56 protein-coding genes (2 of these 56 cut by a window edge) are annotated in these 57,671 nt (G+C 37.9%); 30 read left to right on the plus strand and 26 right to left on the minus strand.

Going from position 1 to position 57,671, the window contains the following annotated elements:
* From GJU39_RS09840 to GJU39_RS09855, 4 genes are all read left to right on the plus strand, one after another.
* Positions 1 to 386, plus strand: the 3' end of a protein-coding gene (locus tag GJU39_RS09840; RefSeq protein WP_154280620.1) for a glucosaminidase domain-containing protein. The gene continues 451 nt to the left of window position 1, outside the view; the window shows 386 of its 837 coding nt (coding positions 452–837); the start codon falls outside the window, past its left edge; the stop codon is at positions 384 to 386.
* Positions 387 to 434: 48 nt separating this feature from the next.
* Positions 435 to 1,190, plus strand: a complete 756-nt coding sequence (locus GJU39_RS09845; RefSeq protein ID WP_154280621.1) for a hypothetical protein — start codon at positions 435 to 437, stop codon at positions 1,188 to 1,190.
* Positions 1,187 to 1,510, plus strand: a complete 324-nt coding sequence (locus GJU39_RS09850) for a hypothetical protein (protein WP_342448192.1) — start codon at positions 1,187 to 1,189, stop codon at positions 1,508 to 1,510. Before GJU39_RS09845 ends, GJU39_RS09850 begins: the two co-directional genes overlap by 4 nt.
* Positions 1,511 to 1,602: 92 nt before the next feature.
* Positions 1,603 to 2,625, plus strand: coding sequence for a DUF3078 domain-containing protein (locus GJU39_RS09855; protein ID WP_154280622.1), 1,023 nt, complete (start codon positions 1,603 to 1,605; stop codon positions 2,623 to 2,625).
* 1 nt (position 2,626) lies between these two features.
* On the opposite strand, the gene GJU39_RS09860 is transcribed toward GJU39_RS09855, so the two are convergent.
* Positions 2,627 to 3,355, minus strand: coding sequence for a siderophore-interacting protein (locus tag GJU39_RS09860; protein WP_154280623.1), 729 nt, complete (start codon positions 3,353 to 3,355; stop codon positions 2,627 to 2,629).
* A 92-nt stretch (positions 3,356 to 3,447) separates the two neighbouring features.
* Here GJU39_RS09860 and GJU39_RS09865 point away from each other — a divergent pair, with 92 nt between their 5' ends.
* Positions 3,448 to 4,437 (plus strand): helix-turn-helix transcriptional regulator, encoded by a 990-nt coding sequence (locus GJU39_RS09865; protein ID WP_154280624.1) that lies wholly within the window; start codon positions 3,448 to 3,450, stop codon positions 4,435 to 4,437.
* Positions 4,438 to 4,471: 34 nt separating this feature from the next.
* Here the strand turns inward: GJU39_RS09865 and GJU39_RS09870 are convergent, their stop codons facing one another.
* On the minus strand, positions 4,472 to 6,895 hold the full coding sequence (locus tag GJU39_RS09870; protein ID WP_154280625.1) for a DUF5916 domain-containing protein: 2,424 nt from the start codon (positions 6,893 to 6,895) through the stop codon (positions 4,472 to 4,474).
* A gap of 187 nt (positions 6,896 to 7,082) precedes the next feature.
* Here GJU39_RS09870 and ffh point away from each other — a divergent pair, with 187 nt between their 5' ends.
* The 8 genes from ffh to GJU39_RS09910 all read left to right on the plus strand — a co-directional run bounded on the left by ffh (position 7,083) and on the right by GJU39_RS09910 (position 14,209).
* Positions 7,083 to 8,423: a signal recognition particle protein gene (gene ffh, locus GJU39_RS09875; RefSeq protein ID WP_154280626.1), complete on the plus strand. Its 1,341-nt coding sequence runs from the start codon at positions 7,083 to 7,085 to the stop codon at positions 8,421 to 8,423.
* A 148-nt stretch (positions 8,424 to 8,571) separates the two neighbouring features.
* Positions 8,572 to 8,811 carry a hypothetical protein gene (locus tag GJU39_RS09880; protein ID WP_154280627.1) on the plus strand — a complete coding sequence of 80 codons (240 nt, stop codon included), beginning with the start codon at positions 8,572 to 8,574 and terminating at the stop codon, positions 8,809 to 8,811.
* Between the two features lie 463 nt (positions 8,812 to 9,274).
* Positions 9,275 to 10,813 carry a YifB family Mg chelatase-like AAA ATPase gene (locus GJU39_RS09885; protein WP_154280628.1) on the plus strand — a complete coding sequence of 513 codons (1,539 nt, stop codon included), beginning with the start codon at positions 9,275 to 9,277 and terminating at the stop codon, positions 10,811 to 10,813.
* Positions 10,814 to 11,022: 209 nt separating this feature from the next.
* Positions 11,023 to 11,418, plus strand: coding sequence for a hypothetical protein (locus GJU39_RS09890; RefSeq protein ID WP_154280629.1), 396 nt, complete (start codon positions 11,023 to 11,025; stop codon positions 11,416 to 11,418).
* On the plus strand, positions 11,415 to 12,077 hold the full coding sequence (locus tag GJU39_RS09895) for a hypothetical protein (RefSeq protein WP_154280630.1): 663 nt from the start codon (positions 11,415 to 11,417) through the stop codon (positions 12,075 to 12,077). The genes GJU39_RS09890 and GJU39_RS09895 overlap by 4 nt, the downstream gene beginning before the upstream one ends.
* 315 nt (positions 12,078 to 12,392) lie before the next feature.
* Complete coding sequence (locus tag GJU39_RS09900; protein ID WP_154280631.1) at positions 12,393 to 12,764, plus strand: hypothetical protein; 372 nt, start codon at positions 12,393 to 12,395, stop codon at positions 12,762 to 12,764.
* 112 nt (positions 12,765 to 12,876) lie between these two features.
* Positions 12,877 to 13,452 carry a Crp/Fnr family transcriptional regulator gene (locus tag GJU39_RS09905; protein ID WP_154280632.1) on the plus strand — a complete coding sequence of 192 codons (576 nt, stop codon included), beginning with the start codon at positions 12,877 to 12,879 and terminating at the stop codon, positions 13,450 to 13,452.
* Positions 13,453 to 13,531: 79 nt separating this feature from the next.
* Entirely contained in the window at positions 13,532 to 14,209 is a 678-nt protein-coding gene (locus GJU39_RS09910) for a type 1 glutamine amidotransferase domain-containing protein (protein ID WP_154280633.1), read from the plus strand.
* A 54-nt stretch (positions 14,210 to 14,263) separates the two neighbouring features.
* Here GJU39_RS09910 and GJU39_RS09915 read toward each other — a convergent pair whose 3' ends face one another.
* Positions 14,264 to 14,518 (minus strand): hypothetical protein, encoded by a 255-nt coding sequence (locus GJU39_RS09915; RefSeq protein ID WP_154280634.1) that lies wholly within the window; start codon positions 14,516 to 14,518, stop codon positions 14,264 to 14,266.
* 442 nt (positions 14,519 to 14,960) lie between these two features.
* Between GJU39_RS09915 and GJU39_RS09920 the strand changes: the two genes are divergently transcribed.
* On the plus strand, positions 14,961 to 16,343 hold the full coding sequence (locus GJU39_RS09920; protein WP_154280635.1) for an MBL fold metallo-hydrolase RNA specificity domain-containing protein: 1,383 nt from the start codon (positions 14,961 to 14,963) through the stop codon (positions 16,341 to 16,343).
* A gap of 216 nt (positions 16,344 to 16,559) precedes the next feature.
* Here the strand turns inward: GJU39_RS09920 and GJU39_RS09925 are convergent, their stop codons facing one another.
* Positions 16,560 to 17,807, minus strand: coding sequence for a glutamate-5-semialdehyde dehydrogenase (locus GJU39_RS09925; protein ID WP_154280636.1), 1,248 nt, complete (start codon positions 17,805 to 17,807; stop codon positions 16,560 to 16,562).
* Positions 17,808 to 17,985: 178 nt separating this feature from the next.
* Entirely contained in the window at positions 17,986 to 19,065 is a 1,080-nt protein-coding gene (proB, locus tag GJU39_RS09930; RefSeq protein WP_154280637.1) for a glutamate 5-kinase, read from the minus strand.
* 200 nt (positions 19,066 to 19,265) lie between these two features.
* On the opposite strand from proB, the gene GJU39_RS09935 reads away from it, so the two are divergent.
* From GJU39_RS09935 to def, 4 genes are all read left to right on the plus strand, one after another.
* Complete coding sequence (locus GJU39_RS09935; protein ID WP_154280638.1) at positions 19,266 to 21,416, plus strand: S9 family peptidase; 2,151 nt, start codon at positions 19,266 to 19,268, stop codon at positions 21,414 to 21,416.
* 121 nt (positions 21,417 to 21,537) lie between these two features.
* Positions 21,538 to 21,990, plus strand: a complete 453-nt coding sequence (locus GJU39_RS09940) for a hypothetical protein (protein WP_154280639.1) — start codon at positions 21,538 to 21,540, stop codon at positions 21,988 to 21,990.
* Positions 21,991 to 22,016: 26 nt separating this feature from the next.
* The gene (locus GJU39_RS09945; RefSeq protein WP_154280640.1) at positions 22,017 to 23,249 is read left to right on the plus strand and encodes a M16 family metallopeptidase; all 1,233 of its coding nucleotides are present in this window, start codon (positions 22,017 to 22,019) and stop codon (positions 23,247 to 23,249) included.
* A gap of 102 nt (positions 23,250 to 23,351) precedes the next feature.
* Entirely contained in the window at positions 23,352 to 23,912 is a 561-nt protein-coding gene (gene def / locus GJU39_RS09950; RefSeq protein WP_154280641.1) for a peptide deformylase, read from the plus strand.
* 667 nt (positions 23,913 to 24,579) lie between these two features.
* Here the strand turns inward: def and GJU39_RS09955 are convergent.
* From GJU39_RS09955 to GJU39_RS09965, 3 genes are read right to left on the minus strand one after another with little or no spacing between them, the layout of a single operon-like run.
* On the minus strand, positions 24,580 to 25,218 hold the full coding sequence (locus GJU39_RS09955; RefSeq protein ID WP_154280642.1) for a peptidase associated/transthyretin-like domain-containing protein: 639 nt from the start codon (positions 25,216 to 25,218) through the stop codon (positions 24,580 to 24,582).
* Positions 25,219 to 25,270: 52 nt separating this feature from the next.
* Positions 25,271 to 25,516: a NifU family protein gene (locus tag GJU39_RS09960; RefSeq protein ID WP_154280643.1), complete on the minus strand. Its 246-nt coding sequence runs from the start codon at positions 25,514 to 25,516 to the stop codon at positions 25,271 to 25,273.
* 34 nt (positions 25,517 to 25,550) lie between these two features.
* Positions 25,551 to 26,627: an Mrp/NBP35 family ATP-binding protein gene (locus tag GJU39_RS09965; RefSeq protein WP_154280644.1), complete on the minus strand. Its 1,077-nt coding sequence runs from the start codon at positions 26,625 to 26,627 to the stop codon at positions 25,551 to 25,553.
* Between the two features lie 131 nt (positions 26,628 to 26,758).
* Here GJU39_RS09965 and GJU39_RS09970 point away from each other — a divergent pair, with 131 nt between their 5' ends.
* From GJU39_RS09970 to GJU39_RS09980, 3 genes are read left to right on the plus strand one after another with little or no spacing between them, the layout of a single operon-like run.
* A complete protein-coding gene (locus tag GJU39_RS09970) occupies positions 26,759 to 28,912 on the plus strand; it encodes a transglycosylase domain-containing protein (protein WP_154280645.1) in 2,154 nt (717 codons plus the stop codon).
* Positions 28,913 to 28,963: 51 nt separating this feature from the next.
* Positions 28,964 to 29,506, plus strand: coding sequence for a hypoxanthine phosphoribosyltransferase (gene hpt / locus GJU39_RS09975; RefSeq protein ID WP_154280646.1), 543 nt, complete (start codon positions 28,964 to 28,966; stop codon positions 29,504 to 29,506).
* A 52-nt stretch (positions 29,507 to 29,558) separates the two neighbouring features.
* Complete coding sequence (locus tag GJU39_RS09980) at positions 29,559 to 30,218, plus strand: phosphatidylserine decarboxylase family protein (RefSeq protein ID WP_154280647.1); 660 nt, start codon at positions 29,559 to 29,561, stop codon at positions 30,216 to 30,218.
* A gap of 72 nt (positions 30,219 to 30,290) precedes the next feature.
* Here the strand turns inward: GJU39_RS09980 and GJU39_RS09985 are convergent, their stop codons facing one another.
* From GJU39_RS09985 to GJU39_RS10010, 6 genes are all read right to left on the minus strand, one after another.
* Positions 30,291 to 31,466, minus strand: a complete 1,176-nt coding sequence (locus tag GJU39_RS09985; RefSeq protein ID WP_154280648.1) for a mechanosensitive ion channel family protein — start codon at positions 31,464 to 31,466, stop codon at positions 30,291 to 30,293.
* A 129-nt stretch (positions 31,467 to 31,595) separates the two neighbouring features.
* Entirely contained in the window at positions 31,596 to 31,943 is a 348-nt protein-coding gene (rplS, locus tag GJU39_RS09990) for a 50S ribosomal protein L19 (protein WP_154280649.1), read from the minus strand.
* A gap of 137 nt (positions 31,944 to 32,080) precedes the next feature.
* Positions 32,081 to 32,755 (minus strand): tRNA (guanosine(37)-N1)-methyltransferase TrmD, encoded by a 675-nt coding sequence (trmD, locus tag GJU39_RS09995; protein ID WP_154280650.1) that lies wholly within the window; start codon positions 32,753 to 32,755, stop codon positions 32,081 to 32,083.
* 348 nt (positions 32,756 to 33,103) lie between these two features.
* A complete protein-coding gene (locus tag GJU39_RS10000) occupies positions 33,104 to 33,724 on the minus strand; it encodes a hypothetical protein (protein ID WP_154280651.1) in 621 nt (206 codons plus the stop codon).
* A 43-nt stretch (positions 33,725 to 33,767) separates the two neighbouring features.
* Positions 33,768 to 34,295: a ribosome maturation factor RimM gene (gene rimM / locus GJU39_RS10005; RefSeq protein ID WP_154280652.1), complete on the minus strand. Its 528-nt coding sequence runs from the start codon at positions 34,293 to 34,295 to the stop codon at positions 33,768 to 33,770.
* A gap of 166 nt (positions 34,296 to 34,461) precedes the next feature.
* On the minus strand, positions 34,462 to 35,022 hold the full coding sequence (locus GJU39_RS10010) for a 30S ribosomal protein S16 (RefSeq protein WP_154280653.1): 561 nt from the start codon (positions 35,020 to 35,022) through the stop codon (positions 34,462 to 34,464).
* Between the two features lie 143 nt (positions 35,023 to 35,165).
* Here GJU39_RS10010 and GJU39_RS10015 point away from each other — a divergent pair, with 143 nt between their 5' ends.
* A complete protein-coding gene (locus tag GJU39_RS10015; RefSeq protein ID WP_167515672.1) occupies positions 35,166 to 35,687 on the plus strand; it encodes a 5' nucleotidase, NT5C type in 522 nt (173 codons plus the stop codon).
* 101 nt (positions 35,688 to 35,788) lie between these two features.
* Here GJU39_RS10015 and GJU39_RS10020 read toward each other — a convergent pair whose 3' ends face one another.
* Positions 35,789 to 38,821: a VIT domain-containing protein gene (locus tag GJU39_RS10020; protein WP_154280654.1), complete on the minus strand. Its 3,033-nt coding sequence runs from the start codon at positions 38,819 to 38,821 to the stop codon at positions 35,789 to 35,791.
* Positions 38,822 to 39,052: 231 nt separating this feature from the next.
* Between GJU39_RS10020 and GJU39_RS10025 the strand changes: the two genes are divergently transcribed.
* Positions 39,053 to 39,376 (plus strand): heavy metal-binding domain-containing protein, encoded by a 324-nt coding sequence (locus tag GJU39_RS10025; RefSeq protein WP_090497467.1) that lies wholly within the window; start codon positions 39,053 to 39,055, stop codon positions 39,374 to 39,376.
* Positions 39,377 to 39,458: 82 nt separating this feature from the next.
* On the opposite strand, the gene pfkA is transcribed toward GJU39_RS10025, so the two are convergent.
* The 4 genes from pfkA to GJU39_RS10045 form a co-directional block, all read right to left on the minus strand.
* Entirely contained in the window at positions 39,459 to 40,442 is a 984-nt protein-coding gene (gene pfkA / locus GJU39_RS10030; protein ID WP_154280655.1) for a 6-phosphofructokinase, read from the minus strand.
* Positions 40,439 to 42,130: a protein-disulfide reductase DsbD family protein gene (locus GJU39_RS10035; RefSeq protein WP_154280656.1), complete on the minus strand. Its 1,692-nt coding sequence runs from the start codon at positions 42,128 to 42,130 to the stop codon at positions 40,439 to 40,441. The genes pfkA and GJU39_RS10035 overlap by 4 nt, the downstream gene beginning before the upstream one ends.
* A gap of 144 nt (positions 42,131 to 42,274) precedes the next feature.
* Positions 42,275 to 42,724, minus strand: coding sequence for a protein-disulfide reductase DsbD domain-containing protein (locus GJU39_RS10040; protein ID WP_154280657.1), 450 nt, complete (start codon positions 42,722 to 42,724; stop codon positions 42,275 to 42,277).
* Positions 42,721 to 43,509, minus strand: coding sequence for a biotin--[acetyl-CoA-carboxylase] ligase (locus GJU39_RS10045; protein ID WP_154280658.1), 789 nt, complete (start codon positions 43,507 to 43,509; stop codon positions 42,721 to 42,723). Before GJU39_RS10045 ends, GJU39_RS10040 begins: the two co-directional genes overlap by 4 nt.
* Before the next feature lie 44 nt (positions 43,510 to 43,553).
* Here GJU39_RS10045 and rsfS point away from each other — a divergent pair, with 44 nt between their 5' ends.
* The 3 genes from rsfS (at position 43,554) to GJU39_RS10060 (ending at position 46,803) form a co-directional block, all read left to right on the plus strand.
* Positions 43,554 to 43,928 carry a ribosome silencing factor gene (gene rsfS / locus GJU39_RS10050; RefSeq protein WP_029281534.1) on the plus strand — a complete coding sequence of 125 codons (375 nt, stop codon included), beginning with the start codon at positions 43,554 to 43,556 and terminating at the stop codon, positions 43,926 to 43,928.
* A gap of 27 nt (positions 43,929 to 43,955) precedes the next feature.
* The gene (gene ftsH / locus GJU39_RS10055) at positions 43,956 to 46,064 is read left to right on the plus strand and encodes an ATP-dependent zinc metalloprotease FtsH (RefSeq protein WP_154280659.1); all 2,109 of its coding nucleotides are present in this window, start codon (positions 43,956 to 43,958) and stop codon (positions 46,062 to 46,064) included.
* 94 nt (positions 46,065 to 46,158) lie between these two features.
* Entirely contained in the window at positions 46,159 to 46,803 is a 645-nt protein-coding gene (locus GJU39_RS10060) for a LutC/YkgG family protein (RefSeq protein ID WP_154280660.1), read from the plus strand.
* Here the strand turns inward: GJU39_RS10060 and GJU39_RS10065 are convergent, their stop codons facing one another.
* Both GJU39_RS10065 and GJU39_RS10070 read right to left on the minus strand, forming a co-directional pair.
* Positions 46,804 to 47,892 carry a lipid A-modifier LpxR family protein gene (locus GJU39_RS10065; protein ID WP_154280661.1) on the minus strand — a complete coding sequence of 363 codons (1,089 nt, stop codon included), beginning with the start codon at positions 47,890 to 47,892 and terminating at the stop codon, positions 46,804 to 46,806.
* Positions 47,893 to 47,930: 38 nt separating this feature from the next.
* Positions 47,931 to 48,854, minus strand: a complete 924-nt coding sequence (locus GJU39_RS10070; RefSeq protein ID WP_154280662.1) for a hypothetical protein — start codon at positions 48,852 to 48,854, stop codon at positions 47,931 to 47,933.
* 216 nt (positions 48,855 to 49,070) lie between these two features.
* On the opposite strand from GJU39_RS10070, the gene GJU39_RS10075 reads away from it, so the two are divergent.
* The 3 genes from GJU39_RS10075 to GJU39_RS10085 all read left to right on the plus strand — a co-directional run bounded on the left by GJU39_RS10075 (position 49,071) and on the right by GJU39_RS10085 (position 52,762).
* Positions 49,071 to 50,951 (plus strand): sensor histidine kinase, encoded by a 1,881-nt coding sequence (locus tag GJU39_RS10075; RefSeq protein WP_154280663.1) that lies wholly within the window; start codon positions 49,071 to 49,073, stop codon positions 50,949 to 50,951.
* Positions 50,951 to 51,604 (plus strand): response regulator transcription factor, encoded by a 654-nt coding sequence (locus GJU39_RS10080; RefSeq protein ID WP_154280664.1) that lies wholly within the window; start codon positions 50,951 to 50,953, stop codon positions 51,602 to 51,604. Before GJU39_RS10075 ends, GJU39_RS10080 begins: the two co-directional genes overlap by 1 nt.
* Positions 51,605 to 51,682: 78 nt before the next feature.
* Entirely contained in the window at positions 51,683 to 52,762 is a 1,080-nt protein-coding gene (locus GJU39_RS10085) for a 3-oxoacyl-ACP synthase III family protein (protein WP_154280665.1), read from the plus strand.
* On the opposite strand, the gene GJU39_RS10090 is transcribed toward GJU39_RS10085, so the two are convergent.
* The 5 genes from GJU39_RS10090 to GJU39_RS10110 form a co-directional block, all read right to left on the minus strand.
* On the minus strand, positions 52,759 to 54,249 hold the full coding sequence (locus GJU39_RS10090; RefSeq protein WP_154280666.1) for a tetratricopeptide repeat protein: 1,491 nt from the start codon (positions 54,247 to 54,249) through the stop codon (positions 52,759 to 52,761). The two genes, GJU39_RS10085 and GJU39_RS10090, sit on opposite strands and share 4 nt — an antisense overlap.
* A gap of 142 nt (positions 54,250 to 54,391) precedes the next feature.
* Positions 54,392 to 55,135, minus strand: coding sequence for a zinc ribbon domain-containing protein (locus GJU39_RS10095; protein WP_154280667.1), 744 nt, complete (start codon positions 55,133 to 55,135; stop codon positions 54,392 to 54,394).
* Entirely contained in the window at positions 55,135 to 56,232 is a 1,098-nt protein-coding gene (locus GJU39_RS10100; protein WP_154280668.1) for a Nif3-like dinuclear metal center hexameric protein, read from the minus strand. Before GJU39_RS10100 ends, GJU39_RS10095 begins: the two co-directional genes overlap by 1 nt.
* Before the next feature lie 219 nt (positions 56,233 to 56,451).
* The gene (locus GJU39_RS10105) at positions 56,452 to 56,823 is read right to left on the minus strand and encodes a TM2 domain-containing protein (protein WP_154280669.1); all 372 of its coding nucleotides are present in this window, start codon (positions 56,821 to 56,823) and stop codon (positions 56,452 to 56,454) included.
* Positions 56,824 to 56,827: 4 nt separating this feature from the next.
* Positions 56,828 to 57,130 carry a DUF2752 domain-containing protein gene (locus GJU39_RS10110; protein WP_154280670.1) on the minus strand — a complete coding sequence of 101 codons (303 nt, stop codon included), beginning with the start codon at positions 57,128 to 57,130 and terminating at the stop codon, positions 56,828 to 56,830.
* Between the two features lie 184 nt (positions 57,131 to 57,314).
* On the opposite strand from GJU39_RS10110, the gene mfd reads away from it, so the two are divergent.
* On the plus strand, positions 57,315 to 57,671 hold the start of the coding sequence (gene mfd, locus GJU39_RS10115) for a transcription-repair coupling factor (protein ID WP_154280671.1). The gene runs 2,982 nt beyond the window's last position; the window shows 357 of its 3,339 coding nt (coding positions 1–357); the start codon lies at positions 57,315 to 57,317; the stop codon falls past the right edge of the window.

The raw sequence follows: 57,671 nt of genomic DNA on the forward strand, positions 1-57,671 counted from the left end.
ATTATAAAAGCTGGGCACAGGGCTTAAAGACAGCTGGTTATGCCACTAATCCAAAATATCCTGATTTGCTAATTGGGGTGATTGAGAAATATCAGTTGAATCAATATGATCAGCCGGAAAGCGAAAAGCAGAAAATTGCCAGAGAAGACCGCGTTTTTACGGAAATTAACCAGAATATTCCTAAAGAAAAAGAAAAATTTGCTCCTGTTGAAACTCCTCCGCCAGGCGCTAAACCAATTCTTGCAGATGGCACCTATACTGTAGTAAAAGGCGATACTTTATACAACATTGCGAAACGATTTAACTTAAGTGTTGATGAACTTAAAATGCTGAATGAAATGACCGCAGATGGCATTAAACTTGGACAGGTATTGAAGGTTAAATAATGTTAAGCCTAAACATTCCGTGCAGGATATTTGTAGTTTTGTAAACTAATGAAACTTTTTGCCGCCTTAACCTTATTTTTTAGCTTCTTTTCGATGCTTGTTTATGCACAAACTAAACCTGTGCAGGGCATTGTTATTGATAAAGAAAGCAAGCAGCGTTTGGCAAAAGTTTACATCTACAATCTGCGCACCGGCGATGGGCTGTATAATAATACTAAAGGCGAATTTAGTACTGAGGCGATTCCCGGAGATACGCTGGTGGCTGCACTTTCTGGTTATGGTGTAGACACGATTGTTTTTCATGGCCAGACAGCAGCCTATTTTCAGTTAAAATCACTGGGAATCAGGTTAAGGGATGTGGTTATTCAGCAGAAAAGATTGTCGCCACAACAGCTTTATGAAAAATCGGTACAGGAATACCGCTATCAAACTAAAAAAGGCAGCGGCAAAGATATTCTCAGCTTAGGTAACAGAGGGGTTGGCCTTGGTATTGATGCCATCTATAATCTGTTAAGCCGGCAGGGAAGGAACGCCCGCCATCTTCAGAAAATACTGGAAAAAGATTACCATGAAGATTTGATTGACTACCGTTTTAATGCCAATCTGGTGGAAAAGGTACTGGGAATAAAAGATGCCGAACTCACTGATTTTATGCAGCAATACCGGCCAACTTATCAATTTGTGCTGGATGCAGATGATTACTCTTTTAACGTATTTATTAAAAACGCTTACCGGAGTTATCGCCTCAATCCGAAGGCTTTGCAGTTGCCTAAACTACCTGATATAACGATCGAAAAGCTGTGAAAGCGCCCATTTTAATTGTTAAAAACCTGCCCGCAGCAGGAATGGCAATTTTTCCGTTCATCTTACTCAAAAACGTAAAACTTAAAACGGACTGGAGCATGATTAACCACGAAAAAATCCATCTCAGGCAACAGCTGGAATTATTGGTATTACCTTTTTATATTTTATACCTGATCAATTATCTTATCAACCTGGTTCGATATAAAAATCACCATGCCGCCTATCTTAATATCATATTTGAAAAAGAAGCCTATAAGTATGATTTAGATAGAGATTATCTTAAAAACGGAAATTGGTATGGCTGGCTTAAAATAATTTAACCACTCATTTTGGCAGGCAAATCTGTAATGAACTGGAGAATCATTCTCTTAAAACTTTTGATCTATAAAATTTTTCGTTTTCTTTGTAACCGATGAAAAATTGTTTAGCTGTCTTTATTCTTGTTCTAAGTTTCTGCTCTTTAGATTTATATGCACAGGAGATTGATACAATACCTATCAATACCAAAGACCTGAACATTAAGTTAAAACGAAGTCCATTGCCAAGCAGGCAGGGCCCACTAAACTTCGAACCTGTAAAAATCCCTCCTTATATTGTAAACGCTAAGGTTAACTACTGGAAAACCAAAACTTCCATTGGCATTAATGTAAACCAGGCGCAGTTTAGTGATAACTGGAAAGGTGGGGGCGTAAACTCTGTTGCTGTTGGTGGTTTATTAAACTGGAAAGCAGAATACAATAAAAATAATTATAGCTATGTAAGCGAGGTAATTTTGCAGTACGGTAAGATTAAGAATAAAGACCAGTTGCAAAAGAAAACCAATGATAGGATTTTCTGGGATAATAAAGCATCGTTTCAACTTTCTAAAAACTGGTATTTCTTCGGTTCGATAAACTTTGAATCGCAGTTTGATAAGGGTTTCTCTTATGAAACGGTAAACGGGACTGAAACTGCAACACTAATTTCCAAATTTATGGGCCCCGGTTATTTAACTGAATCTATAGGTTTTGAATATAAGCCATCCAAATATTTTTCAACCCGGTTTGGTACAGGTACGGCACGTCAAACTTTTGTGTTAGATGAAAGCTTATTTAATGATCCAGACCCTACTAAGCCACCAAAAGAATCGGTTTATGGTGTAGATTATGGTAAAACTTTTAGAAATGACCTTGCTTTTCAGATTGTTTCTGCTTTTGATAAGGATATCTTTACCAATACCAATCTAAAAGCCCGTTATGCCATGCTTATTCCTTACGAAGATTTTGGATGGAATAGAATTGATCATCGTCTGGATATTGCCTTAACAGCAAAAATTAACCGGTTTATGAATACAAGTTTAACCGGTATCGCTTTGTTTGATGAAGATACCGGCACAAATAAAATTCAGGCAAGCCAGACTTTGGCATTAGGTCTTGCTTTTATTTTCCCCAGGTAATTTAACCGCCTGTTCTGCCACTTTCCCAGTAGCAGGCGCTTTGAATTTGAGCCGCTTCAACACCTCTGTTTAAAAGATATTGTTTAAACCGCTGTAGAGATTTGCTTCTTCCTGTAAGATAAAAGTTTGCATCTTTCCACATCTCCCAACATTTAGGGTGCATATTTTCCATCCATTCTATTGCATTTTCTGCCGGAAACAATGTATCAGCAGGCACCACATCAATCAGCAACCTGATATTTTCTAAAGCCGGATGGTTTTCTTCTTTCATCTCCAAAATACCAAAGTATTCGTTTCCCAAATTTTTCGTAATTTTTCCAAACGATTCGTAAAGGCCTATACTCGTTTCATCACCAAAAAAGAAATGTTGGCTGGCATTAAAATCGTATTTAATTTGAGCGTGATCAGTAATAAACTTTAGGCAATCGCCCGTTTGAAGATTCATGGCCCAACTACTTCCAATGCCTTTACCATTTAAATAAAAAATAACCTGGCAGGTATTTGTTTCCCGGCTAAAATCAGTGATGGCGTAATGCCTGGATTCGTTAGCATTTATCTTAAATAATGCTTCGTTTCCGCAAACAAAGTCAAGATCCGGAAAATCGCCTTTTAAAATAACTTTTTTAACATGATCGCTTAACATGATGGTGTTTTCCACGGTAACCTCATACACTTTACTGATTTCTTTTTCTATGGCATTGGCTAACGGTGATGGTAATTTCGGCATCATATAATTTGTTTAGTAACTTTGAACAAAAGTAGCGGTCTAATACTTGCCGGGTTTTACACCAAAGGGATAAAAATTTATATTAAAAGGATTTTATGGCATTAAGCATTTATGATAAATTTAACCGGCAGTACATCCTCAACGATTCGCTAAATCTGGAGCAAATTAATCTGCCTCTGGTTACTGAAAGGCGGGAGCGGCTTAGTTATCCTTTTGGCGATGCTGAGCTTGTTCAGATTGGTTTCGCAGGCATATTAATTATCTATGGCGATGTTAGCGTGAAAGAAAGCAGATTAAGGATAAAATCTTTTGATGAACCTGAATCCGTTGAACTTCATTTTTCTATCAAAGGAACCGGCATTCTGGAGAATTATTTAACCAATAAAAAAATGGCCATTAAAGGGAATCAGCACAACATTATATACACGCCCTTTTTTGATGGAATTGCTCAATTTGAAACAGACAAAAGCCATCAGTTTTTTGAGGTTCACTTTCAGCGGGATAAATTTATAGACCTCACCAGCGGAAGCAGCACACTGCTGGAAAGGTTTGGCAATAACATCATGAACAATAGATCTGTAGCCATTTCTGCGGAAAATTTGCCCATTAGTATGGCCATGTACGCCTGCATTAATGATATAATGAATTGCAACTTTACAGGCGGCTTAAAATTATTATTCCTACAATCGAAATGTGTTGAGTTATTGGCTTTGCAGGCGCAGGCGTTTAACCTGGCAGATCAAAAAACAGTGTCTAAAACGGTAATGTCATCCTATGATAAAGATAGAATTTATTATGCCAGAGAGTATTTGCTAGACCATGCAAGTAATCCTCCATCTTTAACCGAATTGGCAAAGGTTGCTGGGATTAATGAATTTAAATTGAAGCAAGGTTTTAAAGAGACTTTTCACAACACTGTTTACGGTTACCTGAGCGATCATAAACTGATGCAGGCCAGAGCGCTTCTTGCAGATAAGGCCTTAGACATTAAAAACATTTCCGAGCAGTTGGGTTATTCGTCTGTTCAGCATTTTAGCAATGCATTTAGCAAGAAGTTTGGAATAAGTCCCGGCAAAGCGAGATAGCTAGCTTGGGGTTTAGACCCGAAGCTAGGAAGGTTTAAACCCGTTTCCGTTTTTTCTTTAAATCGAGGTAATCTACAAAATACAACACCTTAACAGACAGGCTATTATTTTGCGGCGCATTTAGAATTCCACTTAAGTTTTTATTATACCGCTGCCTGTAGAACGTATCAGATGTTTCTGCAGCATCTTTGTAAGAAACAGAAAGCGTACTACCTGGTGCAAATTGCCAGATGTAAATTAAGTCAACATTAAATACATTGTAATTTCTGTCTAGTCCGGTTAGGGGAGCACCCTGATAATCAGTTAAGTTTCCGTCTGGCTTTAAGAGGTAAAAATCTTTATTTCTACGATCACTCCAATAGTGTCTAAGCACAACCGTTACGCCCATTAAATTGGTAAAGGTATATTTTGCATCCAAAGAATTTTCTACCGTTCTTCTATCGTATTTAGAAAAAATCGACTGATCACCTCTGGTAGTTACCCAGTTTACATAATTATAATTCGGATTAAAGGATAAATCGAGTCCAAAAGCTACTTTATCATTTAGCCTGAAGTTTTGAAAAAGATAAAAATTATAAGATTTTCCCCCGAATAACTGTTGTTCCTGATAAACTATATTTCCACCAAAATTGTAGGCTTTAGCCCGGTTTGGATTTATATATAGCTCTATTCCAAAACGCTCCGGCGCCTTATAAATCTGTCCGTTTCTGGCCTCGTAAAAATCATTCCCTTTTGCATTGTAACTGGCATCTACTTCCGCCGACCATAGATTTTTGAATCGAACATAAGATCCACCTTGTACCACAGTACTTTGATAATCGCCGGGCGTGGCTCGTCTTGAGTAAGAAACGTTTAACCAGTTTTGCCATTCATTATACCACTTGCCAGGTTTAAATATATTGTATCCTAAGCCCACTCGCTGATCCAGGAAATTGTTATTGGTGAAGAAACCCATGTCTGATGGGTCAAATTTATCATCCGCATACACCTGATTGTAACTCCAGGTGAAATTGCCACTCTGTTTCCCAAACTTAAGGGTATAACTGTAACCTGTATTGGTTTCTTCTCCCTTCAAAACACTCATTTTACCATTTGCATTGATAAAATATTTATTGCCTTTATTATTCAGGTTGAGGAGTAAAGCTGTAACATTTGCATCATAAGCACTTCCCTGCCGCAACACATTGGTATTAATAAAGGTCGCCGAGCTATTGTTTTTTAGTGACTGATCAAAAACCAGGATGTTGTAGTTTGTTAATGGCTGCGTTTCAACTTCACGCAGATTACCCTGAGCATCTTCTACTTCGGTTTGCATACCATTTGTAATTGCATTGAAAATTCCGATACCCAGCCCCTTAGCGGTTCTTCCCGAAATCTTGGTCGCATTTAAAACCTTCGCTTCCGTTTGGTCTTTTACAATCTTATCATTTGTACCAATTGCACCGCTGTTATAATAAGAGGGAATAGAACCGATTCGCTTGGAATAAAACAGGTCGCCTTTGTTAAAGAGCTCGGTTCCTTCGGTAAAGAATTGCCTGTTTTCGTTAAATTTAACTTCAAATGGGGTAAGGTTTAGAATCCGGTTATCTGATTGTACTTGCCCAAAATCTGGAACAAGGGTCATATCCAGTGTGAAACTGTTATTAATTCCATATTTTACATCCATCCCTCCGTTGAAGCGTGATGTGGTGTTTTTTACCCCTGGTAAATTAGCAGGATAATGGTTAACGTAAGCGGAAACATAAGGCGAAAAGGAAAGCCGTAAGGGTGGTTTGATATCTTTAATCCCTGTCCATAGTCCTTCCTGATTAATGAAACCATTTACTTTTGGATCTACAAAATTCCAGAACACCTGCGTATTGCTTCTCTGCGTGCGCCGGCTAAAGTTAATTCCCCAGTTTTGAATATCTTTACCGGAGAAGCGCAAAGCCGAGTAAGGGATTTTCATTTCACAGGTCCAGCCTTTATCATCAATTTTAACGGCACTTTCCCATACGGCGTTCCAGTTAGGGTCTTCGTCGCCCACCTGAGAATATTTGGCATCAAACTGCACACCTGCTGCCGTAACGAAAAAGCCATTCCCATTCATTTTATCGTAAAACGGATCTACAATTATGGAAATAAAATCAGCATTTCCAATCTGATCTCTTGACACCAGTTCGTGCGAAACGCTATCCGGATGATCATACATCCTGGCATAAACATAAATGGCTACATCATCATAAAGCACCTTCATTTCGGTACGCCTGTCTTTGGCTTCAATCTTTCCGGGAGTTGGTCTGATTTCAATAAAATCGCTTGCTATTGGTACTTCTACCCAACAAACATCATCCAATAAACCATCAATTTTCGGTGTAGTAGCCGTTCTAACCGCAGTCAACTGCCTTTGTTTAGGAAGATCCTGCGCATTACATATGGCAGAAAGTATCAGGAAAAAGAGCGTCAGCTGGCGTTTCATTAGTTTAGTTTGGTACGTATAAGACCGCATTAGAATCTAAATGTTGCATCATTCTGGAAAATTAATCTGAAGCTAAAGTTTTGACTTTGAGTTGCAGAGATTTACAAGCAAAATTTGATACATTTGCGTTTCATTAAAAACAAATGGTCTTTGCTTTTGGGCAAACAGGCTATTAGCTTATAAAAAGATGTTTGATAATTTACAGGACAAGCTAGATAGAGCATTTAAAGTATTAAAAGGACAAGGCAGCATTACGGAAATCAACGTGGCAGAAACCATGAAAGAGATTCGTAAAGCGTTATTAGATGCCGATGTTAACTATAAAACCGCCAAGGCATTTACTGATGATGTAAGGCAAAAAGCATTGGGGCAGAACGTGCTTACCGCCGTTTCACCTGGTCAGTTGCTTACCAAAATCATGAATGATGAGCTTGCTGCCTTAATGGGTGGTGAGGTTACCGAATTAGATACCAAAGCAAACCCAACAATTATATTAATTGCAGGTTTAAATGGTGCAGGTAAAACTACCTTCGCCGGCAAGCTGGCTTTGCACTTAAAAGGTAAAGGCAAAAAACCCCTATTGGTTGCTGGTGATATGTATCGCCCTGCAGCGGTAGATCAGTTAGAAGTTTTAGGAACTTCAGTTGGTGTTTCGGTTTATGCAAACCGCCAGTCTACCGACCCTGTTGGCATTGCTTTAGAGGGGATTGCACATGGTAAGCAAAATGGCAATAACGTAATCATTATTGATACTGCAGGTCGGTTAGCGATTGATGAGTCGTTGATGAATGAAATTTCTGAAGTTAAGGCGAAGACTCAACCTCACGAAATCCTATTCGTTGTGGATTCGATGACTGGTCAGGATGCAGTGAATACAGCCAAAGTATTTAACGATAGATTAGATTTTACCGGTGTTGTTTTAACTAAGCTGGATGGTGATACCCGCGGTGGTGCTGCACTTTCTATTAAATCGGTTGTAAATAAACCTATCAAATTTATTGGTACCGGCGAGAAAATGGAAGCACTTGATGTGTTCTATCCAGACCGTATGGCATCGCGTATTTTGGGAATGGGTGATGTGGTTTCCCTTGTTGAACGTGCACAGATGCAGTTTGATGAGAAGGAAGCTGCCGAATTACAGAAAAAAATACGCAAGAATAAATTCGATTTCAATGATTTTTACAGCCAGATTCAGCAAATCAAGAAGATGGGTAATATGAAGGATTTGATGGGCATGATTCCTGGGGTTGGGAAAATGATGAAGAACGTGGATATTCAGGATGATGCATTTAAATCAATCGAAGCCATTATCAATTCCATGACACCATTTGAAAAGGAAAACCCTGATGCGATTCAACAAAGCCGCCGTTTACGTATTGCAAAAGGCTCCGGAAATAAAGTTGAAGAGGTAACGAAACTAATTAAACAGTTTGAAGATATGCGGAAGATGATGAAGCAGTTTTCAAACCCGGCAGCAGCAGCAGCAATGATGAAAGGTATGCCGAAGATGCCATTTGGAAAAAAATAGTTTGAAAAGCTAAAAGCGGAAAGGCTAAAGCTAAAAGCGAAGATAGCATAGTTAGATATTCAAATCCCAATCAGAAATGGTTGGGATTTTTGTTTAATGAAATATTCCGGAGTTTCGCTTAGGACGCAGGCAGCTGAAGCAGCCTGCAATGAAACCAGTTAAAGCGCCTGGTATTTCATCGCCTTTGGTTTCAACTAATGGCATTCGTAGTGATTTAAATAAACCTTCTTTAAAAGTGCCGCCAGATCAAGCAGCCTGCAATGAATTCAGATTTAAAGCGCCTGGTATTTCATCGACATTGGTTTCAACCAATGGCATTCATTGTGATTTGAATAAAGCCTCGATAAAAGCGCAGCCAGATCAAGCATCCTGCAATGAATCCAATTAAAGCGCCTGGCATTTCTTCGACATTGGTTTCAACCAATGGCACTCATAGTGATATAAATAAAGCCTCGATAAAAGCGCAGCCAGATCAAGCATCCTGCAATGAATCCAGTTAAAGCGCCTGGTATTTCATCTACATTGGTTTCAAAATATGGCAATTATAGCAATTAGATAAAGCTTCTTAAAAGTGCAGCCAGCTGAAGCAGCCTGCAATGAATCCAGTTAAAGCGCCTGGTATTTCTTCGACATTGGTTTCAAAAAATGGCAATTATAGCAATTTAGATAAAGCTTCTTAAAAGTGCAGCCAGCTGAAGCGGTCTGCAATGAATCCAGTTAAAGCGCCTGGCATTTCATCGCCATTGGTTTTAACCAATGGCATCTAAATAAGAAATTTCTTTATATATTTATCAAAACGAATTATTCATCCCCGAATAACAGAACATCCCGTTTAATTTTCAGTATTATTCATGCTTGTAAAAACATACGGGAGCGCTGTTTTTGGCGTAAACGCACTCACCATAACTATCGAGGTAAGTATTAGTGGAGGCAACAAATATTACATGGTTGGTTTGCCTGATAACGCAGTTAAAGAAAGTCTACAGCGTGTGGCAAGTGCCATTAACGTTGCGGGCTTCAGGATGCCGAAACAAAAAATTGTAGTAAACTTAGCGCCTGCGGATATAAAAAAGGAAGGCTCATCCTATGATTTACCCATTGCAATTGGCATTCTCGCCGCATCAGGACAAATCCCAAGTGAGGAACTGGCAGATTACTTTATTATGGGTGAACTTTCTCTGGATGGCGCTATTCAGCCGATTAGAGGTGCATTGCCAATTGCCATTCAAGCTCAAATGGAGGGCTTCAAAGGCTTCATCCTCCCAAGACAAAATGTACGCGAGGCGGCTATTGTAGATGGCTTGGTTGCTTATGGCGTTGAAACGTTAGCTCAGGTAATTGCTTTCTTCAATAAAAGCGAACCGCTCGAACAAGTTAAAATCAATACCAAAGAAGAGTTTCTTAAAAATATTGGCAATTACGAGCACGACTTTTCTGATGTAAAAGGCCAGGAAAATATTAAACGGGCTTTAGAAATTGCCGCTGCGGGCGGACATAATGTAATCTTGATTGGTCCGCCGGGAGCAGGTAAAACCATGTTGGCAAAACGCTTGCCTACTATTTTGCCTCCGCTCAATTTATATGAAGCACTTGAAACCACTAAAATACATTCAGTCGCCGGAAAACTTTCTGCTGCAGATGCGCTGATGACCATTCGACCGTATCGCTCGCCCCACCATACCATTTCTGATGTTGCGCTAGTTGGCGGAGGGATCAGTCCGCAGCCAGGGGAAATTTCTCTGGCACATAACGGCGTATTGTTTTTAGATGAATTGCCGGAGTTTAAGCGCACAGTGTTGGAAGTGATGCGTCAACCACTGGAAGACCGTAAAGTGGCCATTTCCCGGGCTCGTTTTTCAGTAGAGTATCCTGCAAGCTTCATGTTGGTGGCTTCCATGAACCCATGTCCGTGTGGCTTTTATAACCATCCGGAAAAGGAATGTGTTTGCGCGCCTGGTGTGGTACAAAAATATTTAAGTAAGATATCCGGACCACTTCTCGACCGAATTGATTTGCATGTTGAAGTTACACCTGTTGATTTCTCGGAACTGGCTTCATCCCGCGAAGCGGAGAAAAGCGAACACATCAGGGCACGGGTGATTAAGGCGAGAGAAATTCAGGATCATCGCTTTGCAGATAAAGAAGACCTGCATTATAACGCCCAAATGAGTCCGAAAATGGTACGCAAAGTTTGTCAGATTAGCGACGCAGGAACAGCACTTCTGAAAACTGCAATGGAAAGGTTGGGTCTATCTGCCCGTGCTTACGATCGAATTTTAAAAGTAGCACGAACCATTGCAGACTTAGATCAAAGTGAAAATGTAGAACTTGAACACTTGGCAGAATCAATTAATTACCGAAGTTTAGATCGTGACGGATGGGCAGGATAAATTAATCGGCAACCTCTTGACAGATAAATAAATTCAGATAGTTAACAATAAATTCTTATTTTGAGCAGAGAAACGCTCACTTATGAAATGTCTGTATTATTTAATATTCACCATACTTTTCTCAGGCTGTGCCTCTTTAAAGCAAGTGAAACAAACAGGTTTAAAAGAAATATGAAATAAATGCCTTCAACGGAATCTACACAAATAAAGTGAAGGCAACAGATTCGGTTTCTTACTCCTCTTTCTGGAATCAGTTAAGTCTAAATAACCAGGCAGCATTAAGCAGCGAAGCAGAAAACGTGGAACTTATCGCCATCAATAAAAACAAAATCAAAGCAGTTTTATTCAGCGGAAACGAGCAAAAATCAGTGCTGATTTTAAAAGGTAAATTAAAGGGTAACTATTTCGTATCTAACCACAAGCGAACCATTATCCCTATTCCACTGATCTATGGTGAGTTTAAAAATAATCAGTTTCAACTTGCAATAAATGAACAAAACACTATTCAGGTTGATCGGTTAAACAACCAATGGGGCTGGATCTTTTTCTTCTTAGCCGAGAATAACCAGACCAGAAGTTATGAATATAAACGCATATCCCGATGAAATTGCTACTCACATTCCTCATTCTTTTTTCATTTAAACTGTCGGCGCAAAAATTAATTAGCTTTATTCCTCCATCAGGTTATACAAAGGTTTTAGAAACTAATGGCGATTTGGATAAAGATGGTATCAATGAAGTTGTTTTGGTTTATAACACCAATAGAAAAACAGATCGAACTGGTTTCACCCGGGAGATGTATATCTGTAAATTAATTAACGGCTCCTTAAAACTCTGGAAGAAAAATGCTTCAGTACTCTGGAACAGTGATGATTGTGGTTTCTGCCTGGATTCGGGTATTAATTTATCCGTAAAGATTAAAGGCAATACTCTAATTATTGAACAAACGTTTCAACATAATTCAAGACACTTCAGCACCTATAGAAACATTTTCCGGCACCAGAATGGCGATTGGTTTTTAATCGGATCAAAATATAATGACTATGATACCTGTCATTTCGATTTCCAATACGATATTAATTTCTCTACTAATCAGGTAGCCATTGATTACACCTTTGGTGACTGTGATGATGGTGTTCCAGTTCCTAAAGACAGTGAATTGAGGTTTAAATACCCGTTTAAATCTATTCCAAAAATGGATGGATTTACTGCGGGTAAGCATGAAATTAAAATCCCCAATGCCAAGCAATATTTTTATTATTAGTTAACCAATTCTTTGTGTCTCTAAAATTGGAATTACTAATGGTCTCAGCTAAATTCCGCTAAACTAAACAGATTCTTTTGTTAGTATTATTTTTGATCTTTATTAAATTTAAACGACTGTAAATATAAACACATTACAGATAAAACACTCATTATCAATTTATTAACCTAAACCGTTAAACTCATCCGCTTTTAAATTCTAACCAATTTTTATTCTTTTAATAGTCTTCTGGCACAATCGTTGTAATCAGGCTGTTACATTTAACTAATATTTTTTATCTCCCTCCGGAGATTTTTAATTGGAAAAAACAACAAAATGAAAAAGACAGTTCAGATTTTTAGCATGCTTTTAATAGCATTAACAGTAATGGTTTCTTGTAAAAAAGACACCGATCCGGCAGATAAAGATTTCTTTGTTGGTACTTATAGAGGAAGCGTTTCTTACAGTAAGGATAACAATACCACTACAAGCACGGATGGCAGGGTTACCGTAACTAAGGTGAATGATACCTATAGTTTCTTCTTTGGAAATAACATCCCAGACATTACTGGTGTAAAATTTCAGGAAAGTGGAAATACATATGTAAGTGTGGGTACCGGTTTAATTGGAATAACAATTGATGCCAGTAATTTAAAGATTGGCGTTTCAAATTCCAACGGAACCTGGACAGCCAATTGCACGCGATAGTATCTTTAAAAGATTTTAAGTCCCGACTTTCATCGGGACTTTTTTTTGTCCAAAATATTGTAATTTATGTCTTAGAAATTAAATTCGATATGAATTTATCTAGCTTTATAAAATGAGTGTTGAATTAAAAAAGCATATTGAAGAAATTGTTTCGTTAGCGGATGAAGAGTTTGAATACATCAGCAGCCATTTTAAACCTAAACAACTCAAAAAACATCAATATTTAATTCAGACGGATGAACATGTTAAAACCATCTATTTCGTTATTAAGGGCCTTTTGAAAGCAACCTATATTGATTTAAATGGTAAAGAGTATATTATTCAGTTCGCCATGGAAAACTGGTGGATTTCCGATTTCCAGGCTTTCTATAATAATGTAAAGTCAATTACCAATATCAGTTGCCTTGAAAATGTTGAGCTTCTTGGCATCTCAAAAGAAGATTTAGATAAAATTTGTCATGAAAACCATAAAATGGAGCACTTTTTCAGGGTGAAAAATAGCTCCGGCTATGTGGCTTTGCAACAAAGGATTTTATCTTTATTAACCACCAATCCAAGAGAACGTTTTGAACAGTTTTCGTGTCAATACCCGCAATTGGGCCAAAGGCTTTCTAAAACCATAATAGCAGCATACCTCGGTATTTCAAGAGAAACGTTAAGCAGGCTCTCGGCCAAAACTGTGATTTAACGCACAATAAATCTGTGATTGAAGTCCTGTGTGGACGAAATGTATTGCTTTAACTTTGGGTAACATTAAAATTAATGATATGAGTAAAAAAGTTTTATTCGTGCTTACGAGCCACGACGAGTTAGGAAATACAGGTAAAAAAACAGGATTTTGGTCAGAAGAGTTAGCAGCTCCTTATTATGCTTTGGCAGATAAAGGTGTGGAAATTATTTTGGCATCAGTGAAAGGCGGTCAGCCGCCAATTGATCCGAAAAGTGAAGAAGCTTCATTCCAAACAGAAACTACTAAAAGAATGGATAATGATGCTGTTCTTCTTGAGAAGTTGAAAAATACAATTCCATTAGAAGATGCTAAAATGGAAGAATTTGATGCAGTGTTCTATCCCGGTGGACATGGTCCGTTATGGGATTTAGCTGAGAGCAAAATATCACAACAACTGATTGTAGATTTTTATGCAGCAAACAAGCCGGTAGCTTTTGTGTGTCATGCACCCGGTGTATTGAAAGATGTGAAAGTTGATGGAGAATATTTGGTTAAAGGCAAAAATGTAACAGGTTTTACCAATACAGAAGAAGAGGCTGTAGAATTAACCAATATTGTACCATTCCTGGTAGAAGATATGTTGATTAAAAACGGTGGGATTTATACTAAAATTGCCGATTGGAATCCTTATGCTGTTGTAGACGGTTTATTGGTAACAGGTCAAAATCCTGCATCATCAGAAAAAGTAGCAGAAGAACTGCTTAAACTTATTTAACATTTCAATTTCTACTGGTTGCATTACCACGCAACCAGTAGAAAATTATACTTTTTATAATGCCTCTTCGTCTTCCTCATCTTCTTCAGGCACATACTTTTCAATAGCCTGCCCAATTGCATTTACTTCTTCATCTTCCTCAAAAATCGGAAGCTCTGTTTTATAATCCATTTTTAACCAAATGGAAGAGGTATCCTTTTGAATCTGGATATATTCTCTGCCATCTTTAAAAATGGTATAGGAGTCGTTTCCTTCAGGGAAAACAGAATAATTTACCCGTCCTATTGCTATATCAAATGGTTCTTGCATCGCTGATTTTTTGGTAAAGATAAATTTTTTTGAGCATAATGATTTGAAAAGGAACATGCTTGCTTGAAGTTTTTGATTCCTGTTTTCCAGATTGCTTTCATAGGGTGGCGGTCTCTTTATCCTGGCCAGACAGTCATATATAGTTAAGGAGATATCTTTTTGCTTTAAACACCCAACCATAAACGGCCTTTCTAATGGTGCCATCTAAACCCGACCGGAGTGGAAAGCCCGCAAGCCGAGGTACGAGGAGCGGACTTGTAGCAAGGGCGGGAACAACCCGAACCAAAAAGCACAGGCTTTGCTTTTCAGGAAAAAATAATCAATGTTAAATGAGCTTTATACAGCCTTAGAAGCACCTAATAACTAAAAATTTACTTGCTGCTGCTTAAAAATTCCATCATTTGTACTAATTTACACCAACTATTTACCGAAAGATTAGAAGATGAAGTTAACGTTTTGGGGTGCTGCGCAACAGGTAACAGGAAGTATGCACCTGCTGGAAGTTGGGCATTATAAAATACTGATAGATTGTGGATTGGATTATGAAAAGGAAACCTATCAGGAAGACAACCAACAATTTCCCTTCGATCCGGCGAGTATAAATCTGGTTATTTTAACACACGCCCACATTGATCATTCAGGCAATTTACCTACCCTTGTTCGCCTTGGTTTTGACGGACAAGTGCTTTGTACACCACCAACAGCCGATTTAACTTCCATATTATTATTTGATTCTGTGGAGCTTTTTTTGCGTAAACAAAGTAGAAAGCCACGCACTAAACGCGGCAATTTTAGCGGTCCAAAACCTTTGTACTTACATAAGCATGTGATGGATACTATTGATCGCTTTGTAACCATTGCCTTCCATAAACCGTTTAAAATTACCGGCGATATCAGTTTAACATTTATTCCTGTAGGGCACCTATTGGGTGCTGCTGCTGCGGTTTTAACCATAAACGATGATGGGGAAGAAAAGAAAATAGCTTTTTCTGGTGATATTGGCCGGGAACATTATCCGGTACTGGTAAAGCCAGAACCCATACCCGAAGTAGATTACTTTGTGTGTGAAGCTACTTATGGCGGCCGTTACCACACGAAAGACCAAACGCTCGAGGAAAGATTAGTAAAAGAAATTGAAGAAGCTTGCATCAAAACGCCGGGACGATTAATTATCCCTGCATTTAGCATCGGCAGAACTCAATCTTTGGTTTTTGCGTTAAACCAGATTTTTACTAAAAAGCTATTACCTCCTATTCAGATTTTTGTAGATAGCCCAATGGCGATACATGCCACTGATGTTTACCGCAAACACCACAATTTGGTTAATCAGGAAGCGAAAGATTTCTATAAAACCATGGGTGATGAATTCGAATTTGAACACCTTGCTTATGTGCAAACCATGAAAGAAAGTAAGGATGTTTCCAACTATTTTGATCCTTGCATTATCATTTCATCTGCCGGAATGCTTGAAGGCGGAAGGATACAGGATCACTTATATTATAACATTCAAAACTACTATTGCACCATCCTTTTTATTGGCTATTGCGCAAAAGGAACGCTTGGGTATAAACTTTTAAGTGGCGCACCCATTGTAAGAATTAAAGACCGCGAAATGATGGTTTATGCAACCATCCGCCAAACAGATTTACTTAGCGGCCACGGCGACCATGACGACTTAATGCGAACAGTGAAACAAACTGGTCAGCCTAAAAAGGTTTTTCTGGTTCATGGTGAAGATAAGAGTTTGAAAAGTTTATCTGCTGCTTTGCAGGAAGATGGTTTTGAAGTAGTTGCCCCGGAAAGGGGAGAGGTTTTTGAAATTTAATTGGTTCATTGAGCGAATTGGCAAAATTCCTTGCTCATCCTGCAAAAGGAAGCAATTCTACTAACCGGATTTAAGCTAACGCATACAATACCTTTAGCATTTGAAAAGCTGTAGTATATAAGGTTGCCAAATAAATCCAACTTCCAGATGATCTGCCGTTTAGCAATTCTCTATTTTCCCTTTCTCTATTCCCTATTCTCCATTTCTCACCTTCCCTCAGCCCCTCACTTGCCCACTACCCCTAACCACCCATTTGTAACTGGTTAATTCTTCCAAGCCCATAGGTCCGCGGGCATGGAGTTTTTGTGTACTAATGCCGATTTCAGCACCTAATCCAAACTGTGCACCATCAGTAAAACCTGTTGATGCATTGGCGTATACTGCAGCGGCATCGACTTGATTTAAAAATTTCGTAATATTTTCTGCATCTTCAGAAATAATGGCCTCGCTATGTTTAGAACTATGTTCTGAAATGTGATGGACTGCGGCATCAAAATCTTCAACAACCTTTACAGCAAGTTTTAGTGATAAAAATTCTGTTCCGAAATGTTCTGGTTGAGCCTGATTTAACAATTGTGCGGGGTAAGTTGACCGAAGCGCTGCATAACTTTTTTCATCAGCAAATAATTCTACATTTCCTTCAGCCAGCGGCGATAAAAGTTCTGCCAGATTATTTAATCTTTGTTGATGAACCAGCACACAATCCAGGGAGTTACAAACGCTTACCCTTCTGGTTTTAGCATTAAAAATAATTGCTTTTCCTTTTTCCAAATCGCCGGTTTCATCGAAGTAAGTATGCACAATTCCGGCCCCAGTTTCGATAACCGGAATTTTACTGTTTTCGCGAACATAACTAATCAACGACTGACTTCCCCGGGGAATTAAGACATCTACAAATCCCCTTGCGTTTAGCAATGCTTCAGTGGCTGCACGTTCGGCAGGTAGTAACGTCAATACATCCGGGTTAACATTGTGCGCTGCTAAAACGCCATGAATAACATTTTTAATGGCCAGATTTGAGAATTCCGCATCGCTTCCGCCTTTTAATACCGCAACATTACCTGTTTTAAAACAAAGGGAAAAAACATCGGCCGTAACGTTTGGCCGGGCCTCGTAAATTACACCGACAACGCCCAGGGGGACCCGGACTTTCTTTAAATCCAAACCATTATCCAGTATTTTTTCTGATAATACCTCATTTAAAGGACTAACCAGCTTCACTACATTGGCAACATCATTGGCAATATCAGCAATGCGGGTTGCCGTAAGTTTTAAGCGATCATATTTCGGATCTTCCATAGACATCTTCGCAAGATCTTTCTCGTTTTCCGTTAGAATGTTTACGGCATTATTTACTAAAGCTACCGCCAAATCAGAAAGTACAGCGTCTACTTTTTCTTTGGATAAGCTGACGAGATTTCTGGTTGCTTTTTTAGCGTTTTCGAAGTATGTTGAGTAGTTCATGTTTTTAGTATTAATTATCAGGAGCTTTTACCGCAAAGTGCGCTAAGTTTAGCGCTAAGATCGCCGAGTTAGAGGCAAATTTGCTTTAGTTTTTCTTAACCCGAAGAACACTTGGGTTTCATATTAGCTTTGCGTTTCTTTGCACCTTATCTCTCCGTTCTTTGCGGTTAAACCTCAGTTATATCGCCGAATAAAAATAATCATAATGCACCAGAGCCTTCTGTTTCTTCTGGCCGATTCTTTCTCTCGCCTTATCAGAACCGTATTCTGCAATTCCCAAGCCAATTAAGGTATTCTGTTCATCCACAATTTTGATAACATCACCCTTTAAAAAATCTGTCTGAATTTCAATAATCCCAATGGGTAATAAGCTGGTTGCTTTGCCAGAAGTGAGAACTGTTTTCGCTCCATCGTTTAATTTGACAATGCCAGTTGCTGCTGTCTCTGAATGTGCAATCCATTTTTTCTTCCCTGACTTACTTTTCTCCGGAACAAATCGTGTGTGAATTAACTCCTTGTTAAGCAGCGCAATCAACACATCATCCTCTGTGCCATTTGCAATATGAACAGTGATTCCGAGTTTAGCTACTTTTTGCGCCATGGTCGACTTTGTGATCATCCCGCCCCGGCCAAACTGAGATTTTCCGGTTTGAATAAACGAAGCCAGGTTAGAAACCGGACCAGAAATCTCTTCGATTACTTTTGAACCCTCCATTTTAGGATCGCCGTTATAAATTCCATTTACATTTGAGAGAATAATTAGTGCATCTGCATTTAGCATTGAAGCAATTAGCCCTGCCAACTCATCATTATCGGTAAACATCAGCTCCGTAACAGAAACCACATCGTTTTCATTTACTACCGGAATCACATCGTTTTGCAATAAGATTTGCATACAATTTTTCATGTTCAGGTAGTGGGCACGATCGCGGAAATCTTCTTTAGTTACCAGTACCTGGGCACATTTAATCTGGTGTACAGCAAAGAAATTAGAATAGGTATTAATCAGTTTTACCTGGCCAATTGCGGCTAATAATTGTCGGGTGGTAACTGCATCCTGCTTTTCAGAAACTTTAATTAAACTTCTGCCTGCCGCAACGGCACCGGAAGAAACTAAGATCACTTCAATGCCTTGCTTTTTTATTGCTGCCAACTGATCCACCAAATGATTAATTCTTGCTTCATCTGGCAATCCGTTCGCCTGTGTAATTACATTCGACCCAACTTTAACTATTATTTTTTTATACCCTAATTTCATTATTATACCAGCACCGTTTGTTTTGGCAATTTAACATCTATTTTATTAATACAGATAATTATCTATAGGCATAATGGATTTTTGCTAAAATGGCAAAATCAATTTGGTAACAGGAGCTTGGCAAACCATCTCTCTACTAATTGACCATTGAACTAATAAACTATTTCATTAAATTGCCATCACCTAACCCTGAACCAAACATGAAACGTATTATACCTTCGCTGATTTTGCTTGGCGCAATTTCAGCTTGTAATAATCCTCAAAAAAAAGAAATGGAACCTATAAAATGGCCGGATGCAAAGGCACCTGTGGCGGAAATTATTCCGCATAAACGTAGTATCCACGGCGACACAGTGGTGGATAATTATTACTGGATGATTGATTACTTCAAAAAAGGCGCGGACAGCACCAGGGTGGTTGATTATTTGAAGGCTGAAAATAAATATCTCGAGGAGATGATGAAGAGTACAGATGCTTTTCAGGCTGATTTATTTAAGGAGATGAAAGGCCGGATTAAGGAAAAAGATGAATCTGTACCTTCATTCAAAAATGGATATTATTATTATTCCCGTACTGAAGATGGTAAACAATATTTCAAATATTGCCGTAAAAAAGGAAGTTTAACTGCTCCTGAAGAAGTGCTGCTTGATGTAGATGAAATGGCAAAAGGACATTCTTACTTCAGCGCAACGGGCTTTAAAGTAAGCCCTGATAATAAATTATTGGCTTTTGGTGTAGATAAAGTTTCCCGCAGGCAATATACCATTCAGGTGAAAAACCTCGAAACCGGTGAAATTTATAAAGATGCGATTACCAATACCGAGGGGCCGGGCGCCTGGGCAAACGATAATAAAACATTGTTTTATACTTCAAAAAACCCCGTTACCCTGTTAAGCGAAAAGATAAAAAAACATACGCTTGGCGCTGATGCGAAAACGGATGTAGTCGTTTACGATGAAAAAGACAATACGAATTATATTGGTGTTGGGAAATCAAAAAACGGAAAGTATATTTTCGTCGCTTCACAGGGTACTTTAACATCAGAATATAAAATGATTGATGCTGATCGTCCTCAGGATGCTTTTAAAGTTTTTGCTGCCCGTTCTAAAGATGTGCTTTACGATGTAATGCCTGTTGACGGAAAGTTTCTAATCTTAACCAATTGGAAAGCCAAAAATTTCAGGCTGATGGAGTGCCCGCTTGATAAAACGGAAAAGGAAAACTGGAAAGAAGTAATTCCACACCGCACCGATGTACTTTTAGAAAGCGCCCAGGAGTTTAAAGATTATACTGTTTTATCAGAACGTAAAAACGGCTTAACCGAATTGCGTGTGCTTAAGAAAAGCGGGGGTGATTATTACATCAAATTTGATGAACCAGCCTACGATGCCGGCGTGGGCGCAAACCCGGAATATGACAGCAAAAACCTGCGCTATTCTTATACCTCGTTAACTACCCCAAGCTCGGTTTATGATTATGACCTGGAGAAGAAAACACAAAAGCTGATGAAACAGCAAGAGGTTGTGGGGGGTTATAACCCTAAAGATTACGTAACAGAACGTATTTTCGCCACCGCAAAAGATGGCACTAAAATCCCTGTTGCATTGGTGTACAAGAAGGGTTTTGAAAAGAATGGTCAATCGCCTTTGCTACTTTATGGATACGGTTCATATGGATCAAATTCTGATGTTTATTTTTCTTCCGTTCGGTTAAGCTTGTTAGACAGGGGTTTCGTTTTTGCTATTGCAAATATCCGCGGCGGACAAGAGATGGGACGCCAATGGTATGAAGATGGTAAATTGATGAAAAAGAAAAACACTTTCACTGATTTTATCGCGGCCGGCGAATACCTTATAGACCAAAAATACACATCTAAAGGCCATTTATATGCTAATGGCGGAAGCGCAGGTGGTTTATTGATGGGAGCGGTTGTGAATCTGGCGCCTGATTTATGGAACGGTGTAATTGCAGATGTGCCATTTGTTGATGTGGTAAACACTATGCTGGATGAAAGTATTCCACTAACCACCAATGAGTTTGATGAATGGGGAAATCCAAAGAAAAAAGATGCTTACGAGTATATGAAAAGTTATTCTCCATATGAAAACGTGGAGAAAAAAGCTTACCCCAATATGTTAGTGACTACTGGTTTGCACGATAGCCAGGTGCAATATTTCGAACCTGCAAAATGGGTGGCGAAGTTAAGAGCAATGAAAACGGATCAAAATGTACTGTTCTTAAAAACCAATATGGAATTTGGCCATGGTGGTGCATCTGGTCGATTTGATTACCTTAAAGAAGAAGCCTTAGGTTACGCTTTCTTCTTTAAACTGGAAGGAATAACAAAGTAAGCACTTATTTAATGTTAAGCCTGTTGAAATTTCAGCTACTTTCAACAGGCTTAACATTCGTCTTTGGCAAAATATACAATCCGTAGATCAAAAATTAATAAAACACATATTCTATCTTAAAATGAATTCTAAATTAAAACAGCTTCAAATCATTCATCTTGCGCTATGTTTTTCCGTATTTCTGTTTGCCACGGTAACGACCCTCCTCAATAAAGATTACCTTTATTTTGATGCTAATCCTGCTAACACAGCACCCTACAATCCAATATTTCCAATTGTTGGGCTAATTACCATCTCTGTCAGCATCATTGCTTTTAAAACTTTGATATCAAAAATAGACAAAACAGCTGCAGTTGATCTAAAAATAACCCAATACCACACCGCATTTATTGTTAGCGCAGCATTGTTACAAGCCGGTGCCCTTTTCAATCTGGTTGGTTCTTTCATTTCATATAATGCATTCTTTTTAATTTTTGCTGCTGTCAACCTGATTTTTCTTATCCGCAACCGGCCAACAAAAGATAAATTGATATCTGCTTTACAATTGCAATATCCTGATACCGAAACATTGTAATCATTTAGCCGTATCTTTGCCTGCTAATGGAATACAATGTTCACACTTTACCGAACGGCATTCGCTTGTTGCATGTGCCATCGGCTTCAGCCATATCTCATGCCTGCATCATTATTAATACAGGCTCACGCGATGAAACTGAAAACAAAGCTGGCTTAGCTCATTTCATCGAACATTTAATCTTCAAACGTACGGAGAAACGCAGTACTAATCAGATTTTAAATCGATTAGAAAGTGTAGGCGCAGATTTAAATGCCTATACTACCAAAGAATATACCTGCGTTCATGCTTCTTTTTTAAACCCTTATTTAGATCGCACTTTAGATCTTTTTAACGATATTATTTTCCATTCTACTTTTCCGGAAGATGAAATGGATAAGGAGAAAAGCGTAATTCTGGATGAAATTGCATCTTATTTAGATCAGCCGGAAGAAGCTATAAATGATGATTTTGAAGACTTGCTTTTTGCGGGGAATCCACTTGGCAATAACATTCTCGGCACTACAGATTCTGTACAAAGTTTCACCCGTGAAGACGTGATCAATTTCAGGAAAGCAAACTACCGAACCAATGAAATTGTAGTGGCGGTGATCGGGAATTATAGTTTTAACAGCGTAGTGAAGAAAGGTACCAAACACTTTGGAGATGTTGAAGAAAATACGCCAACGCTACATCGAATAAAACCAGCTATTTTAAAACCTACAACCACAACCATTTATAAACCCATTATGCAGGCACATTGCATATTAGGAACGCAAACTTATTCTGCTCATCAAAACGAAAAAGTGGGTTTAATGCTGCTGAATAACTATTTCGGCGGCAATGGAATGAGCTCGGTTTTGAACCTCCAGATTAGAGAGAAATACGGAATTGCCTATACCATTGAATCTAATTTTTCGCCGTTGAGTGATACGGGGATTTTTTCGATTTATTTCGGAACAGACAAAGAAAAACAAGCCAAAGCCTTGTCTTTAATCTTCAAGGAAATTAAAAAATTAAGGAAAAAGCCTTTGAACGACCTTCAATTACTAAAGGCTAAAAACAAATTTATCGGTCAGATTGCTTTAGGAGAAGAGAACAGAATCGGCCTGATCATTTCAATGGCAAAAAGTTTAATTGACCATAATAAAATTGATTCTCTTGAAACTGTTTTTAATAAAATTAATAATGTTACCACGCAAGAAATTGCTCAAATTGCTGACGATGTTTTAGCTATCGAAAAGCTTAACATCTTTACTTTCTCGCCAATAGCAGAATAATTGTTATTTTTGTAGAAATCACATCATTGGCTTGACAGTATTCCCCGATTTTTGCCCTTGTTTCAGGCAAAAATTAACCGGTGAATAAAAAAATATTACAGAATGAAATTACCTATAGTTGCTTACGGAGACCCGGTTTTAAAAAAGCTTTGTACCGATATTGATCAAAATTATCCAGAATTACAAAAGCTCATTAGCGACATGTTTGATACCATGTATTACGCAAATGGTGTTGGCCTGGCTGCTCCTCAGATTGGCTTACCAATTCGCTTATTTATTGTAGATATAGGTGAAGACGAGGATGGCACACCTGGTTATAAAAAGGTTTTTATCAATGCAAAAATTGTAGAAGAAACCGGCGAACCCTGGTTTTTTAATGAAGGGTGTTTAAGCATTCCTGACATTCGTGAGAATATTTCCCGCAAACCAAATATCAAAATCACGTACCTGGATGAAAACTTCGTAGAACATACAGATGATGTTGATGGTATGCCGGCTCGTGTAATTCAACATGAATATGATCACATTGAAGGAAAACTGTTTACAGACAAAGTAAGTGTTTTGCGTAAAACGATGCTCAAAAGTAAACTGGATGCCATTTCAAAAGGGAATATCAATACAGAATACAAAATGAAGTTTCCAAATAAGAGTAAGAAGAGATAATTTTAATAAAATACTGGAAGGGAAATGAATACGTTTTCCCTTTTTTTATGCCCTTACACCTAGGCTAAAACGCCCAGGACTCCGAACTCATAACTTCACTAATTTTAGATTATGAGACCTTTAGAACTATAGGTGAGTTAAACACCCAAGACTCCAGACTAATGACTCCGAACTCACGACTCAAGTAAGATTCATCACCGATTTAGATATGAAGTGCCTTTAAAACCATGGGTTAGCTAAGCACCCAGGACTCCAGACTAACAACTCATGACTCAAGTAAGATTCACAACCGATTTAGATACGAAATGCCTTTGAAACCATGGGGTAGCTAAGCACCCAGGACTCCAGACTAACAACTCCGAACTCACGACTCAAGTAAGATTCACAACCGATTTAGATAGGTGTTTCCTTTAAAACCATGGGTTAGCTAAGCACCCAGGACTCCAGGCTAAAGACTCCGAACTCACGACTCAAGTAAGATTCATCAACAATTAAAATATGAATTGCCTTTAAAACCATGGGTTAGCTAAGCACCCAGGACTCCAGACTAACGACTCCGAACTCACGACTCAAGTAATATTCATCAACAATTTTAATATGAATTGCCTTTAAACCATGGGTTAGCTAAGCACCCAGGACTCCAGACTAACGACTCAGAACTAACGACTCAATTCTCATTCCTCTTCTTATCCCCGTCAAAAATCTGCTGCATCAGCTTACCCCAGGCGAAAGGGTTTAACAGCGGATTGGTTTGCACCATATTTTTGTTAATCATCCTATCGAAGTTGTAACGGTAATTCTGACTGCCGATTTCCTGCCCGTCACGAGGTAAAGTTTGGATCAATCCATCGATTGATGACCTGGAGAGGTTCTTTTTAGCGATGGCCATATCATCATCGGCGAGTTTCATAGAGAGAAACTCACGTGTAAATTCTTCTGTTGTTGCCCAGGGAAAAACACGAACAGAAGGCAAATCAATTACGTTAGATTTTAGTTTAACCATAATGGTATACTTACTATCAGGTGTTCCTTCCGGAATAACCGTAGAAAATTTCTTGTAACCAATTGCGGTAAATAAAATGGTATCACCAGGGTTTACGATAAAAGTAAAATAGCCCCTGTAATCTGCAGCAATACGTTTACTTTTTGCTGAAAGATTAGTAATGGTAACATATGGAATTACGTTTGCACTATCAATATCTGTAATAATCCCTGAAAATTGGATAAGCTTTTCCCGGGCCGGCTTTTGCTGTGCAAAACTGGCAATAGAAAAAAATAAGCAAATCAGGGCTACACAATATCTCATTGTGACAAAAGTAATTTTAAAAATAAAACTTCCTTGTTAAATAGTGTTAAAGCTAATCTTGCTCTGCCATATTCACGGCAACCACCGAAGTAATTTGAGGTACAGCTTTCATAATCGCCTGCTCTATACCCGATTTCATGGTCATGAAACTCATTGGGCATGAACCGCAGTTCCCCAATAGCTTCAGCTTTACGGTACCTTCAGCTGTAATTTCTTCAACAGAAACATCACCTCCATCGGCCTTTAAATATGGCCTTATAGTTTCCAATGCCTGTTCTACTTGCTCTGTTAAATTCATTATAAGTTTTTTAAAATATAAAAATAGTAATTTTTTAGCAATTCACCATTTGCGCATTGTTGATGGATATCTGTTGTGCAATCTTACTTGCAATATCTCCGAATATAACATCCAACAAAGGATTTTGGTTTAGTGCTGCCGGTTTGCCATTATCTCCGGCTTCAGAAATATTTTGGATAATTGGAATTTCTCCTAAAAACGGCACATCGAATCGCTCTGCAAGCTTAGTTCCACCACCCTTACCAAAAATGTAGTACTTGTTATCCGGTAATTCTTCCGGCGTAAAGTAAGACATGTTTTCCACCACACCTAAAATCGGAATATTAATTCCCGGCATTTTAAACATTGCCAGTCCTTTATGCGTATCGGCAAGCGCAACCTGCTGAGGTGTGGTTACCACAACCGCTCCCGAAATAGGGAAACTTTGCGTAATGGTGATGTGAATGTCGCCCGTTCCCGGTGGAAGATCTACAATTAAATAATCCAGTTCACCCCAGTTTGTATCATTAAATAATTGCTTCACAGCGTTTGAAGCCATGGGTCCACGCCAGGGCACCGGCTGACCAGGATCTGCGAAGAAACCCAGCGACAGAAGTTTAATTCCGTATTTTTCTATTGGAATAATCTTCGTTTTTCCATCTGCCGTTTCTTCTGCACCGGGCTTTGCATCTACCAAACCGAACATGGTTGGTATTGACGGACCATAAATATCAGCATCTATTAAGCCCACTTTTGCACCATCTTTCGCCAACACTACTGCCAGGTTACTTGATACGGTAGATTTCCCAACGCCACCTTTTCCTGAAGAAACTAAAATAATATTTTTGATGTTATCTAATGATGATGAATTAGTTGGTTGAGTAACTCTTGAAGTAACATTAATCGCTACCTCAGCCTCTGCAAATACAAAGTGCTTTATGGCATTTGTACAGGCGTTTTTGAGCATCTCCTTCATCGGACAGGCAGGCGTAGTAAGCTCCAGTGTAAAACTTACGAGGTGATCAGTAATTTTTAAATCCTTAATCATGTTTAGCGTAACCAAATCTTTTTTCAGATCCGGATCTTCTACATTTTTAAGCGCATCTAAAACTTGTTGCGGGCTAATTTGCATTGTATCAGTTTAAATCCAAAATTAACAAAACATAGCCACAAATACTTTTATTTAGGCTTTTAAACTGTAATTTTAACACGAAATAAACATTTAATTGTTACGTTTAAGCAATTAACCATTTTAACTACCATATGCGAATACCAAAAATCAAGATCCCCAAAAAATATTTAAAAATCGGAGCCTGGGTTTTGGGTGTTTTTTTAATTGTTTGTATCTCATTGGGCGCTGTTGCCTACTCTAAAAGAGAAGCCCTCTTAAAGAAAATGATGGCCAAAGCGATAGCAAAGGCTGATAAAGATTATGGCCTGGAAGTAAAGATTGGCTCCGCCGGATTTACAGGATTGAGTACGGTAAAAATGACTGCAATATCTGTAGTTCCTAAAGAACGCGATACACTTTCCAGCATAGGAGAACTCAGCGTAGGTGTGAAACTGTTCCCTTTGATTTTTGGCAATGTTAAACTATCGGAAGTAGAGATGAGCGATGGTTTTGTAAGCGTGGTTTTGAAAGATTCTACCACCAATATTGATTTCATTTTAAAGAGAAAGAAAAAAGACAGTACCGAGAATAAGGGAAAATCGAATCTGGCGGAGATTGCCAATAATATTCTGAATCAGGTTTTATATAAAATCCCTGATGATATGGATATGAAAAACATGGTTTTCAAATTTAACGATCACGATACTGCTCAACTTAGCTTTGCCACTGCAGCTGTGATTGATGGGGGCGATTTGAAATCAACCATTAACGTTAATAACGGAGAATCTACCTGGCATGTAGATGGTTACGTAAACCCTGGAAGTAAAGAATTAAGCTTTACTGCTTATGCGGATGGGAAGAAGCTTGAATTACCTTATCTTAACAATAAATTACACGCCAAATTAAGTTTTGATACCCTTCAAACAGAGTTGAAAAACGCAAAATATAGTGGCAATGATTATAAAATCTCAGGTTCATGGTCGGTTAAAAATATGCTGATTAACCAACCTCGCATTGCTTCGAACGATATCATTGTACAAAGTGCAAAATTGGATGCCGATATTTTGGTTGGTCCGAATTACATTGCTTTAGACAGCAGCTCAACAGCATACCTGAAAACGGCCGAAATCCATCCGTACGTAAAATATACTTTAGGAAAAAATAAGATCTATGAGCTGAAACTCACCGCAGAAGAGCAAGATGCACAGGGTGTTCTCGATGCATTTCCACAAGGGTTATTTGAATCTTTGGAGGGTTTAAAAGTACAGGGAAAAGTAAAGTACAATCTAAACTTTTATTTAGATACCAAAACGCCTGATAGCGTCCGCTTTAACTCTACTTTAACACCCGTTGATTTTAAAATTACAAAATGGGGAAAAACAGATCTTCAAAAAATTAACAGTCCATTCGTATATACGCCATATGAGTATGGTAAACCGATGCGGGACATTACCATCGGACCATCAAATCCTAACTTCACACCATTAAATCAAATCTCTAAAAACTTTATCAATGCGGTGCTAACTGCAGAAGACCCATCGTTTTTTACACACAACGGTTTTGTAGAAGAGTCGATTCGAAAATCCATCGCGGTAAATTATAAAGAAAAGAAATTTAAGCGTGGCGGAAGTACCATCAGTATGCAGCTGGTTAAAAACGTTTACTTAAGCCGTCAGAAAACTTTAGCCCGCAAAGCGGAAGAAATCCTGATCGTTTGGTTAATCGAACACAATCACCTAGTAAGCAAAAACAGAATGCTGGAAGTCTATTTCAATATCATGGAGTTAGGGAAAAACATCTATGGAATAGGAGAAGCATCCAGGTATTATTTTGGCAAACAACCTGCTGATTTAACCATAGGTGATGGATTATTCTTAGCCAGTATTGTTCCAAAACCTAAAGCATCCATGTACAAATTTATGGCTGGTGGCGGCTTGAAGCCCTATATGTTCAACTATTTCAGATTCATGGGGAATATTATGGCCAGAAGGGGATTAACGCCTGCTGATACAGCCGGTTATGGTTTTTACAATGTTCGTTTACGAGAAGGTTTACGCCAGTATTTAGCGCCCGATACCGCAGCTGTTGATACCGCGGCATTTGACGGTGAGGAGGATGATGAAGGAATGCCTCCTGTAATTATGCAGGATAACAATAAAAACCTTTTTGATCGTATTTTTGGTGGTAGCAAGAAAGATTCTTCAAGTGTTAAACAAGCCGATACTACTACGAAATCGAAAAAACAGTTAAGACAAGAACGGAGAGAGCAGCGAAAACGGGAAAAGGAACTGGAAAACGGAAATTAATCGATCAGCTTTTAGTCTTTTAAACAAGCCATTAGTAATTTTAAATATAACATGCATAAAATACAGGTAGAGGATAAGGAATTTGAAATCTTTTTAGATAACGATATCATCAATAAACGGATCCGCCTGATGGGCATTCAGCTTAATGTGGATTATGAAGATAAGTGTCCTTTGTTTGTTGGCGTGCTAAACGGGAGTTTTCTGTTTATGGCCGACTTAATTAAAGAAGTTAACATTCCATGCGAAATTACTTTTATGCGGGTAGCATCATACGAAGGTACATCTAGTTCTGGTCAGGTTAAAGAATTAATAGGTTTGCCAACAAATATTGAAGGCCGTGACATTATTATTGTTGAAGATATTGTAGATACCGGTTTAACGTTAACGCACATTCTCAAGACAATAAAAGAAAAAAATCCGGCTTCAGTTAAGGTCGCTTCATTACTGTTAAAACCAGCCGCATTAAAATATGATATTGATGATTTAGAATACATTGGTTTCGAAATCCCCAATGAATTTGTTGTAGGTTATGGATTAGATTATAACGGCTTGGGAAGAAACCTGATAGATATTTACAGGGCTACTGAGGCATAATTTTTAAGTGGATTAATTTATTTTTTGCACCTTTGCCGAATAATTCTACACAATGACCATACACAAAGAAGGCTATACTACCATAGCCATAACCATTTTACTCATTTTCGTTATCAATGCCGTTGTTGATTATAAATACTATGACATTACCTGGTTACGCTGGTTTATTTATATTTTTTCTGCCGCTTTATTCATAATTGTATTACAGTTTTTCAGAAACCCCGGCCGCAGTTTTTCCGCAGGAGAAACGCTGGTAATTTGTCCTGCAGATGGAAAAGTAGTGGTAATAGAAGAAACAGAAGAAGGCGAATACTTTAAAGATAAACGCTTACAGGTGTCCATTTTTATGTCGCCTGTTAATGTACACATCAACAGAAACCCAATTTCTGGTGTAGTGAAATTTTTTAAATACCATCCTGGAAAATATTTAGCTGCCTGGAACCCAAAATCATCTACAGAAAACGAACGTACAACAACTGTTGTAGAGCATAAAAGCGGCGTACCGGTCTTATTCCGTCAAATTGCAGGCGCTTTGGCCCGCAGAATTGTTTGGTATGTAAAAGAAGGAGACCAGGTGGTACAAACTGAGCAATTCGGTTTTATAAAATTTGGCTCCCGGGTTGATGTCTTTCTGCCTGTTGGAACAAAAGTTAACGTTGAACTTAATCAGGTAGTAAAAGGCGGCATCACAACGCTTGCAACCTTAAGTTAACCCACACATATAAGCTAAAAACCCCGATTCGGAACTATTTTCGAATCGGGGTTTTCTTTTAGATAGAATTCATTAATCTGTCGCATCGTTTCCTACTTCCTTTTCTGCGTCTGTGGTCAATGGCCGGTCACTGATTAAACGTTGGGTAGGATAAGCAAAATCTGATTGATTACGCATCACTATATCCATAATTTCGAGGTTAATTTCTTGGCGGATATCCAAAAAGGTATCGTTGTTTAATATCGTTACGAAATAATTAATCTCCACGATTAATCCAGAATCTCCAAAGCTTTTAAACGAGGCCGTTCCATCACCGCTTGTACCTTCGTGGCTATTGATATAAGCTTCAATTTCGGTGACAATCCGTCTTACAGATTCTGCCGTGGTTTCATAAGTTAATCCAATAGTAAAGTTTACCTTCCGGGAATTTCTAAGCGAGAGATTTTCCAGTACACCATCTATCATTCCACGGTTAGGGATTGTGGCCATGGTGCGCTCTGAGGTGCGAATTCTGGTACTTCTGAATCCAACTTTCTCAACCGTCCCTTCTACGCCATCTACCTTAACCAAATCTCCAACGACAAAAGGCTTATCCAGAAAAATGGTGAATGACCCAATCAGGTTTTCCAAACTTTCTTTAGCAGCAAGTGCAATTGCAATCCCACCAATGCCTAAGCCGGTAATCAATGTAAGCACATTAACTTCGAAAACAAAACCCAGAAGCGTAAAGAAACCTATGAAAATGATTAAGGTTTTAAAGAGCTCTTTTAAAAAGGGCACCAGCTGATCATCTGATTTATTACTCGTTAGTGATGCTTTGAACAGTAAAACATGGCTGATAAAGTCAATGATCCTTAAAAAGATCCAAAAAACAGAAAGGATAATCATGAACAGAAATATTCTGTCGATACAATCACCTAAGCTCACCGGAACGGATATCTTTACTTTTCCGACAAGCTTTCCATAATGAAATACGGCTACTTCTAGTGGGTGTTGTAATTGATTAATGGCCAGATACAACGTAGTTAACTGAATAAAAACCTCAATGGGTTTAATAAGCAAAGCGACAAAGGCATCATCATGAGCTTGCTGCGAAAAGTTTTTGAAAAGCTTAAAAAGAAGCTTACTAAGCAGTTTCGAAATAACCCTCTTTAAAATGATCCCCAGAAAAAGGATCGCAGCGAACAGACAATAAGACTTTACTGTATTACCCCAGAACACCTGTTCGAAAAATGCAGCGTTTAACATATATAAACAAATTTAAACATAATTTTAGGCAATGATACAAGGTCTGCAAGGCCTCTTTTAACAGAATGGCTTAAACGAAAAAACCTCCACGAAATTAATCGTGAAGGCTATATCTTATAATAAAGAATATTATTTTCTCAATGATTTGATACGAGCAGCTTTACCAGTTAAAGCACGTAAGTAGAATAATTTCGCTCTACGAACCTTACCGTGGCTATTCACTTCAACTTTCTCAATGTTTGGAGAGTTAAAAGGGAAAATACGCTCAACACCAATACCGTTGCTCATTTTACGAACCGTAAAAGTTTCGTTAGCACCAGCACTGTTACGTTGGATAACAACACCTTGGTAAATCTGAATACGTTCTTTATTACCTTCGCGAATTTTATAGTGTACGCTCACTGTATCGCCAGACTTGAACGCAGGAAAATCTTTTTTCGCGATGGCCTGCTCTTCAACAAATTTTACTAAATCCATGATTTTAAGCTATTAAATCGATATTTCAACCCGTGAAATTCGGATTGCAATATTAGGGATTTTTTTTCAATTAAAAAAACTAATTTAATTTTTTCCACAATCTTTTAGAAATCCACATTAAGCCTGTGTAAACTCTTTTATTCCAAAAGGTCTGGACGACGTTGTTTTGTCCGCTCTAAAGCCTGTTCGTGCCGCCATTCGTTCACTTTCGCTTCATGTCCGCTTAATAAAATATCAGGTACTTTATGGCCTTTCCAATCTGCCGGACGGGTATAAACCGGTGCATCTAATAACTCTCCCTGAAAACTATCAGAAAGGGCAGAGGTTTCATCATTCAAAACACCGGGAATTAAACGCACCACGGCATCTACCACAATTGCAGCTGGTAATTCTCCGCCACTCAGCACATAATCACCAACAGAGATCTCACGCGTAACGAAAAGATCCCGAATGCGTTGATCTATCCCTTTATAATGGCCACAAAGGATAATGATGTTATTTTTAATAGATAATTCGTTAGCGGTGCTCTGATTAAGCGTAACACCATCAGGACTCATGAATATGACCTCATCATATTTCCTTTCAGCCTGAAGCTTTTCTATACATGCCGCGAAAGGTTCAATGCTCATTACCATGCCACTACCGCCGCCGTATTGATAATCATCTACACTTTTTTGCTTATTGGTCGAGTAATCCCGCAGGTTATGAACAAAAATTTCAGCAATACCTTTTTTTTGCGCCCGCTGTAAAATAGAATGGGCAAATGGACTTTCTAATAAAGCAGGCAGAACTGTTATAATATCGAAACGCATAGCGCAAAGTTAAGTCTTTAGTCTGAAGTCTATAGTCTGAAGGCAAATTTTACCATACGTATCACTAAAATAGCCGATCAGAATCTATTTACCAGATCCTTGTGCCTATTGTTAATTAAAATATTCACTTTTACTTATTCACTAGCCCGCCAGAGGCGATTACTTCCTTCTCCCATCACAACCCCATTAAACTTCGAGGCTTTTGATCATCACTAAGGCCATAGTAATCAGCATATTGTCTCCCTTTGAGGGCGTATGCGGCGAAGCTTGATAGATGTGTTGAATATATTAACCCGGTTAGTTTTAGATTAACGATTTACACCGGTATTTATATGAATTTAATAATTTTTAAATCGTCCATTGATCGTGCACTACAGCAACGAGGTAATATGCATTTTCATATTTTTTGAAAACAAAGCGCAAACTGGTCCAGTCGAGCCCACGATATTTTTCATTGGTTCCTTTGAAATAATATTCGGTAAAATGAAGCTGAGGGTAGGTTTCTTTCAGGTTATTAATCGTATTTCCCTGCCCGATAAAAGAATCGAAGCTTTTCTGCTTTGCATGCAGATAATCTGCATTGTAAATAAACTGCTCAATGTAGGGTTTAACTTTCATTTTAATGGCCTCTCCACTGCCGTCAAAATGCCCCCAGGTTAGCGTCCAGTTTTTAACTATGGCTTCTAAGAAATCTTTTGCTAAAACTTTTTTATGGGTGGGATCAATAAAGCCATAAGGCGAAAAACGAACACCTTCTGTTGGATGAAAAAGTGACGCAAATACAGCATAATCTTTCATTTTCAGGGCTGCTAAAGCTTTTGAAGCAACGATCTCAATAGAATCTTTCTGCGTTTTCTTTTGCAAAAAACGAGCAGAAGTAGATTGATCTTTAGACGAGTTATTTTCTCGGCTTTGGTTACAGCCGGTAAAAAGAAATACGGCAACAATTGCAATCAATAAGCACCTCATAAAACTTCAACGGAAATTTGTGCGGAAAGTTTTACGGCTGATTTTATTGTGCTAAATAAATATCGAGCAAGCCTTCTGGTAAATCAACCGTCAAAATTTTTCCTTCATCATCAATCTCTACAATAAAATCTTCATTTAAAGGAAAAAGAATTTCTGTTTCCTTATACAAAACCCTTGCGATAAATTGCTGAGGATATTCGTTTACTTCGATAATTTCACCAAGCTCACCCAGCGTTTCATCAACCGCTATAAAGCCTTTCAAATCAGTATAGAAAAATTCACTTTCATCACGCTCTGGTTTTTGGCTTAACGGCAGATACAGTTTCTTTTTTAGAAGCGGCTGTGCTTTATCAATATGATCAACATCATCAAAATTGAAGTAGCCTGTTTTATTGACCTGCAATTTCGACTCTGCAACAAAGTAGGGCACAAGCTTCCCATTCATATCAGCAAAAACCACATCAAATTCAAGCTTTTCATAATCATCAAACTCAAAAAATATCTGAACTTCTCCTTTTAAACCCCGGGTTTTGGTAACGTAACCTACGTAAAATGCTTCTTCGTGTTTCATAAAACCCCTAATATTCAGCCGTCACCCTGAATTTATTTCAGGGTCTTAATCATCAAAAAGATGCTGAAATAAATTCAGCATGACGAATTATATGTATCAAAATCTCTTTTAAATAAAAATAGCGCTCCGAAACCGAAACGCTATTTTTGAATCAAAATAATTAAAATTATTCTGCTCCTTCTTCTTTAGTTGCTTCTGCTGCAGGTGCTTCTTCAGTTGCTTCAGCTTCAACAGCTGGAGCTTCTTCTTCAACAACTTCTTCTGCAACTGGTGCATTTTTAGCTGCAATTACTGCTGCCCTGTCTTCTTTTTTCTTAGCCTCTGCTGCTAATGCTGCTTTACGCACATCTGCTTTAGAAGTAGCTAAACCTTCTGTTTTACCAGAGATTTTACCAGCTTTAGCATCAACCCAAGCAGTGAATTTTTCGTCAGCTTGTTCTTGTGTTAAAGCACCTTTTTTAACACCACCTTCCAAGTGTTTTTTGTATAAAACGCCTTTGTAAGATAGAATAGCACGAGCTGTATCAGTTGGTTGTGCACCACTGTTAACCCAAGCTAAAGTTTTTTCGAAGTTAATTTCGATAGTAGCAGGATTGGTGTTTGGGTTATAAGAACCTAAACGCTCAATGAATTTACCATCACGTGGAGAGCGGGAATCTGCTACCACAACATGGAAAAAAGGCTTTCCTTTTTTACCGAATCTTTGCAATCTGATTTTAGTTGCCATTGTTTTTCGTATTTATGTATTCAACATAGTTCCCGGAGCTACATACTGCGGGGCTGCAAAGATAACTAAAATACTGTAAATTAAAAACATAGTTTAATTTCTTTATTTTCAGGAGATTTGCTCAAAACATTAGCAGATCCCAAATGGAAAAAATAGCGATAGACATGGATGAGGTAATTGCCGACGCGGTTGGCAAATTCATTAAGCTTTATAACAGAGATTACAACGTTCCTTTAAATTTAAAAATTGATGCCGGAAACGAAATATATCACCATGTTCCTCAAGATGTAAATCAAAAATGGTTCGAATATATTAATGAACCAGGCTTTTTTCGCGATTTAGAAGTGATACCAGATAGCCCGCGTGTAATTAAGGCCTTGCAAGAGAAATATGATGTGTATATTGTTTCTGCTGCAATGGAGTTTAGAAATTCTCTGGTAGATAAATACGATTGGATGGCCGAGCATTTTCCGTTCATCGATTGGCAACACATCATGTTCTGCGGAAATAAAATTGTGAGTACTGATATCATGATTGACGACCGAACTAAAAACTTTGTCAATTTTGTGGGCAGACCTTTACTATTTACCTCACCTCACAACCTGCTTATTACCGAATACGAACGTGTAAATACCTGGGAAGAAGTTGCTGGCTTATTACTTTAGCTACCAACTGACTGCACTACAGCGAAATATTTAGTTATAAAGGCGTTGTCAACTTTCTAGCCAAGCGGCTATTTAAGTTGACAACACCTAAAATCTATCCTTTAAAAATTAAATTCTCCAACTAAATTTCCGCCTTTATCTGCAGAGGTTAAGGGTAAAACGATCACTTTTCGCTGCTGCTTACCTATTGCATAATTTGTGTAAATTTCTGCTGTTACAGTTGTTGGTCCGCTGATATTGATCTGCCGATCTCCGTAATAATTCACTTCAATTTTATATTTGCCTTTAATGGCTTTCTTCACCATAAATTGTTCCGGGCCATAACCAGCAGTAAAGTCATTGCTTATTCTACCTCCAATTTGAGTTTTTGCATTGCCATAATAACCTTTTTCTCCTGCTGGGTCAGTTAACCACAAATCGATATCCGTATCGTTTTTGTTCCAGTTCAGCACCACTCTGATGTCAACGGGTAAAGGTTGAATCAATCTTTTATCAATATTTCTGGTATTTAATTTTGCCCCGTGTCTGGAAATAAGGTTATTGATTTCAGAAATGATAATTTCCTCAATGCCCTGATCGCGATCTGCTATTTGGGTATTATAACTTTGCGTTAAAACTTTATATAGTTGATCCAAAGACTTTTGATACTGACCATCATCAGCCAGTGCCAAAGCATAATCCCGATAACTTTGTGCATCCATTGGCCGCCATTGTAAAATCTTTTCCGTCACAAAAATCTCTGATGCATAATTTCCGGTTTGCTTCAATTTATAAGCTAAAGTTTTATATAAATCGGCATTTTCCAAATCCAGATCAGCAATATTGCTTAAAATAGTTAATGCCCTTACACTATCCTTTTGCTGATAAAACCAATTGGCTACATCAAAATAATACATTGTTGTACTGATATAATCCGGACGCATCTTTAGATAAGCCAGATAAGCACTATCGGGTTTTCCAACCAGGATTTTCATATAATCCTGATCACTTTTAAACTCTGGGATAACAATGGTTGGCTGAGCTGGCGCAACAACCCTTTTTACGTTTGATTGATTAATACTTAAACCAGCAGCTCGTCCCTGCAATGGTTCGCTTGCCCTACTTACTTCCCGAAGCACAAGGGTCGTCGCGCTTGCGGTTTCCATTCTTTTAGTTTGTGCTCCGTAACCTACAACCACCACATCATTTAAGGCTTCGCCGCTAATCATATCCAGATTATCAATCTGATTTGCCTTTGTTCTTACTGGTGGAGGCGGCAATGCAACTGATCTTGAAGGTGCACTTGCCGGATTTCCACTAACTGGATTGTTTACAAGAGGTACCGGATAATCTTCCTTCTTTTTCATTGGTGCTTTATACGAAAAATCAGTATTCCACCAGGTTTTTAACTGTTTGGTCATTTCAACTGCTGCATTTAACAAATCTGTTTTTTTCTCCTGAAGATCAATTCTCCTTTGTTTCAAAGCAGCCTCATAGTCCTGCCGTAATTCAACGGGCGGAATGATATCATACCGCAAATAATCAGCTAAATTTTCCAATACGATTAAACTGGTATTTCTGGTTACAATGCCAAATTGTTTACTCAGGCCGCTAATATCTTCCTTGTTTGCTTCATACTGAATATCCATTTCTGCAATTTTCTTTTGCGCCCAAACACGGCTGATATCAATGCTGCTTAAAGCATGCTCGGTTGCATTTAAGCGAATAGTTTGTTCTGAAACAACCGTGGAGCCATAGCCAAACTGCAATATAAACTCGGTATTTAAGCCATTTAATATCCCCGCAACGGATAAATGTCCATTCACATTTACGTGCATGGAGGGATAGGTTTGGCGAATATCTGAACCGTTTTTAATCCCTATAAATTGCAGATTCTCCTGATTCAATTGTTTAAATGCATCGGAAATGGAGCTGGCATTCAGGTTTACGAATTGTCCGCCTGTTTTCAAACTGATGTATTTTAAAGTGCTATAATCAGCTTTTAATGCTGAATTGATGCAATGAACCGGCTTATCCAGCGAAACGGTATTCTTGCCAAAAGTTGATAGCCCGTCACTGAAAAAAATATATTCATCCGCCCGGAAAGACTGCGAATTAATGGCACTGAAATTTGTGCCGCCATCATAAACTATTTTCTCCAACTTATCCTTTAAGGCAGACCAATTTCCATTGACAATATTAAAAGTTCCGCCAGTTTTAAAGCCATTATTCAATAATCCCAATTGAATGCTAAGGTTTTGTTTTTGCTTAACAAGCAGATCTAAAAGTTCAATCTCTTTCTTTCTATCACGCTGCAAGCCACTTAAAGAACAATCCCAGATTAAGCCAATTTGATTAGACCATTGTCTTGCCCTGCTTTGAGATTCAGGAAAAACATTCACCAGAAAATAATAGCCATTAGATGCTTTTTGCATTTGAACTTCAGGTAAATCACTGCGCTTGGGCAGGTTTATGGTTAAGCCATTTTTTGGTTGATAATTCGTTTTATTAACCTCACCTATGTATGTGTTTCCATGAGCTTTTAAATTAAAAGCTCCATCAGGCTGTTCAGCTAATTCCGGCTTTATGATACTTTCATAAACCGTGGTTTTTAACGAAAATTTTTCAATAGGCTGATTGTAATCCAGGGGCAAATGGTATTTTAAAATATTTCCGTTATAAAAGCCTAATTCTTCTTCATAACCTACAATTATTGTTCTTTCTCCATTTGCAGGCAATGGGTAAATTCTGGTTCTAAAATTATTTCCTTCTACCTTTTCTAATAAACCCGGATCTACTCTCCGGCGTTCGATACTTTCGAAAACTTCAGTTGCTTTTGCTTTTTCTACCGGAACAGCCTCTCGCATTTTGCCATTAATGTCTAATGCATAACGACTGATGCTTACACCTTCCGGCATTGGAAAGGTTAGTTCTCCCTCCAAAATCCGATTACTGCTGTTATGGAAGGTCATGGTCATTACCGTAGTGGCAATATTTCCTGTAATCTGCACATCAATACTTAGTTTCTGAAGCTTAACGGCTTGTTTTTGCTCATTTGTTTGGGCTTGCTGAACCTTTAAGACAGGCATTTGTGCTTGTGCATAAAAAAATAAGCAGAGCAATTGGAGAAGAAGGAAAGTTTTAGATGGTCTCATCACTTTAGGTTTTATATAGTGATGCAAAAATTTAAATAATTACATAAATATATTTTATACCACTGACCAGTTTTATGTAAATAGCTATTAGCTATTTAAAAAATACTTTTGAGGCATTTAAAAAATTCAAAATCGTGTGCCTGAATTATCGTTCTTATAGGCTTAATATATGTTTTTAAAAAAATTGTAACATTTTACATGTGTGCTATTCTAATATTAAAAAAACAAACTATGTTAGTAACCACAACGCCTACAGTTGAGGGCAGAAAAATTATAAAATATATTGGCCTTGTTACGGGAGAAACCATTATCGGGGCAAATATTTTTAAAGATTTATTTGCCGGCATTACCGATATTGTTGGCGGAAGATCAAGCTCTTATGAACGCGTGTTAAGAGAGGGTAAAGACACCGCAGTAAATGAGATGCAACAATATGCTGCTGCTCTAGGTGCCAATGCAATTGTTGGTGTAGACTTAGATTATGAAACAGTTGGCAGCGGCGGAAGCATGTTAATGGTAAGCGCCAATGGAACTGCTGTTATTTTAGCAGATTAAGATATTGCTTATTGCGAAACTAAGCAAAACAAGAAAGTCTTTCCGGTGCGGGAAAGACTTTTCTTTTTTCTGTTAATGGTGATTAGAAAGATAAAATATCAATCAATTTTAGCCACTTTGAACTTACTTTTTCTGCATCAATATGTTTAATTGCATGGTCAAATGGCGTAAACACAACTTCCCTGTTCACTTGTCCTGCCATTACACTTCGTTCTCCGTTAATTAAACCTTCAACTGCAGCAACGCCCAATTGGCTGGCTAATACACGATCCATGCAGGTTGGTTTTCCACCGCGTTGAATATGTCCTAAAACTGAAACTTTTGTATCGTAGTGTGGGTATTTAGCCTGAAGAATTTCACCAACTTTAAAAGCGCCACCATTTTCGTCACCTTCGGCAACAATAATTATTTTCGATGACTTATCTTTCCGGCTATGTTCCAATTTATGCAAAATATCATCTGCATTCATATTTGCTTCAGGAATCATGATCGCTTCAGCACCCACGCCAATCCCGCTTCGTAGCGCAATTAAACCAGAATCGCGTCCCATTACTTCAACAATAAAAAGCCTGTCGTGAGATTCTGCCGTGTCCCTGATCCGGTCTACGGCATCAATAACCGTGTTAATTGCAGAATCATAACCAATGGTGAAATCAGTACCTGCCAGGTCATTGTCAATCGTTCCTGGTAAACCAACAATTGGAAAATCAAATTCTTTAGCAAAAACATTTGCTCCGGTAAAGGTTCCATCTCCACCAATCACAACTAATGCGTCAATTCCTCTTTCTTTCAGGTTCTGATAGGCTGTTTTTCTTCCTTCAACAGTTCTGAAAGCTTCGCTGCGAGCAGTTTTTAAAATGGTTCCTCCGCGTTGTATAATGTTGGCAACAGATTTTCTATCCATCGGAATAAAATCATTATTGATCAACCCTTCATAACCCCTGATAAAACCTGTTACTTCTATATCATAATAAATTGCAGCCCTTATCACAGCCCTTATTGCGGCATTCATACCTGGCGAATCGCCGCCAGAAGTTAAAACACCTATATTCTTTATCTTACTCATTTGTTTTTGTTCTGGAAAGCTGCCTTTCCGCTGTCTAAAAATTTAATGTAGTTTTCAGGATTATAATCGGCTCCCTGAGGCGGTACTAAAACATTTCCATCACCATCAACAATGACGTATTGTGGCTGGGAATTGCTGTTAAATGTTGCCGCCTGAAAATCGCTCCATTTTTTACCAATGGTGTTAATCTTCTTTTTACTAAAGGTAGAAACATAATGTTCTTCAACAGGCAGCTCTGTTTTATCATCAACCACCAGTTCTGCCATTACAAAATCATTCTTTAATCTTTTTGCAACTTCAGTATCAGACCAGACATTGTTCTCCATTTTCCGGCAATTTACACAGTTCCATCCAGTAAAATCGATTAAAACAGGTTTACCTAATTCTTTCGATGCCTGTTTGGCCTGTTCAAAATCATAATAAGGATCAAATCCTTTTGGCGTCAAGCGATGAAAAAGCTCTGCATACTTCTTCACTTTAATGGATGTTTTCGCACTCGCCGCTGGTTGTGCCGCGGTTAAGTTGTTTAAATCAAAATCCTGCGTTGCCGTTGGAGGTAAAAATGCACTGATCGATTTTAACGGTGCACCCCACATTCCTGGTATTAAATAAATTACCCACGCAAATACTACAATTGCTAAAAATGTTCGTGGTACAGATAGATAAGGTAAATCACTATCATGAGAAAACTTAATTTTCCCTAATAAATAAATACCCATCAAAGCAAAAATAGCGATCCAGATGGCCAGGAAAATTTCCCTGTCCAGCAAGTTCCAATGGTAAGCTAAATCTACATTAGATAAAAATTTAAATGCGAAAGCAAGTTCAATAAAACCCAACACTACTTTTACACTGTTTAACCAGCCACCAGATTTAGGCAGTGATTTTAATAACGACGGGAATAAGGCAAATAAAGCAAACGGAATGGCTAATGCGAACGAAAAACCGAACATACCAACCGCCGGACCTAAACGATCTCCTTTCGACGCCGCATCTACCAATAAAGTTCCGATAAGCGGACCCGTACAAGAGAATGAAACCAACGCTAAGCTAAAGGCCATAAAGAATATGCCCATTAATCCGCCTTTATCGGATTTCGCATCAATTTTATTTACGAATGCACTTGGCAAAGTAATTTCGAAGGCGCCTAAGAAAGAAGCACCAAAAACCACAAGCATGAGGAAGAAAAATGCATTAAATATGCCATTTGTAGAAAGGGCATTTAAAGCATCTGATCCAAAAGCAATGGTAACCAGCATCCCTAAGGCTACATATATAACAATAATAGAAATACCATAAATTACTGCCTGGCCCACCGCCTTACTTTTACTACCTGCCTTTTTAGTAAAGAAACTAACGGTTAATGGCAGCATTGGAAAAATACAAGGCATTAAGATCGCTGCGAAGCCAAAAAGTAATCCTTTGATAAAGGTTTGCCAAAGCGTTAGTTTATCGGCATCACTCTTACTCGTGGTAACGGCAGAAACAGCCGTTTTTAGGGTATCCGTTTTTACCGAATCTTTTACAATTTCATTTGCCGCGCTGTCTTGTGCCGAGCCTACCTCGGTAAAGACTACATCGTCTGGCGGTGCCGTTGCCGTCGTATCCTGAGTTACGGCATAACTTTTAATGGCTGGCAATGCGATAAACATCGTGGCCATTAGAATTAATACTAAAACCTTTTTCATTTGTGTGTTTGTGTGTTTAAGGCGTGAAATTAAGCATAATTTTATAAACGAAAAGTTTAATTGGCCCTACACCATATAGATTTTACTTTAAAAAGAAACAGTCCCGAAAATTCGGGACTGTGTATGTAAATATTTTATTATCAGCTATTTAACCGGGATACTGAATTCGATCTCCTCCGGTGGAAGACATTGCCTGTCATTACAAACCATAAACTCTACCTTGCCTTTAACTGTTGATGTAGCTTTATTTAGTTTTATTTTTTGTTGGAAAATCACTGATTTTTCAAAATAACTTACGTTCATTTTGAAGGTATCTTCATATTTTACTATTGCTTTTGGCTCAACCGTTTTTCCAACCAATGCAAAATCTTTAGATGGAGAGAATGTAAATGTGGTTTTTACAGGTCCGCCATCTTTTACATTTTGAGAATAGATATGCCACCTGTCTTCGATGGTTGCTTTTAAATAAAGAACAGCTTCTGTTTTGCTAACTTTCTTTGCAGCGTAAGACCAGGTTACTGGTTTCTCAATTTGTGCGAACGCGCCTGCAATGGTAAATAATACCAAAGATAGCGCAAGGGTGATTTTTTTCATTGTGTGTTTATTTTTGTGTGTATAAATTCTATTTCTTTGAAATTGAAAGCTTGCTGCCCGTTATGGGTTTCTACTAATAACCTGCCGCCGTCTTCTATTCCGGTAATGGTACCTTCAAAAACCTTTCCATTATAAAGGTATGATGCCTTAACACCAAGATTGTATAATCGCTTAAGGTAATCTTTTTGTAAAATATCATAGTTGCCTGATTTCAATATCAGATAATATTTTTCCATAAAGATGGAGATTTTCTCCAAAATGTCTATCAAATCAGTTTCCTTTTGTAAAATCTGTGCCAGGGAAGTGGCTTTATTACTAATGCTTTCCGGGAAATTTACCTGGTTAATGTTCAGGCCGATGCCAATAACAGATGATTTGATTGTAGCACCTGTCAGTGTATTTTCAATTAGTATTCCGCCTATTTTCTTATTAAGATAGTATATATCATTGGGCCATTTGATCTTGAATCCATTCTTCGTAAATTGACCTAAGCCTTCGCCTGCAGCTAAACTAACCGCCATATTTAAATAAAACTGCTTACTTAGGGGTAAAAATACAGGTTTGAGATACAAACTCATACTGATGTTTTTACCTGGCTCGGTGTACCATATACCTTGCTGCTGTCCTCTTCCAGAAAATTGATTGTCTGCCATAATTACAGTACCCTCTGCTACTGGCTCGGATTTTGACAACATATCCTTTAAAAAGTTGTTAGTAGAATCAACCTCTTTTAATTTGATTAAATTTTGACCAACAAATAGTGTCGAAAAAGTGTTATTTTGCAAGGGTTGAATTTATAATATTGTAATTCCAAAAATAAAGCATTTTAATGGTAAAAAAGAAAATAGTAGCCCTTTCTACTTACCTTTCTGAGTTAGCTGTACAAGGCATACAAGAGAAAAAAGGAGAAGATATCGTGCGGTTAGATCTTAGAAATATTCATACATCAGTAGCAGATTATTTTATTGTAGCAAGTGCAAATTCTGGCACTCAGGTAAAAGCAATTGCAGATAGTGTAGAAAAAGAGATATATAAGGCCACCCAGGCCGATCCAAGACATAAAGAAGGGCAGGAATCTGCTGATTGGATTATTCTTGATTATTTTGACGTGGTTGTGCACATTTTTAAAACTGAAAAGCGCCACTTTTATGGCATAGAAGAATTGTGGGGAGATGCTGAAAGTACCAATTACCAAAGCGCTTAACCTCTAAAACCATTTTGAACAAGACAAATGAACGATAATCAAAATACGAACGACAGTAAAAAACCGGGAAAAAGAATTCCAAACATCCCAAAGAAACCACAAAAAGGACCAAAGTTTAACGTTTTCTGGATTTATGCAGCGATCATTATTGCTGTTATTGCAGCTCAGCTATTGTTCTCCAGTGATGGTGGTAAAAAAGTAGACTATCCGGAGTTTGAAAGCAAAATGCTTTTGACAGGAGATGTAGAGCGGCTGGTTGCTTTTAGATCAGAAGATTTAGTTAAGGTTGAGGTTTATATTAAACCGGAAGCTTTAAAAAATAAACCGGAATATAAAAAATATAAGAGTACAGGAACATTTTCGGCAGTAAACACTGGTCCTACGGTATATTTTAACGCAGGGACAATGGATGGTTTAGATAAGCAACTTGCAGAATCTCAGAAAAACCTTCCTGTTGGTCAAAAACCAATTTTGGCAGAAAAAGATAGCCGCACTAATCCATTCCTTGGGTTATTGGTTAACATCGGTCTTCCACTGTTACTTTTAATTGGTTTCTGGATTTTTATGATGCGCCGCATGGGCGGTGGTGGAGCTGGCGGAGGTCAGATTTTCAGCATTGGTAAATCTAAAGCTACGTTGTTTGATAAAGAAAGCCAGGTAAACATTACATTTAATGATGTAGCCGGACTGGAAGAGGCAAAACAAGAGGTAATGGAGATTGTAGATTTCCTAAAAAACCCTAAAAAATATACTAACCTTGGTGGTAAAATTCCTAAAGGAGCATTATTAGTTGGCTCTCCAGGTACCGGTAAAACTTTATTGGCAAAAGCTGTAGCCGGCGAAGCACAGGTACCCTTCTTCTCTTTATCGGGTTCAGATTTCGTAGAGATGTTTGTAGGTGTTGGTGCATCACGTGTGAGAGATTTGTTTAAGCAAGCTAAAGACAAGGCACCATGTATCATCTTTATTGATGAGGTTGATGCGATTGGCCGTGCGCGTGGCAAAAACAGTGTAATGGGTGGTAATGATGAGCGTGAAAATACATTAAACCAATTGTTAGTAGAAATGGATGGATTTGGAACAGATTCAGGAATTATCATTCTTGCTGCAACAAACCGCCCTGATGTTTTGGATTCGGCATTATTACGTCCGGGTCGTTTTGATAGACAAATTTCTATTGACAAGCCAGATTTAGTTGGCCGTGAGCATATTTTCAATGTTCACTTAAAACCAATCAAAACAGCTGAAGAAGTTGATGCTAAAAAATTATCAGCTCAAACACCAGGTTTTGCTGGTGCTGAAATTGCAAATGTTTGTAATGAGGCCGCGCTTATCGCAGCACGTAAAAACAAAGAGCAAGTTGATATGCAAGATTTCCAGGATGCAATCGACCGTGTGATTGGTGGTTTAGAGAAGAAAAATAAAATCATCTCTCCAGAAGAAAAACGAATCGTTGCTTATCACGAAGCTGGCCATGCCATTGCAGGTTGGTTCCTTGAACATGCAGATCCATTGGTTAAAGTATCGATCGTTCCTCGCGGTGTTGCTGCATTAGGTTATGCGCAATATTTACCAAAAGAGCAATTTTTATACACTACTGAGCAATTGATTGATGGAATGTGTATGACCATGGGAGGCCGTGTTGCAGAAGATATTACTTTTGGTAAGATTTCAACTGGTGCACAGAATGATTTAGAACGCATTACCAAGCTTGGATATGCCATGGTAAGTATTTATGGCATGAATGAGGCTGTGGGAAATGTTTCTTTTCACGATCCTCAAAATGAATACAATTTTAACAAGCCATATTCTGAAAAAACTTCAGAACTGATCGATGTTGAGGTGCGCAAATTAATTGGTGATGTTTATATCAAAACCAAACAATTGCTTATTGACAAACAAGATGGTTTGGAAAAACTGGCGCAAAAGTTATTGGAAAAAGAAATTTTATTCCAGGCTGATCTGGAAGAAATTTTAGGTAAACGCCCGTTTGATACCCGTACCACTTATGATGAGTTTGTAAACGGCACCGGAGATCAAAGTCCGGCTGCAGAAGGATTAATTCATGATGGTGTAAGTGATACAGATATCAATAAAGAAGTAAACGGATTAAATCCTGCCTCAGATAAAGCCTAGTATTGTGATGCGTTAAATTGCATATAAACACAATTATACATATGTTTGAACCCTTGAGCCTTGAAAAGTTTAAGGGTTCATTTTTTTTATCCCAATGAAAGATAATACGACAGCGAAAGAGCAGATCTTAAAAAAAATAAGAAAAGCGCTCTTAGAGAAGCGTGAAAACCCATATCCAAACTTAGAGGACAGTTCGTTATACAAGAAAAATACGGAAGAGCTCGAAGTTTTATTTGCAGAACAACTTACGGCGATATCTGGTAACTTTATTTTTTGTGAAGATGGGATCGACTTTTTTGAAAATATGCTGCAACTGGCTGATCGTTTTAAATGGCGTAAAATCTATTGCTGGGAACCTGAGCTCCAGGATTTTTTAGCAAAATATGAATTTCCATTTTATCAGACTGACAAGGATTTTGAACAGGCAGAAGTCGGCATTACACTCTGCGAAGCACTAATTGCCCGCAATGGAAGTGTGATGGTAAGTAATCGGGGTGCCGCCGGAAGAAGGCTAAGTATTTTTCCACACCACCACATTGTAATTGCAAAAACCAGTCAGTTGGTTTTAGACCTTAAAGATGGTTTTCAGTTATTAAAAAATAAATACGGGAATCAGATTCCATCGATGATCAGTAACATTACTGGCCCAAGCAGAACAGCAGACATCGAAAAAACATTGGTTTTAGGCGCCCACGGGCCGAAAGAGCTTTTTGTATTTATGATTGATGATTTGAGTTGATTACCATTCGTAATAGGCTTGGAAGCTTACCCATGTATGCCATCGTTCAAACTCGCTTACTGTATTAAATTCAGGTGACCGTCCAACAGCCATAGCAGATAACCTTAGTGCCTGTCTTCCGCAGGTAGGTATTTTGGTTCCAAAACCTAAATTCCAATCGAGAGTGGCTTTATTTAGTTGTTTAAAGGTTAAAGTATAGGGACTATCATTAAACTGCCCCATTAAGAGGGCATTGTAAAGCCAGCCATTACCTTTAATTCCACCTAAAATAAATAACTCAAAAAGATTTTTCTTAGAAGGAACAAAATTTGTCCCATTGGCTATTGGGAGATTATTGATTCCCCAATTTATACCATCCAGCCAGCCAATTCTAGTATTAAACCCCACACCACTGCTCACATAATAACCTAAACGAAGTTCTGCATTAGTACTTAGCTGGAAGTATCTCCGCATATTTCCTTTACCTACCAATAACCAGTCTTTCTTTCCAGAAACTAATAATGTTGGTTCTCCGCCGTCAGAAATTTGGTCCTCCCAGCCATATGGAATCGGTGATGTATTACCAAACCAATGATCACGATGGATAGTAGTTTGAACAGCCTTTGAAACATTTAAACCTACAGCGCCAATATTAATTCCAACGGTTGTTAATTCATTTCCAGAATTACTTAATAAACTTAAACTCGTTCCAATAAAGTTTAAACTGGCAAAGGGCCTGTCGTTTTTACGTTTATATTCACTTTCATGATCATGCAAATTTCCTAGATAATCCGGCGTAAATGTGGTATTCGCCAGCAAAATTGTCGCGTCAGATATCCCTTTAACATTTGATTTTCCCAAGATGGAACTGGCCAGAAATCTGTGTGGAGCATAGACCCATCCTTTTTCTCCCATTTCTGCATGTTGAAAAATTAAAGCAGCACCCATGGTATAATTTCGATCCTGATTGAGATTAGGATTAATAAACTTTAAAAAGTAGTCTTGGTCAAGCAGTAAACCTGCTCGATGAATCTGTGTTCCAGATTCCTGAGCACTTATGCGAAGTATCGGAATAATGACCAAAAGGAAAATAAATAAAGCATTTTTCATTAGAGAGCTTATTAATTTGAATATGTAATAAATATAGCTTACTTCTGACTTTGTTCACCTGCAACGGTAGTTTTATTCTCGCCAAACAAACTAAAACCAATTGCAAAACCCACCCATGGTTTGCCTTGGTAACCCCAGCTAACACCTGCAGATTTATCAATAAAGTCAACCCCTGTAAATATGCCAATCTGAAATACATCATATTGATACATATATCCCGCAGAAAAGGATAATGTAGAAGCAGAATTGTCTTTATCGATCTTAACACCGCCTACTGATACCCCACCCAGTAAATTACTAGCCGAATATACCCTATTTACATGTTGCCACTTTATGCCAGCAGATATTCCAAAATTTATCTTTTCTTCGAAAGTAAACGGAGCCTTCGAATTACCAAACCTTGCTTTGATAGGTAACGTCAAAAAACCCCAGGTAAATCCTTTTTTATGCGGATAAATAGATTCACATTTATCATTAAAATCTTTAAGAGAAATAAAAAAATGTGCGTTATTTGCCCATGAATCAATATAAGCCAGGTCTTTGTATTTATATTTGCTAAAGTTCAGACTATCTTTAGTAATCTCTTTCGATTTAATCCCCACATCGGATTTTAGTATTTTATAATAATTGGGTTTCTCCTCATTAAATGGTTCATAAATTTTATTTTCATTACTATTCGGTAAATTTTTATAGAAATATTCTTTTTCCAAATTGGTGCTATAATTCCAAACAGAAAGAACATAACCATTCTCAACAACATCATAGATATAAAATTTAATTCCGTCGTTGAGCAAGAAAGAGAGATCAATTACTTCTTTTATCGTAGGATCATAAACTTTTACCGGAATACTGGTTTTGGTTATAAAAGATTTTCCAATAATATCAGTGCTTTTTCCATTTGATTGTCCGAAAGATTGGCCAATAAATAAGCAATAAAAGAATACAATTAAGAGCTTTTTCATGATTTGCGTTTTTTAGATGGTTTGAGATTACCATAAAAATAGTCTCATTATTTCCATCGTCATATACCCACTATCCGGTATATTTCAGGATTGCTAAATACCTTACCTTTAAAAAGTTAAGTCTTCTATTCGCACAGAAGTAACTGAAATATTTTTAGCGCTTATAAGGCAAATGCATATTAAATTTGATATTTTTACTAGCAAACGCTCTCACAGATGAATAAAAAATTATTTAAACTCATCTTAATCTTATTTCTCCCCATAAAATTTTGTTTTGCTCAAACCGGGCATCCGATATTGATTGACACTGCTAAGAAATTCAGCATCAGTAAGCATGGGTATTTCTACGAGGATAAGAACTTAAACCTAAGCATCGATTCTCTCATCAACTATAAAGCAGCTAATAAACTAATTCCACTAACCCCGGGAAAAGTATTTAGCAAAGGCTATACAGAATCTTATTACTGGATCGCATTCGATGTGGAGAATACATTGGATCAAGCGGTCCACCTGATGTTTAAAGAGCACAGTTCCGGTATCAATCAACTCCAGTTATATAAATTAGATCATCTCGGAAAAATTTATCCATTCGGATTAACAGGCGACCATTTTCCTTTCAAACAACGTCCTTATCGCAACCGCAGCTTTATCTATCCCATAATACTAATGGCTCATGAAAAGGCTACTTTCTTTTTATGGGCCGATAAACGGGGCCAGAATTTATATATGCCCATGTCAATAGGACGCGACGTAGATATTGTTCAGGCAGAAATTCCACTACATACATTATTTGGCTTTTATACAGGCGTGTTTGTATTTGCAATGATCTTCAACCTGCTGCTTTTTGTATCAGTTAAGGATAATATTCACCTGTATTATGCCATTTACATTTTCTGCATGCTCATTTTTATCCTCGAAGAGGAAGGACTCGCTTTCCAATGGGTTTATCCTAACTTTCCGGGTCTTCAAGATTATATGCGGTTAATTATGGCATCACTTAGCTGTGGATTATTGATTCAGGTAATGCAACTTTTTGTGGACCAAAACGAATCAAACAGCAGGATGTTCCGCTTTACTAATTACTATAAACGCTTCTGCTGGAGCATGGCAATCATTCCTGTATTAATGCGCTTTAAGTCGTTTATAATTCTCGAAAAAATCGTTTTCTATATCAATAATTTTTTAGCTCTTCTCACCGTAATTGTCATCATTATTTGTGTAGTGGAAAGAATTAAAGCGGGGTATAAATTAGGCTGGTATTATTTTATAGCAACAGTGATGCTCTTATTTGGCGTATTCAACTACATTTTTAATACGCTGGGAATTACAAACTTTAATTTATTGAAGCCAAATGGTTTAGTAGTAGGTTTAACAGCAGAAATTATATTTCTTTCTTTCGCACTTACACAACGTTACAATTTTCTTAAAAAAGAAAAAGAGATTCTGCTAGAAGAAAAGAGCAAACATCAGGTAGACTTAGCAGATGGAATCTTCAACGCACAGGAAGATGAGCGAACCCGTTTGGCGCGGGATCTTCATGACGATCTTGGTGGTACACTTTCAATCATCAAACTAAACATTACAGCTTTTCAGCATAAGGTTTTGCAGCTTACTGCTGGCGAACAAGTTTTTTATGATCGGACAATTGGGATGATTGAAAAAGCCTGCTTTGACTTAAGAGAAATTTCACACAATCTCATGCCTAAAAATTTTGAACAATCTGGCTTAATCGAAACATTGAAAGAACATTTCATCACCCTTAACCAATCCGGTAAAATTAAATTCGATTTTGTATTCCAGGTAGATCAGCCTATGGAAAGCACCATGGAAATAACCATATACCGCATTATTAATGAACTAATTAATAACATTATCAGACATTCCTGCGCTTCAAAAGCAACCATACAGATTTTGTCGTTTAATGAAAGAATCAATATTATGGCAGAAGATAATGGTATTGGTTTTAATCCGGATAGAGATAAAAAAGGCCTTGGAATTCAAAATATCCTTTCAAGGGTGAAATACCTAAATGGAAAAATTCAGATTGACAGCAATCAAAATGGTACCACAACTACAATAGATATTCCAATTAAATAATGGAAAGTAAAGAACAACACCTCATTACATTAATGATCGCAGATGATCATAAACTATTTGCGGAAGGATTATGTGCAATTCTTTCCAAACATCCTAATTTTAAAATAATCGGGGTGGCTGCAAATGGAAAAGAAATTCTACATCTGCTTAATCACCATTTACCGGATATACTCATCATTGATTTAAATATGCCTGTTCTGGATGGTGAAACTGCATGTGAAAAAATTAGACAGTTGTTTCCCTCAGTTAAGATCATGGTGCTATCAATGTATCATACCTCAAAACTGGCCACTAAACTGGAAGAAATAGGAGTGAAGGCCTTTATCCAAAAAGATACAGATGCAGACAGCTTATTCAAGATTATTTCAGAAATTAAGCTGGGAGAATGTTTTTTTGAGAAGACAAAATCTAACCTTCAATCGGCTTCTAATTATAACGTTGACGATCATTTCCAAAAGAGCCATAATTTAACTTCAAGGGAGATGGAAATTCTAAAATTGATTAGCGATGACTATACTTCACAGCAAATTGCGCAAAAATTATTTATCAGTTTAAATACCGTTGATACGCACCGGAAAAACATGGTACAGAAGTTAAATGTAACTGGCAAAACCGGATTATTAAAATTTGCACTTGAAAATAAGCATCGCTAAATTTTTATTTATTTTCGATATTCGAATATAATTGATATTTTTATACTACATACCGTTTTAGTATGCGGTATTATAATTATGAGCAAAGCAATAAATACAGTAATAACCGGTACAGGAAGTTACATCCCTGAAAATATAATTTCTGGTAATGAATTCCTAAATTCGACTTTTTTTGAAAATGGAAATCGCATTGAAAAAGAAAATGCTGAGATTATCCATAAGTTTTCTGAAATCACCGAAATCGTTGAGCGAAGATACATCAGTGATCAGCAGTTAAGCAATCACATTGGTGCTATAGCTGCAGAAAAGGCTATCGAAAATGCAGGGATTGACAAAGAAACGTTAGATTACATTATCTTCTGTCACAACTTTGGAGACATTCCATTAGGCAGTAATAGAGTTGATATTCTTCCATCACTGGCGGCTAAAGTAAAACAACAACTAGGGATATTAAATCCAGACTGTGTTGCTTACGACATTATTTTTGGTTGCCCTGGGTGGGTTCAGGGATCTATACAAGCAGATTACTTTATTAAAAGTGGTGATGCCAGGCGCGTTATGGTAATTGGTGCGGAAACCTTAAGCAGGATCATTGATCCGCATGATCGCGACAGCATGATTTTTTCTGATGGAGCAGGCGCAGTGATTTTTGAAGGCAGAGAAGAGGAAGAGGAAAAAGCGGGCATTTTAGCGCATAAAACCGAAACCCATGCCGTAAATTACGGTAACTTACTTACCATGGGCAAAGGTTCACACCCGGAAGAAAAAACCGGAAACTTTTATTTGAAAATGAATGGCCGTAAACTATATGAGTTTGCTGTTGTACAGGTTCCTCAGGTTATTAAAAAAGCGATTGATAAAGCCGGGTTAGGTGTTGATGATGTTAACATTGTATTTGTACATCAGGCAAATGGCAAAATGGACACTGCCATTATGAAACGCCTGTTTAAACTATATGGAAAAGATACAGTTCCTGAAAACCTGGTTCCAATGACCATATCATGGTTAGGCAATAGCTCCGTTGCAACTATACCAACGTTACTGGATCTGGTTTTAAAAGAAGAAGTTAAAGGATATAAAGTTAAAGCAGGAGACGTTGCCGTTTTTGCTTCGGTTGGTGCCGGAATGCACATTAACGCATTTGTGTATCGGTTTTAATTAGCCAGCCTTTTTAAACCTGCTTTAGCCTGGCTTTCAATACTGTTTTCATATTCATGATTTTTCATGGCTATGGCCGTATTGAAAGCCTCTTTTGCTTTTACAGCATTTTTCTTTTTTTCGTAAATCTTACCCATCTGCACCGCAGCATTTGCAGCGAAATAATATTTTAAGTTTTTACCCTGATTAATCGATGCCTGATAAGCAACCAACGCCTGATCATCTTTACCTAAACCGTCATAAACCCTGCCTAACCTGTAATTAAATTCTGCCTTGTCTTTATCGCTTGTGTAATCTGAAGTTTGTCTATCAGCCAGCACTTGAAGGGCTTTAGTTAAGTATCCCCCGTCAAATAATAACCTGGTTTTTAAAAGATCAACAGGTGGCAACGGGGCGGCTGCTTCATTTTTAGCCTGCTTATCCTTTTCAGTATAGAGGTAGCCATTATTTACAGCCTTGGCTGCTAATGAATTATAGCCTGTTTTATCACCTTTTAAGAGCGAAATCCAGGCAAGGTGAAGATTTGCGTCTTTAACATAATTTACGCCCTTATTCGACTGCAAAAAGCGATTAAAATAAACGCCTGCATTAAGATCTAATTTGTTGAGGCGCGCCACGCCTTCCAGATAATGGAGGTATGGAAATGGCTGATAAACTCCGCCTTCCGGCTTTTTAGATAAAATTTGAATCGCTTCATCGTTATGCGCATTTTTTAAACAAACGTAGCTTTGTAAATAGCTTTTCAAAAGACTCGTATCTGCGATACGCTCTGTATACTTCATTGTTTTGGCATAGGCCGATGAACTATGAGCCACATCGCTAAGTACGTAAGCGTAATAAAATACCACTTCATCATAAAATGGCTCGTAAGAAGATTTGGGTAAGTAATCAGTAAGTTTTTCAAACATATTGAGCCCCGTTTGAAGATTCCCCTTAATACCAAATGTGGAAAGTGCAGTTTTGAGTGCTCCATCTGGTAAATTGCCTAGAACAGCATTTATTAAACCAAGGCCCTTAAAATTTAATTGAAAATCAGGAAATTTTTTTACATTTTCCTGGAGGAGGTTATTGGCCTTTTTAACTTCCATAGCCGCATTGAAAAACTCTCCAAAACGGCCCCGGATTAAGGCCCACTGCAAATTGATTTCAGCCTGGGCATAAAGATAATAAGGAGACTTTTTGTCATCGTCACTAATCTGATCTAAACGAGCAGACTTGTTTCCCTTCAACCGGTCAAAATCAGCTTTGCTTTCTGAAGTAACGATTGTAAAATAGTCTACATAATTTTCCAATAGCGGGATAATCGCATTCTTAGGATGCTGCTTCTTTTCAGTAGATATGTATGCCCTGGCGTTGCCAAGCTTTAATTCAAAAATGCTTTTATAGGCTTTAAGGCAGTTGGCATTAAAATCGAAGTTTGCAAAAAGCGACGTAGATGAAAATATGAATAGCGCAGAAAGAACAATAAAACGGTAATTTTTAATCATTGTTGATGGTGTTCATTTGATCGGAGCAATCAAAAACTGCTCAATATGCTTAACGCTTAAATATTATTCTTGTTTTGTGTATAAGCAAAAAACGTCCCGATTACAGTCGAGACGTTTCCTATTATATTATAAAGATTTGAAATTAACCTTCAGCTACTTCATGTGTTAAAGCCTCATCAACAAGGATACGGCCACAATGCTCGCAAACGATAATTTTTTTACGTTGACGGATATCTAACTGACGTTGAGGTGGAATTTGGTTGAAACAACCTGAACATGAATCACGATCGATAGTTACAACTGCTAAACCGTTAACCGCATTCTTGCGTAAACGTTTATAAGCCACCAATAAACGTTCCTCAATTTGAGGCTCTGCTTTATCTGCTTTCTTTTGTAAATCCTGCTCTTCTTTTTCAGTTTCAGATGTAATTACACCAAGCTCTCCTTTTTTAATCTCTAAATCTTTTTTTCTTCCATCCAATTCAGCTTTTGCTGCTTCATAGATTTCAGTTTTAGAAGTGATTTCGAAACCGTGTTCTTTAATTTTTTTCTCAGAAACCTGGATATCTAAGCCTTGAATCTCAATTTCTTTGGTTAAAGCATCGTATTCACGGTTGTTTTTAACTTCTTTTAATTGAGTATCGTATTTTTTTATAGAAGACTGAGCGTCTTTGATTGTATTTTTACGCGTTACGATTGAATCCTCCAGGTCATCAAGCTCAGCTTTAATTTTTGAAATTCTGGTTTCTAATCCTAAAACATCATCTTCTAAATCGGCAACTTCCATTGGTAATTCGCCACGTACCTGACGGATTTTATCAATTTTGGTGTGGATATTTTGTAATTCGTATAAAGCTTTTAGCTTTTGTTCTACGGTTTGTTCCATTAAAACAAGTAATTTATGGGGTTTGTATTTTGCTCCGTTAAACGGATTGCAAAGTTAGTAAATTTTTTCTGAATAATTTCAACCAATAAATCTGATGTAAATTGTTCAGTTTCAAAGTGTCCGATGTCGGCAATGATGATTTTTTCCTCCGCATCAAAAAACTCGTGATATTTGAAATCTGCCGTAATAAAAGCATCGGCACCTGCCGCAATTGCCTCCTTTAAAAGAAAACTTCCGGAGCCACCACATACAGCTACTTTTTTAATTCTTTTTCCGGTAACTGCAGTATGCCTAACTACTTTTGCCTGCATTCTGTCTTTCACAAGGTGAAGAAAATCGTAGGCATCCATATCGTATTCCAGCCAACCCAACATGCCAGATCCCACCAACTGATGTTTATTTTCCAGTTTATAAATATCGTAAGCCACCTCCTCATAAGGATGGTTTTCAAAAAGTGCGAGTAAAATCTTTCTTTCCACCTGGATAGGATAAACGATCTCTATCCTGGTTTCAGCCTCCTGATGCCTAACACCTCTTTCGCCCACAAAAGGATCTGAAGCTTCATTTCCTTTAAAAGTTCCAAAACCATCTGCATTAAAACTGCATTCACTGTAGTTTCCAATGTTTCCTCCACCTGCGTAAAATAATGCTGAACGCAGTTGCTCTGCTTGCGCCTGTGGACAATAGGTAACCAGCTTTTTCAATAGGCCTGTTTTAGGAGAAAGCACTTTGGTTCCGCTCAGGCCCAGCCGCTCACAAATGCGGGCATTTACGCCGGTATGTACACTATCAAGATTAGTATGGATAGCATACAGAGCGATATTATTTTTGATCGCTTTTAATACCACACGTTCTACATAATTTTTCCCGTTTAGCTTTTTCAAGCCCTTAAAAACAATAGGGTGGTGGGTAATGATTAAATTACAGCCTGTAGAAATGGCCTCATCAACAATGGCTTCAATGCAATCTAAAGCAACCAATGCTGCACGAACATCCATATTCGGATCGCCAACAATTAACCCCGAATTATCGTAATCTTCCTGGTAATTCAGCGGTGCAATACTTTCTAGGTAATTGGTAATTTCGGATAATTTCATGGCATAAATATAGAAATTTTAGGGTTTTGGTTTGGAAGGAAATATCGAAGACCTCTTTATTTAAAACCCCAATAGAAACGAAAGTCCGCAAACTCGATTTTCATCGGGTGCGGACTTGTAGTGTATGGCATAAGATCCTTAAAAAAGGATACTGCCTTTGCTCTATCAAATTTGAAAAATGAATTTATTCACCGTGGATGCTTCGTTGGTTTGATCTATTTATTGAAATCCGCCACCCATTCTAACCATTTGCAAGCTTTCGAAAACTGCTTTCTGGTTATATTCAAAGGCCAGGCTTTTATGGTTGATCACGTCTACAATCGTACCGATCATACATAATCCGCCAGTGAAAAAGTATAAAAGACCCATTCCAATTTGCCCGATAACAAAGCGGTGAATCCCTGCGAAACCTAAAAATCCGATTAGGGCTAATAACAAAAGCTCTGAAGGCTGTTTTCTTCTGCTTCCGTAAATCATGAGGAAGTTGCGCAATTGTTGCTCAGTTAAACCTGTGGTGGCTTGCTGTAAGTATGCATATTCTTCTGGCGTTATACCTGGTAACGACATTAAAGGAGATTGAAATATATCCATGGTTTTATGTATTTGTGGTTAATGTTTTAAATTTTTGTTTATTCTTAATCAACGTATAAATTCTGTAAACGATAATCAAAAGTGCCGGAAACCCAAACCAATGTTCGGAAAAGCTTTCGGTAAATTCGCCATGAAAGAAATGACTAATCGACCTTCCCAACCCGCATCCCGGACACCATCCTTCGTAGCCTAAATTGGCCAGCGGACAAAGTGTAAAGTGATGCTCATGACCGTTTGCTGTTGCCAGTAACACTAAAGCCATCACCCAGAACGCTAGTTCTAACGGGAAGTTTTTAATGTATCTCATGCTTTCAATTTATATGTTTTAGAGGATTTGAGATGTGCTTTGTTACAGGATTAGATGCAAATTCGACCAACTGTAAATATAAACCGACGAATCGGGAATTGCATGCGAACAAACTTCGTACAAACTTAAAAAACCTTTAACATAATTCGCGGTTAATATTAAAGAATAAGCTTATTTTTGTGCCTTGAACATTCGCGATTTAATAAACAGATACAAAACTGACGATAGGGTAACCCAATTTACCAAAGCGTTGAACGCTTCGAAAAGCCCTAAGATACAATTAAAAGGATTAGTGGGCTCTGCTGACGCTATCGTTGCACTTTCCTCTTACTTTTTACTTCATAAACCAATGCTTTTCATTCTTCCGGATCGGGAAGAAGCAGCATATTTTCAATCTGATTTGGAAAGCGTGCTGGATAAGCAGGTTTTATTATTTCCTTCATCATACCGTAAATCTTTCGATTTTACCCAGGTAGATACGGCAAATGTATTGGCCCGGGCCGAGGTTCTGAATGAGCTGAATCATGATTCAGAGTATGGG

It is taken from the genome of Pedobacter petrophilus, from assembly GCF_009674725.1.
Classification (GTDB): Bacteria; Bacteroidota; Bacteroidia; order Sphingobacteriales; family Sphingobacteriaceae; genus Pedobacter; species Pedobacter petrophilus.

Excerpts from the sequence above, each read along its gene's own strand:
- GJU39_RS09845 (WP_154280621.1), top strand. The coding sequence starts at position 435 with ATGAAACTTTTTGCCGCCTTAACCTTATTTTTTAGCTTCTTTTCGATG.
- GJU39_RS09855 (WP_154280622.1), top strand. The coding sequence starts at position 1,603 with ATGAAAAATTGTTTAGCTGTCTTTATTCTTGTTCTAAGTTTCTGCTCT.
- GJU39_RS09860 (WP_154280623.1), bottom strand. The coding sequence starts at position 3,355 with ATGATGCCGAAATTACCATCACCGTTAGCCAATGCCATAGAAAAAGAA.
- GJU39_RS09865 (WP_154280624.1), top strand. The coding sequence starts at position 3,448 with ATGGCATTAAGCATTTATGATAAATTTAACCGGCAGTACATCCTCAAC.
- GJU39_RS09870 (WP_154280625.1), bottom strand. The coding sequence starts at position 6,895 with ATGAAACGCCAGCTGACGCTCTTTTTCCTGATACTTTCTGCCATATGT.
- ffh (WP_154280626.1), top strand. The coding sequence starts at position 7,083 with ATGTTTGATAATTTACAGGACAAGCTAGATAGAGCATTTAAAGTATTA.
- GJU39_RS09880 (WP_154280627.1), top strand. The coding sequence starts at position 8,572 with ATGAAACCAGTTAAAGCGCCTGGTATTTCATCGCCTTTGGTTTCAACT.
- GJU39_RS09885 (WP_154280628.1), top strand. The coding sequence starts at position 9,275 with ATGCTTGTAAAAACATACGGGAGCGCTGTTTTTGGCGTAAACGCACTC.
- GJU39_RS09895 (WP_154280630.1), top strand. The coding sequence starts at position 11,415 with ATGAAATTGCTACTCACATTCCTCATTCTTTTTTCATTTAAACTGTCG.
- GJU39_RS09900 (WP_154280631.1), top strand. The coding sequence starts at position 12,393 with ATGAAAAAGACAGTTCAGATTTTTAGCATGCTTTTAATAGCATTAACA.
- GJU39_RS09905 (WP_154280632.1), top strand. The coding sequence starts at position 12,877 with ATGAGTGTTGAATTAAAAAAGCATATTGAAGAAATTGTTTCGTTAGCG.
- GJU39_RS09910 (WP_154280633.1), top strand. The coding sequence starts at position 13,532 with ATGAGTAAAAAAGTTTTATTCGTGCTTACGAGCCACGACGAGTTAGGA.
- GJU39_RS09915 (WP_154280634.1), bottom strand. The coding sequence starts at position 14,518 with ATGCAAGAACCATTTGATATAGCAATAGGACGGGTAAATTATTCTGTT.
- GJU39_RS09920 (WP_154280635.1), top strand. The coding sequence starts at position 14,961 with ATGAAGTTAACGTTTTGGGGTGCTGCGCAACAGGTAACAGGAAGTATG.
- GJU39_RS09925 (WP_154280636.1), bottom strand. The coding sequence starts at position 17,807 with ATGAACTACTCAACATACTTCGAAAACGCTAAAAAAGCAACCAGAAAT.
- proB (WP_154280637.1), bottom strand. The coding sequence starts at position 19,065 with ATGAAATTAGGGTATAAAAAAATAATAGTTAAAGTTGGGTCGAATGTA.
- GJU39_RS09935 (WP_154280638.1), top strand. The coding sequence starts at position 19,266 with ATGAAACGTATTATACCTTCGCTGATTTTGCTTGGCGCAATTTCAGCT.
- GJU39_RS09940 (WP_154280639.1), top strand. The coding sequence starts at position 21,538 with ATGAATTCTAAATTAAAACAGCTTCAAATCATTCATCTTGCGCTATGT.
- GJU39_RS09945 (WP_154280640.1), top strand. The coding sequence starts at position 22,017 with ATGGAATACAATGTTCACACTTTACCGAACGGCATTCGCTTGTTGCAT.
- def (WP_154280641.1), top strand. The coding sequence starts at position 23,352 with ATGAAATTACCTATAGTTGCTTACGGAGACCCGGTTTTAAAAAAGCTT.
- GJU39_RS09955 (WP_154280642.1), bottom strand. The coding sequence starts at position 25,218 with ATGAGATATTGTGTAGCCCTGATTTGCTTATTTTTTTCTATTGCCAGT.
- GJU39_RS09960 (WP_154280643.1), bottom strand. The coding sequence starts at position 25,516 with ATGAATTTAACAGAGCAAGTAGAACAGGCATTGGAAACTATAAGGCCA.
- GJU39_RS09965 (WP_154280644.1), bottom strand. The coding sequence starts at position 26,627 with ATGCAAATTAGCCCGCAACAAGTTTTAGATGCGCTTAAAAATGTAGAA.
- GJU39_RS09970 (WP_154280645.1), top strand. The coding sequence starts at position 26,759 with ATGCGAATACCAAAAATCAAGATCCCCAAAAAATATTTAAAAATCGGA.
- hpt (WP_154280646.1), top strand. The coding sequence starts at position 28,964 with ATGCATAAAATACAGGTAGAGGATAAGGAATTTGAAATCTTTTTAGAT.
- GJU39_RS09980 (WP_154280647.1), top strand. The coding sequence starts at position 29,559 with ATGACCATACACAAAGAAGGCTATACTACCATAGCCATAACCATTTTA.
- GJU39_RS09985 (WP_154280648.1), bottom strand. The coding sequence starts at position 31,466 with ATGTTAAACGCTGCATTTTTCGAACAGGTGTTCTGGGGTAATACAGTA.
- rplS (WP_154280649.1), bottom strand. The coding sequence starts at position 31,943 with ATGGATTTAGTAAAATTTGTTGAAGAGCAGGCCATCGCGAAAAAAGAT.
- trmD (WP_154280650.1), bottom strand. The coding sequence starts at position 32,755 with ATGCGTTTCGATATTATAACAGTTCTGCCTGCTTTATTAGAAAGTCCA.
- GJU39_RS10000 (WP_154280651.1), bottom strand. The coding sequence starts at position 33,724 with ATGAGGTGCTTATTGATTGCAATTGTTGCCGTATTTCTTTTTACCGGC.
- rimM (WP_154280652.1), bottom strand. The coding sequence starts at position 34,295 with ATGAAACACGAAGAAGCATTTTACGTAGGTTACGTTACCAAAACCCGG.
- GJU39_RS10010 (WP_154280653.1), bottom strand. The coding sequence starts at position 35,022 with ATGGCAACTAAAATCAGATTGCAAAGATTCGGTAAAAAAGGAAAGCCT.
- GJU39_RS10015 (WP_167515672.1), top strand. The coding sequence starts at position 35,166 with ATGGAAAAAATAGCGATAGACATGGATGAGGTAATTGCCGACGCGGTT.
- GJU39_RS10020 (WP_154280654.1), bottom strand. The coding sequence starts at position 38,821 with ATGAGACCATCTAAAACTTTCCTTCTTCTCCAATTGCTCTGCTTATTT.
- GJU39_RS10025 (WP_090497467.1), top strand. The coding sequence starts at position 39,053 with ATGTTAGTAACCACAACGCCTACAGTTGAGGGCAGAAAAATTATAAAA.
- pfkA (WP_154280655.1), bottom strand. The coding sequence starts at position 40,442 with ATGAGTAAGATAAAGAATATAGGTGTTTTAACTTCTGGCGGCGATTCG.
- GJU39_RS10035 (WP_154280656.1), bottom strand. The coding sequence starts at position 42,130 with ATGAAAAAGGTTTTAGTATTAATTCTAATGGCCACGATGTTTATCGCA.
- GJU39_RS10040 (WP_154280657.1), bottom strand. The coding sequence starts at position 42,724 with ATGAAAAAAATCACCCTTGCGCTATCTTTGGTATTATTTACCATTGCA.
- rsfS (WP_029281534.1), top strand. The coding sequence starts at position 43,554 with ATGGTAAAAAAGAAAATAGTAGCCCTTTCTACTTACCTTTCTGAGTTA.
- ftsH (WP_154280659.1), top strand. The coding sequence starts at position 43,956 with ATGAACGATAATCAAAATACGAACGACAGTAAAAAACCGGGAAAAAGA.
- GJU39_RS10060 (WP_154280660.1), top strand. The coding sequence starts at position 46,159 with ATGAAAGATAATACGACAGCGAAAGAGCAGATCTTAAAAAAAATAAGA.
- GJU39_RS10065 (WP_154280661.1), bottom strand. The coding sequence starts at position 47,892 with ATGAAAAATGCTTTATTTATTTTCCTTTTGGTCATTATTCCGATACTT.
- GJU39_RS10070 (WP_154280662.1), bottom strand. The coding sequence starts at position 48,854 with ATGAAAAAGCTCTTAATTGTATTCTTTTATTGCTTATTTATTGGCCAA.
- GJU39_RS10075 (WP_154280663.1), top strand. The coding sequence starts at position 49,071 with ATGAATAAAAAATTATTTAAACTCATCTTAATCTTATTTCTCCCCATA.
- GJU39_RS10080 (WP_154280664.1), top strand. The coding sequence starts at position 50,951 with ATGGAAAGTAAAGAACAACACCTCATTACATTAATGATCGCAGATGAT.
- GJU39_RS10085 (WP_154280665.1), top strand. The coding sequence starts at position 51,683 with ATGAGCAAAGCAATAAATACAGTAATAACCGGTACAGGAAGTTACATC.
- GJU39_RS10090 (WP_154280666.1), bottom strand. The coding sequence starts at position 54,249 with ATGATTAAAAATTACCGTTTTATTGTTCTTTCTGCGCTATTCATATTT.
- GJU39_RS10095 (WP_154280667.1), bottom strand. The coding sequence starts at position 55,135 with ATGGAACAAACCGTAGAACAAAAGCTAAAAGCTTTATACGAATTACAA.
- GJU39_RS10100 (WP_154280668.1), bottom strand. The coding sequence starts at position 56,232 with ATGAAATTATCCGAAATTACCAATTACCTAGAAAGTATTGCACCGCTG.
- GJU39_RS10105 (WP_154280669.1), bottom strand. The coding sequence starts at position 56,823 with ATGGATATATTTCAATCTCCTTTAATGTCGTTACCAGGTATAACGCCA.
- GJU39_RS10110 (WP_154280670.1), bottom strand. The coding sequence starts at position 57,130 with ATGAGATACATTAAAAACTTCCCGTTAGAACTAGCGTTCTGGGTGATG.